The organism is Methylobacterium symbioticum (genome assembly GCF_902141845.1).
GTDB classification, from domain to species: Bacteria; Pseudomonadota; Alphaproteobacteria; order Rhizobiales; family Beijerinckiaceae; genus Methylobacterium; species Methylobacterium symbioticum.
This window is the reverse complement of sequence record NZ_CABFPH010000020.1, coordinates 1-53197: the sequence shown is the minus strand read 5'-3', so window position 1 is coordinate 53197 and position 53197 is coordinate 1. Positions and strand designations below refer to the sequence as shown.

Sequence of the window (53197 nt, the reverse complement as noted above, 5' to 3'; positions counted from 1 at the left end):
TCGGGCCCCGCGTCATCCGCGATCACATGATCGCGCAGCACCGGGCGTTCTATCCGCTCCTGCCCTTCGTCGCGGCGGGCGTCGTGGACCCGTCCGGCGCGGTCTGGGCGACGCTGATCGCCGGGCGCCCCGGTTTCCTCTCCGCTCCCGACCCGGGGACGCTCGCGGTCTCGGCCGCGCGCGATCCCGGCGACCCGGCCGATGCGGGGCTGGAGGACGGGGCCGCGATCGGGCTCCTCGGGATCGAGCTGCACACGCGGCGCCGGAACCGGCTCAACGGCATCCTGCACCGCGCCGGCGCCGACGGCTTCCGGGTCTCGGTGCGGGAGAGCTTCGGCAATTGCCCGCGCTACATCCGGCTGCGGAGCTTCCGCTTCGTGCGCGACCCGGCGGAGGGGCCGGCCGCGCGGCCCGAGATCCTCGACGGGCTCGATGCGCGGGCCCGGGCGGCGATCGCGGCGGCCGAGACCCTGTTCGTGGCCTCCGCCTTCGCGGGTCCGGACGGCACCCGGGTCGACGTCTCCCACCGCGGCGGCCGGCCGGGCTTCATCCGGATCGACGCGGACGACACCCTGACGATCCCGGATTTTGCCGGCAACGGCTTCTTCAACACCCTCGGCAACATCCACGCGAATCCGAGGGCGGGCCTCGCGCTCGTCGATTTCGCGACCGGCGACCTGCTCCAGCTCTCGGGCGCGGCCGAGGTCGTGCTCGACGATCCCGCCATCGCCGCCTTCGCGGGCGCGGAGCGGCTGCTCCGGTTCCGGCCCCGGCAGGTCGTGCGCCGCACGGACGCGCTGCCCCTGCGCTGGACGGCGCCCGAGGACGGGGCCTCGCCGCACCTCGCGCAGACGGGCGCCTGGGACAGCGCCCGCCGCTCCGCCTGACCGGGGCGAGAGCCGCGTCAGGCCGCGAGGGGGCCGAGCCCGCCCTCGGCCTCGACAAGGGCCTCGGCCTGGGCCTGGGCGGGATGCGGCTCGACGCGGTTCCGCCCGAGCTTCTTGGCCGCGTAGAGGGCGTCGTCGGCGCGCTTGAGCAGGGCGGCCGGTCCCGCCTCGGCGGGCCCGGGCTGGAGGGCGGCGACGCCGACGCTCACGGTGAGGAGCGCCGAGGGCCGGAGCCCCGGATGGGGCACGGCGAGGTCGGCGACCGCCCGGCGCGCCGCCTCGGCGATCTGCGTCCCGGACCCCAGGGCGGCGCCCGGCAGCAGGGCCGCGAATTCCTCGCCGCCGTAGCGGGCGAGGAGGCCGCCGGAGGCGCTGACGGAGGCCGTCAGGACGGTGGCGATCTGGCGGATGCAGCGGTCGCCCTCGGCATGGCCGGCCGTGTCGTTGAGCAGCTTGAAATGATCGATGTCGAACAGGGCGACGCAGAGCCGGTCGCCCTGCGCGCCCGCCTGTGCCCAGGCCTCGGCGAGGCTGCGGTCGAACAGGCGGCGGTTGGGCACGCCGGTGAGCGGATCGGTCTCCGAGAGGGTGGCGAGCCGGGCATTCGCCCGGGCCAGCTCCGTGGCCTGCTCCCGCTCGCGCAGGCCGAGGAGGAAGCTGCGCTTGGCCTCCCATTCCCGGGAATAGGCGAGCTTGATCGGAACCAGGGTCAGGCTCGCGACGAGGAGCGGCACCCCGTTGGCCTCGACGCCGGCGAAGCCGAGACCGAACACGCCGGCGACGTAGAGCAGGAAGGCGGAGCCGCAGAACCACAGGCTGTGCCGGAACGGCATCGGCGCGATCATGCCGACCACGAGCGGCACCAGGGCGGCGAAGATCAGGTAGGTGTTGACGTGCTCGGGCGGTGCCAGCCGGGCGCTGTTGAGCACGATCACCATGTCGACGATGGCGGTGACGAGCGCTGCCAGCGTCTGGCGCCGATGCGAGGGCCGGCCGCGCAGGACGAGGATGGAGCCGAGCGCCACCGGCACGAACACGCCGAGCGTCGCGATCAGGGGGATGTGGAACCGCTCCGGCCCGAACGCGTCGAAATCGGTCTTCAGCGAGAGGATGTTGAACAGGATGAAGATCGCGAGCCAGGACTGCACGATGCGTCCGCTCGTCGGCGTCGACTCGCGCAGATAGAGAGCCTCGAGGACGGGCGGCAGGGCGAGCTGGTGCCAGGGACGGCGAAGGCTGCGTTCGATCTTGGACTGCATCGTGTCGAGGCACTGTCCTGCGTGCAGGGTGGGTCTTGCACACCTGCTGTTATGCAACCTTTAAGCTTGACCGATCTCCGGGGGTAGCCGCCGCCGCGCCCGAACGGCCCCGCGCGATCGGGCCCGTTGATCCGCCCGCGCTTTGGAGGGACAAGCGCGGCCGACGCGCACGATCCGTGCCGCGCTCTGCCTCCAATCCGGGACCGATTGCATGACGAACCGACCCAAGCTGGCCTTCATCGGCACGGGCGGCACGATCTCCTCCCTCGGGCGCGATTCCCTGGACATCCTCGACTACACGGCCACCGGCGAGCGGCTCTCGGCCGAGGGCATCCTGGCGCGGGTGCCGGAGACGGCCAGCGTCGGCGAGATCGTCGCCGTGCCCTTCCGGGCGGTGACGAGCCCCGGGATCGGCTTCGCCGACTGGCGCGAGCTCGTCCGGCTCTGCGAGGGGCTCGTCGCGGAGCATCCGGATCTCGCCGGCATCGTGATCGGCCACGGCACCGCCACCCTGGAGGAGACGGCCTACGCCCTGGGCCTGACGCTGACGGTGGACTGCCCGGTGGTGCTGGTCGGCTCGCAGCGGCCGATGAGCGCGCTCTCGAGCGATGCGGGCCTCAACCTGGTCGCGGCGCTACGCACCGCGGCATCCCCCGCCTCCCGCGGGCGCGGCGTGCTCGTGCTGCTCAACGACGAGATCCACGCGGCGCGCGAGGTGACCAAGACCTCGGTGGCGCGGCTGCAGACCTTCCGCACGCCGGATTTCGGCGCGCTCGGCCATGTCGACGGGGAGCACGTGCGCTACTACCGGCGGCCCGAGCGGCGCCATGCCCCCGGCACCCCCTTCGACATCCGGACGCGCGACGCCCTGCCGCGGGTCGACATCTCCTACGCCTACGCGGACGCGGATGGCACCGCCGTGCGGGCCTTCGTGGCGGCGGGGGCGCGGGGCATCGTCTCGGCGGGCCTCGCGCCCGGCATGACGCCCCCGGCCGAGGCCGAGGCGCTGGCCGAGGCGGTGAAGGCCGGCGTCGTGGTGGTGCAGTCCACCCGCGCCGGCAGCGGCGTCGTGCCCGAGACGACGCGGCTCGCCGAGATCGGCATCCTCAGCGCCGACAACCTGACGCCGCAGAAGGCGCGCATCCTGCTCGCGCTGGCGCTCACCGACACCCGCGATCCGGCCGAGATCGCGACGCTCTTCGCGACCTACTGAGCGCGCGGGTCCCGGGATCCCGAAGGGATCATCCCGTTGGTGGAGTCTCGGGGCGACGCCCTGAGGGTGGCCTCGCCGACCAGGGCTCCGCCCCGGACCCGCCAGAGGCCCGAGGCCTTTGGGAACCCGGATCTCAGGCGATCCCGGGCTCGTCCTGCTCGGCGATGAGCTCCAGGGTGCGCAGCACGGCGAGGCCGACCATCTCGGCATCGACCCGTCCCGCGGCCGTCGCCGGCATCACGGCGACGGCCTCGACCGTATCGCCGGGATTGGGCCCGACCACGACCTTGAAGGTCGGCCCTTCCGGCCCGGTCTCGTCCTCGATCAGGCCGACGAGGTAGGCCCCGGCCTGCCCCAGCATGCGAAGCGCGTGCTCGTCCTCGCGGGCGGGCGGCTGCGACACGGGAGCCTTGCGGCCGAAATTCGGGCGGATGACGTTGTCCATGCGGCACTCTGTAAGCGAAACCGGCGGCGGCTTCACGCCGCCCTATCGCGTCTGAGCCCAGGAGGCCGCCGAGGGCGCAGCCGAGGAGACGGCCGCGGTCATCGCGTCGGCCGGATCGTCCTCACCGCTCTCGGCCACCTGGTCCTCCAGCGGCTCCATCCAGTCGAAGGCGCAGGCGACGGCCATCACGGCGGTGGCGATCGAGAGGTAGAGCAGGGCGGCGAGCACGCTCCGCTGAAGCAATTCCCTGGTCAGGGTCCGGGCTCCGTTCGGTGGGGATTCGCAGGTCTCACACAGATCCTGGGCGAGATCCTGGGCAAGGGCATGGCAGCCGTGACGACGGCCACGCCCGCCTCAGCGCGCGGCCGGGCCCGTCTCGCGCAGGAAGGCGGCGGTGGCCGGATGGAGCCAGCCGGCCGGCACGGCCCCGGCGAGGTTGCGCGGATCGCTGCCCGCACCGAGCACGATGCGGCGGCCGAGGATGGCCTTGCCGCGGTCGATCGCGCCGAGGAGGCGCGCGACCGGTTCCGGGCCGAGGCCGGGCCGGGCCAGGATGAAGCTCCACGAGCCGACCGTCTCGATCGCCCCGGCCTGACCCGCGAAGGTGCCGGCGGGCACGGACATGCGCCGCAGCGAGGGGCTGAGCGCCAGGATCGCGTCGATCGCCCCGGGCTCCGGGCCGAAGAAGCGGGCGCCGCCGGGCTCGTCCGCCATGGTCCGGAAGCCCGGCCAGCCGACGCCGCCGCCCCAGAGCGCGGCGGCGCGGCCGTCGCGCAGCATCCCGGGGCCGTCGCCGGCCCGGTCGAGCAGGATCGGGCGGATGTCGTGCTCGGGATCGAGGCCGGAGCCGCGCAGCACCGTCCGGCCCATGGCGGTGAGGCCGGAACTGTGCGTGCCGAGGGCGACCGGCCGGCCGCGCAGGTCGGCGATCCGCGCGACCGGGCTGGCGGCCGGGACGACGAAGAGGCCCGGCGCCGCGTCGATCGGCGCCACGACGGTCGGCAGGGCCGCCCTGTCGCCGTCGGCGGCCAGCGCCGCCTCGGCATACTCGCCCTGGACCAGGGCGAGATCGAGCGCGCCCGCCTTCAGGAGCGCGAGGTTCTCGGTGGAGCCCCCGGTCGGGCGAAGCTCGAGAGCGAGCGCCGGATCGACCTGGGCGACCGTCGCCGCGAGCGCCGCGCCATAGGCCGGGAAGCCGCCGCCCGGCGTGGCCGTGCCGAGCACGAGGCGCTGGGATTCGGCGGCGCGGGAGGCGTGCCGCGGGAGCGTGGCGAGAAGCGCGGCGGCCAGCAGCGAACGGCGTCTCAGCATGGCGGATCCCACCTCACGCTTCCGTGTTCGGCCTGTGCGACGCGGCGGCGGCGCAGGGCTGCGGAACCATCTTGCGCGCCGGCTGACGATTGGCCACCCTGCACCGTATGCAGGATGGTTCCGTACCCGAGCGCCCGCTCCCGGAATGCCTCACGCGCTTCCTCTCGGCGCCCTATGCCGGGCTCGACACGTCGACGCCCGTGGACCTGCCGCGGGCCGGGCTGGTTCCGCGCACCGTCCCGCGCAGCGCCAGGGCACCGAACCGGGCCCTGCGCCTGACCCTGTACTGGGCCGCCTTCTACAACGCGGTCGGCTTCGCGATCATCGTCGCGCTCTGGCTCGCCATGCCCTGACGCGGCCGCCTCAATCGAGGCGCGGGGTCAGGCTTCCGGATGTGCTCGACCGCCGGATCGGGTCGCGCCAGGGCGCTGCCGCATGGGCGCGGCCCGGATGGTGGCCCAGGCTGAAGCGCAACGGGCGATGATGCCGCCAGTGATGGCGGTGGTGCCGGTGATGCCAGTGCCGATGCCGCCGATGATGGTGCCAGCGTCGGTGATGGTGATGCCTGTGCCAGCGATGCCGGTGATGCCGGCGCCAGTGCCGGCGGTAGCGCACCGTGACGAGGCTCGAATCCGGCACCGTCGCGAGCCCGGCCGCGGTCGGGACGGGAAGGGCGGAGGCGCCCTGCGGCGCGGCGAGGAACAGGCCGCCGAGGCAGGCGAGCGCGAGACAGAGTTTCTTGATCACACGGACATCCCCAGCCGCCGCGGCATCCCAGCGCGCCGCGGCTCGCGCGAAACGCCGGGGAGCGCCGGAGGGTTGCCCAAGGATTGTCGGAGGGTTGGCAGGAGCCGGACGGCCGGCAGCGCGCGGCGGCCGGGGCCGCCGACCGCAGCACCGGCCCCGATGCAAGCCTCGTCCAAGCCAGGCCCGGCATCCTGTGCGGCGGACCGGCCGATCGCGGCCGTGGAGGGCCCGTCCATGGCACGCCTGTTCCCGAGACCGGTTCCTGCGGGGCTCCCGACCTCGCTTGCCGTCGCCCTCGGGTCGGCGCTCACCCTCGGTGCCGCGGTCTCGATCGCCGGGGACGAGTGGTGGTGGCCGCCGGTCGCGCCGCCGCAGGCACGCGTCCAGCCGCCGGCGGCCGGCTTTCAGGTCGACGCGACCGGGAACCGCTACCGCACCCGGGCCGACTGGTAGGGGCGGACACAGCGTCCCGGCGACACGGGTCCGCGCCTGTGCGATGAGCCCCGCATGATCCGCATCGTGAAGCACGTCATCGTCGAGACCGGCGCAGAGAGCGACCGGCACCTGGAACGGATCGAAGCGGCGATCCGCGCCCGCTTCCCCGAGGCGACCACGGAGGTGGTGCAGGGCCTCCTCGACGAGGACCGCGTGGTCGAGGCGCGCCTCCCCCTGCGCCAGCTCGCCGATTGGCGGGCGGAGCGGGCCCGGCTCTTGCGGACAGATCGGGAGATCGAGGTCGAGGCCGAAACGCGTCCGGAGACGGATGGAGACCCCTCATCCGATGTCTGAGGGTGCGTGTTCCCGCGCGCCGAACCGGTCACCGCCTGGGGAAACGGTTCAGGTATTGCCCAGGAGAGGTGCTTCCCGCAATTCGTTCGGCGGACGGGGATAGAAGGTCTTCACGTAGAACAGGTCGCCCGTCTGCTCGGCCGTGCGGAAGACCACCAGGGTCACGTGGTTCACGTAGTATTCGGGCACGCCACCCCCGAGGGCGAAGCGGACCTTGAAGGCCTCATCGACGCGGAGATCGGGGAACTCGGCCTTTCCATTCCTGTTCAGCGTGCTGATGAGCTTGTCGGTGTTCTTGAACGCCTGCGACGCGGCGCGGGCGGCGTCGCGCTCGTAGGTGAAGGTCGAGATATACTGAATGCCTCCGTCCCGCGCGCCGTCGCCGGCCCGGAGCCGCTGCATCAGCTGGTCGTTCGAGAGACCGATATGCCGGGTGCAGGGATGCCCGCCGTGGTTCTCGGATTCCCGCATCAGGAAGAGGGCTTTCGCCGGGGTTATGGTGTAGCCCATGCGGCGCCTGGATCGGTTCGCGGTCGGTGGTCCGGCCGCGAACTATGTCGGTCTCCGCGCCAGGTGGGCAATAGCGAAGGACATGGCCGCGCTCGGCGGCCTCAGGCGAGCCGGAGGTGGCGGATGCGCCGGCCCGGGGCGATGGCCTGGGCCGCCGCCACGATGCCCTGCGTGTCGATGCCGAAATGCCGGTAGAGGTCGGCGATGGTGCCGGTCTGGCCGAAGCGCGAGACGCCGAGGGCCCGCGTGCGGTGCCCGTGCACGGAGCCGAGCCAGCCGAGCGTCGCCGGATGCCCGTCGAGCACGGTGACGAGGCCGCAGGAGGTGGGCACCGCGTCGAGCAGGCGCTCGACATGGCTCTCGGCCTCCGGGTTCCCGCCCTCGCGCAAGCCTTGCGCGGCATTCCAGCCGGCCTGGAGCCGGTCGGCCGAGGTGATCGCGAGGAGCCCGACATCGCGCCGGTCCTCGGCCATCAGCCCCACAGCCGCGATCGCCTCGGGCGCCACCGCGCCCTGATAGGCGACCACCACCTCGGCATTCGGGCCGGGCTTGCGCAGCCAGTAGGCGCCCGCGACCATGTCGGCGGCGAGCGCCGCGTCGATCGCGCGCGCGGGCTGCTCCAGGCTGCGCGTCGAGAGCCGGAGATAGGTCGAGCCGCCGGCGGCATCGGGCAGGCAGGTCGCGGGGTCGGGCTCGGGAGCGCCCTGCGCCTGCATATGCGCGAAGGCGAAGCGCATCAGCACGGCGAGCTCGTCCACGAAGGCCGGCTCGAAGGCGGACAACCCGTCCTGCCCCATGCCGATCAGCGGCGTCTTGATCGACTGGTGCGCGCCGCCCTCCGGCGCCAGCGTCACGCCGGCCGGCGTCGCCACGAGGAGGAAGCGGGCATCCTGGTAGCAGGCGTAGTTGAGGGCATCGAGCCCGCGCTCGATGAAGGGATCGTAGAGCGTGCCGACCGGCAGCAGGCGCTCGCCGAAGATCGCGTGCGAGAGCCCCAGCGCCGAGAGCGTGGTGAACAGGTTCGATTCGGCGATGCCGAGCTCGAGATGCTGGCCGCCCGGCGCGAAGGTCCAGTTGTAGGTCGAGGGGATCCGCTCCTTGCGGAAGGTGTCGGCCATCTCCTCCTTGGCGAAGAGGCCCCGCCGGTTCACCCAGGCGCCGAGATTGGTCGAGACGGTGACGTCCGGCGAGGTCGTGACGATGCGGCGGGCCAGCTCGTCGTCGGCCTTGGCGATCTCGTGCATGATCAGGCCGAAGCCGGCCTGGGTGGACAGGCTCGCCTGTTTCGGGGCGGCGAGGCGCTCCGGCACCGGCACGGCGGGCGCCTCGTAGCGGCGGCGCCCCTTCTGGACGAAGGGCACGGCGGCGAGGAAGCGCCGCATCCCGGCGGCATCGATGTCGAGCCCCTCGAACGGCTCCCATTCGTGGCCGGCCCGCACCCGCATGGCCTGCTGGAACAGGGCGAGCTGGGCCGGGGTCATCAGGCCGGCATGGTTGTCCTTGTGGCCGGCGAGCGGCAGGCCGTGGCCCTTGATCGTGTAGGCGATGAAACAGACCGGGCGGTCATGCGTGCGGGCCGCCTCGAAGGCCTCGACCAGGGTCGGCAGATCGTGCCCGCCGAGATTGCCCATCAGGGCGGCCAGCTCGTCGTCGGTGCGGCGCTCGATCAGCGCCGAGACATCGCCCTGGTCGCCGAGCTCGTCGGTCAGCCGCCGCCGCCACGCGGCGCCGCCCTGGAAGGCGAGCGCCGAGTAGGTCTGGTTCGGGCAGGCCTCGATCCAGTCCTTGAGCTTGCCGCCGCCGGGCTCGGCGAAGGCCGCGCGCTGCAGCGAGCCGTGCCGGAGCACGACCACGTCCCAGCCGAAATTGCGGAACATCGTCTCGAACTTCGCCCAGAGCCCCTCGCGCACCACCGCATCGAGGCTCTGGCGGTTGTAGTCGACCACCCACCAGGTGTTGCGCAGGCCGTGCTTCCAGCCCTCCAGCAGGGCCTCGAAGATGTTGCCCTCGTCGAGCTCGGCGTCGCCGATCAGCGCCACCATCTTGCCCTCGGGCCGCGCCGTGCCCCAGCCCTTGGCCCGGACGTAGTCCTGCACCAGGGACGAGAACAGCGTCTGCGCGACGCCGAGGCCGACCGAGCCGGTCGAGAAGTCGACATCGTCCACGTCCTTGGTCCGGGACGGATACGATTGCGCACCCCCGAACCCGCGGAAGGTCTCGAGCTTCTCCCGGGTCTGGTGGCCGAACAGGTATTGCAGGGCGTGGAAGATCGGGCTCGCATGCGGCTTCACCGCGACCCGGTCCTCGGGGCGCAGCACCGCGCCGTAGAGCGCCGTCATGATCGCGCAGAGCGAGGCCGAGGAGGCCTGGTGGCCGCCCACCTTCAGCCCATCCGCGGAATCCCGCAGGTGGTTGGCGTTGTGGATGGTCCAGGTGGAGAGCCAGAGGGCCTTCCGCGCCAGGGCCGTCAGATAGGGCAGTCGGGAATCGCTCATGAGGCAACGATAGCACCGGCGCACGCGCGGAAATGCCCAAACTCTGTTGTAGAGCGGGCCTGTTTTGGCTCAAATTGGCTGATCATGCCCGCGAAAGGCGCCATCCATGCCAAAACGCGCGATCGACGCGATCGACCGCCGCCTCCTCGCCGCGCTGCAGGAGGATGCGCGCCTGACCGTGCAGCAGCTCGCCGAGCGGGCGGGGCTCTCGCCCTCCCCCTGCGCACGCCGGGTGCGGCTCCTGGAGGAGACCGGCATCATCAAGGGCTATGTGGCGGTGCTCGATCAGGTCGCGGTCGGGCTGCCGGTCAGCGTGTTCGCCTCGATCAAGCTGGAGCGCCAGCGCGAGGAGGAGCTCGACCGCTTCGCCCAGGCCGTGGCGCGCTGGCCGGAGGTGGTCGATTGCTACCTGATGACCGGGCAGAGGGACTATCTCCTGCGCATCGTGGTGGAGGATCTGGAGGCCTACGAGCGCTTCCTGAAGGACAAGCTGACCCGGCTCGGCGGCGTCGCCTCGATCGAGTCGAGCTTCGCCCTCGGCCAGGTGAAGCGCTCCAACACCCTGCCGATCCCGCACGGAGCCGGGCGATGACACGCGCGATGCGGGGAGGCCGCGCAGCGATCGCCGCGCTCGGGCTGGTGCTCGGCACGGCGGCAGCCCGGGCCCAGGCGCCCCCCGCCCCCGCCGAGGCGCCCGGCGGGACGGTGTTCTTTCCCGGTATCCTGGTCCGACCGAACGGCCGGCCGGCCCATCTCAACGAGGCCGCGCCGCAGGTGCTCGGGTCCGGGCAGGCGGAGCCGGCAGCGAGGGCCGCCGAGGCGGGCGCCACGGCGCGGGGCCCGTCCGCGCGCCGCCAGGAACGTCGGCGCAGGCTAAGCCGTTGACGAGCGGCTTGCCGCCCCAGGCATCGGGCCCAAGAATCGGGCCCAAGAATCGGGCCCAGGCATCGGGCCCAGGCATCGGCGGCAAGTCCCGGCAGACCCGTGAGGAGAGGCTTTGACGTGGCGAGGCAGGTGCGCGAACCCGGATCCATGCTCGCCCTCATGCTGGCGGCCCTGCGCGAGGCCGGGACGCTCGCCGCCCGCACCATCGCCCTCGCCCGGGTCGAGATCGACGGCAACCTGCGCGCGCTGGTCGGGCTGGTGGCCGCCTGCGTCACGATCATGGTGCTCGTGATCTGCGCCTTCTTCGTCTTCCTCGATGCGGCGGTGAAGCTCCTCGCCGCGCTGATCGGCTCGGAGGCCGTGGCGGCCCTGATCGTGGCGAGCCCGTTCCTGGCGATCGCCCTCGTCCTCGGCGTGATCGGCGCCCGCCGCATGGCCCTGAAGAACCTGGAGCCGTGGCGCAGCCTGCGGCAGGCCAAGCTCGCCGCCGAGGGCCATCAGGCCCCTTGAGGACGGCTCAGGCCGCCGGCCCGAGCCAATCGGTGACGATGCGGATCTGGTCGGGATCGAGGAGCGCCGGGGCGTGGCCGCAGCCCGGGATCTCCACGAGCTTGGCCTTCGGGCCCTGCTCCGTCATCTGCCGGGCCGTGTCGGCGCGCAGGAGGTCGGATTCGGCCCCGCGCAGCAGCAGGACGGGGCAGCGCACCGCCTCCCAGTCGCGCCACATGCTGACATTGTAGACCCGGCCCGGGGCGAAGGGCACGCCGATATTCGGGTCGTAATGCGGGCGCCAGCCGCCCCCCCGCTCCGGGTAGAAGCTGTGCTCCGTCAGGTGGCGCCACTGCGCGTCGGTGAGGGGACCGAAGCTCGCGAGCGCCGTGCGCAGGCGCCGCTCGGCGGTGGCGAGGCTGTGGTGGTGGGGCGGCGCCTCGCGCAGGCGCGTGCCGATCGCGCGCAGCGGCGCCCAGGGCAGGAAGGGCCCGATATCGTTGATGACGAGGCGGCGCACCGGCGTGTTCTCGGCGCCGGCCAGCATCATCCCGACGAGGCCGCCGAGGGAGGTGCCGACCCAGTCGATCTGCTCGACGCGCAGATGCGCCAGCAGGGTCGCCATGTCGCGCACATATTGCGGCAGGGCGTAGAGTTCGGGATCGGTGAGCCAGCCGCTGCGCCCGCGCCCCGGCAGATCGGGACAGACCACCCGGTAGCCGAGGCCGACGAGGGCCTGCGCCAGGGCGTCGAAGTCGCGGCCCTGCCGGCTCAGGCCGTGGACGCAGACCACGACATGCGGATTGTCCGGGTCGCCCCAATCGACATAGGCGAGGTCGTGGAAACGCCCGCGCGCGAAGCCCTGCGTGCGCCCCTCGCGGAAGGGGATCCCCTCCACGGGCCGTCCCAGCGCGTTCACGGCCGCTCCGTGCCCCGGGCGCCGTCGGCCGTGCCTTGAGCCATGCCTTGGGCCGTACCGGCGGCCAGGCTCCGGGCCACCCGCGTGGCCGTCTTCTGCAGGTCGAGCATCTGCTCGGCGAAGCGCGCGGTCTGGGCGCGCAGATAGGCGGCCTGCAGCTCGGCCGCCTCGCGGGCGTCCCTGGCCCGGATCAGGCTCTCGGCATGGTCGAAGCCGGCGCGCATGTTCGCGTCGGTGGCGACCAGAACGCGCTGGGTGATCTGGCGCAGGCCCGCCCAGCTGCGGCCCGCCGCGGCCTCGTAATCGTTGGCCGGGGCTCCCCCCAGCGTCGCCTGCGCCTGGCCCGTCCCGGCCAGGGTACGCAGGCTCGCCACCATGCGGCCGGTCGTCGTCTCGAAGGCGTTGAGGGCGATCTCGCCGGCCTCGGCGTAGCGCTCGTAGGCCTGCCGCGCCTGGGCTAGGCCATCCTCGGCCAGCCGGCGACCCGCTGTCGTCATGATGATGGTCCCAAGCCCCGTTGCGCCGTCTCTTCTCGCCGTGGCGGCAGGCGCGATCAAGCGCATACCGGGCCCACGGAATCGGCCGGTCCGATGTGTCCGATTTCATGTTGCAGTGCAATAGGCGCGACGCGTCCGCACCGTGCCGACGTTTCGACCGGGCCCGCCTGTCACGGCGCCCGTCCTTGACACTCCGGAATCGGCGGCGACACACCTGCGCGGGGCCATCCTCTCGCGTGGAACGACGGAGGCGGCCGGGAGGACAGGCCATGACGGGTCCCGGCGCGAGCCCGGCGCAAGCCCATCCGTTCGAGGACGGCCTCGGGCAGAGGCCCGCGAACCATGTTCCGCTGAGCCCGGTGAGCTTCCTCGCCCGGGCGGCCGCGTCCCTCGGCGACCACGTGGCGGTGATCGACGGGGCACGGCGCCTGACCTATGCCGAGCTCCACGCCCGCTGCCGCCGCCTGGCCTCGGCGCTGGAGCGCAGCGGGATCGGCCGCCTCGATACGGTGGCGATCCTGGCCGGCAACACGCCGGAGATGATCGAGGCGCATTTCGCGGTGCCGATGCGCGGCGCCGTCCTCAACCCGCTCAACACCCGCCTCGACCCGGCCACCCTCGCCGTCTCGCTGGACCATGGGGCGGCCAGGGTGCTGATCGTCGATGCCGATTGCGCGGCGCTCGCGGGCGAGGCGCTCGCCCGGCTCGGCCGCAGGCCTCTCGTGGTCACGGCCGGCGAGGCCGCCCTGCCCGGCGCCGTCGCCTACGAGGATCTCCTCGCCGAGGGGGATCCGGACCATGAGCCGGCCGGCCCCGCGGACGAGTGGCAATCGCTCTGCCTGCTCTACACCTCCGGCACCACGGGCGACCCGAAAGGCGCCGTCTACAGCCATCGCGGCGCCTATCTGCAGGCGCTCGGCAACGCCCTCGCCTTCGGCCTCGCGCCGGACAGCGTCTATCTCTGGACGCTGCCGATGTTCCACTGCAACGGCTGGTCCTATCCGTGGGCGGTGGTCGCGGCGGGCGGCACGCAGGTCTGCCTGCGCAAGGTCGAGCCGGCCGCGATCTTCCACCTGATCGCCGCGCACGGCGTCACCCATCTCTGCGGCGCGCCGATCGTGCTCACGATGATCGCGAACGCGCCGCCGGAGGCGCGCGTACCCTTCGCCCATACCGTGCGCTGCGCCACCGGCGGCGCGGCGCCGCCCTCGACGGTTCTGCGCAGCATGGAGGAGCTCGGGTTCCGCGTGTCCCATCTCTACGGCGCCACCGAGAGCTACGGACCGGCCACGATGTGCCTGCCCCAGCCCGACTGGGCCGATCTCCCGGCGGAGCAGCGCTACGCCCGCATGGCGCGCCAGGGCGCGGCCCTCGCCACCCTCGAGGCCCTGCGGGTCGCCGATCCGGCGACGCTCGAGCCGGTGCCGCGGGACGGGACGACGGTCGGCGAGATCCTGCTGCGCGGCAACACCGTGATGAAGGGCTATCTCAGGAACCCGGCGGCCACCGAGGGCGCGCTCGGGGACGGCTGGTATCGCTCGGGCGACCTCGCCGTCTGGCATCCCGACGGGTCCGTCGAGATCAAGGACCGGGCGAAGGACATCATCATCTCAGGCGGCGAGAACATCTCCAGCCTGGAACTGGAGGAGGTGCTGACGCAGCACCCCGCCGTGATGCTCGCCGCGGTGGTGGCCAAGCCCGACCCCATCTGGGGCGAGACCCCGTGCGCCTTCCTCGAACTGAAGCCCGGCGCCGCGGTGACGGCGCCGGAGATCCTCGATTTCTGCCGGGCCCGCCTCGCCCGCTTCAAGGTGCCGAAGGCGGTCCTGTTCGGCGCCCTGCCCAAGACCTCGACCGGCAAGATCCAGAAGTTCGTCCTGCGCGCGCGGGCCCGCGCCGAATAGGACCGGCTCTCAGCCGGCCTTCAGGAAGCGCTCGATGCTGCCGCCCAGGCTCGCGGAATGGGCGCTCAGCTTCTCGGCGACGGTGCGCACCGCCTCGGCGAGCTGGCCGGTGGCGTTGGCCGCGACGGAGACGCCGCCGATATGGCCCGACATCTCCTGCGTCGCCGCCGCCTGCTCCTCGACCGCGCTCGCCATCGCCAGGGTCAGCGACGACAATTCGGCCACCGCCGCGCTGATCGTGCCGATGGCGCCGACCGCCGCGCCGGTCGCGGTCTGGATCGCGGCGACCTGCTGGATGATCTCGTCGGTGGCCTTGGCGGTCTGGGCGGCGAGCACCTTCACCTCGCTCGCCACCACCGCGAAGCCGCGGCCGGCCGCGCCGGCACGCGCCGCCTCGATCGTGGCGTTCAACGCCAGCAGGTTGGTCTGGTCGGCGATCGACTTGATCATGGCGACGACCGCATCGACCTTGCGCGCGTTCTCGGCGAGGTCGCGCACCGTGGCGTCGGTGGTGGCCGCCTGGGTCGCGATCTGCTGGGTGCGTTCGGTGACGCGCCCGACCTGACCCGAGATCTCGTGGATCGAGCCCGCCATCTGCTCCGAGCCCGAGGCCACCGAGGAGGCGCGCTGGCGGGCATCCTCGGCGGAGCGGGTCAGCCCCTCGGCCGAACCCTGCATCTCGCGCACCGCCGCCGAGACCGCCTCGACCACCTGCGAGACCTCGGAGGCCATGTTGACCTGCGCGGTCACCACGGCCCAGGTCAGCATCGGGCCGACATAGCGGCCGTCGGGCCCGTTGATCGCCGAGACCTGGAGTTCCAGCACCTCCGGCCCGAGCTTGATCTTGGTGCGATGGGGCAGGCGGCTGCCGTCGGCCAGCATGGTGCGCTGGTGCTGCGGGTGCTTGTGGAACACGTCGATCGAGGTCCCCAGCAGCTCCGAGGCCTTGACCGGCAGGTACTGCTCGATGGAGCCGAGCGTCCGCTGCGAGGTCGTGTTCAGGTAGTTGATCCGGAAATCGTCCGCCGGGTCGGCGGTCATGACGGCGACGGGCATGCCGTCGATCATCGTCATCAGCCGGCTGGTCTCGTTCTTCTTCGCGGTGATGTCGGTGGCGAACTTCATCACCGTGGCGGGCTGGCCCGCGGCGTTCAGGACCGGGCAATAGGTCGCCTCGAGCCAGACACGGTTGCCCGATTTGCCGAACCGGGCGAACTCGCCGGAGACCATCTCGCCCCGGTTCAATGTCTCCCAGAAGGCCCTGTATTCGGCGCTCGCGGCATAGCTCTCCTCGACGAAGATGCGATGATGTTTGCCGCGCGCTTCTTCGAGAGAATATCCGACGAGGTCGAGGAAATTCTTGTTCGCATTCAGAATCGTGCCGTCGAGCGAAAACTCGATTGTCGCCAACGCACGATCGAGCGCCGCGAGCTTGAATTTTTCTTCGCTCGCCACAACCTTGCGAAACATCTGTATATCCTCGAATTGGATATTGCGTTCATCAACTATTCGAGGTTAACAATTCGTATCTTTTTGAGCGATTTCACGGAAGCCCTCAGCCAGGGCGCCGGGACCGTCGCGGGGACCATCCATCTCGACGCAACGAGATGTTCACGGTATGTGCGTAGCGCTCAGGGCGACGCGGCCGGCGCGCCGGCCACGCATCCACTCGGCCTCCGCGAGCGATTTCCCGTGAGCCTTCCCCGATGAGCAGTCCCGTCCGCGTCCTCGGCATCGATCCGGGCCTGCGCCGCACCGGCTGGGGGGCGGTGACCGTCACCGGCACCAAGCTCGCCTATGTCGATTGCGGGGTGGTCACCTCGGACGGGGACCTGCCGCTGGCGCTGCGCCTGCGCGAGCTGCACGAGGGCATCACCCGGGTGGTCACCGGCTTCCAGCCCGACGAGGTCGCGGTGGAGGAGACCTTCGTCAACAAGGACGCGCAGGCGACGCTCAAGCTCGGCCATGCCCGGGCGGTGGCGCTGCTCGTGCCGGCGCTGCACGGCATGCCGGTCTTCGAGTACGCGGCCAACCTCGTGAAGAAGACGGTGGCGGGCACCGGCCATGCCGACAAGGCGCAGATCCAGGCGATGGTGCGCTTCCTGCTGCCCAAGGCCGAGTTCAAGCTCGCGGACGCGGCGGACGCCCTGGCCATCGCCATCGCTCACGTCAATCACCGCGACGCGCACGCCCTGCGCAAGGCGCATCTGCCGGCCGGCGTCTCGGGCCGCGCCGCCGAGCGCATCGCGGCGGCGCTCGCCCGCCAGGGCTGAGCGCCGGCCGATGCCGGGATGTCTACTCGGCGGCCTTGAACTCGCCTTCGAGCCTGAGCGTCACCTCGTCGCCGAGGATCGGCAGGAAGGCGTTGATGCCGAAATCGGAGCGCTTGATCACCGCGCGCCCGTCGAAGCCCACCGTGTACGTCTTGTCGACGGGGCTGATGCCGGCCTGGTTGAAGGTCGCGTCGAGGGCGATCGGCTTGGTCACCCCCTTCAGGGTCAGGTCGCCGAGGATGCGCGCCGTGGTCGGGCTCGTCGGCTCGACGGTGGTCGCGGTGAAGGTCGCGGTGGGGAATTTCTGCGTGTCGAAGAAGTCCGGCGTCTTCAGATGCGCGTCGAGCTTCGGGTTGAGCCCGCTCACGCTGTCGATGCCGACGGTGACGCTGAGGCGGCTCTTGGCCGGCTCCTTCGGGTCGAGGGTCGCCTGGCCGCTCACGTCGGTGATCTGCCCGTAATAGGTCGAGTAGCCGAGATGGCTGAGCGACCAGGTGATCTTGCCGTGGGCGGAATCGAGCCGATAGGCGCCGGGGCGCACCTGGGTCGGGTCCGTGGTCGGGCCGTCCGCGGTCTGGGCGGCGGCGGGCGCGGCGAGGAGCAGGCCGAGGGCGAGGAGGATCGGGGTCCGGCGCATGGGCAATCCGCGGGGCTCGGTCAGGGACGTGCCGGGCCGCGCGGCCGGCGAAGGCCCTCCTCTTCCACGAAGGCCGGCCGCGCTCAAGCCGCGCATGGCGCGCGAACGGCCGGATCTGTAGGCATCGGGACACGGATGAAGGCGGTACGATGATCGGCAAGCTCAAGGGCGTCGTGGATTCCTTCGGCGAGGACTTCGTGATCCTCGACGTGAACGGCGTCGGCTACGTGGTGCATTGCTCGGCCCGCACCCTGCAGCGCCTGCCGGCGGCCGGCGAGCCGGCCCAGCTCTCGATCGAGACGATCGTCCGCGAGGACATGATCCGCCTCTACGGCTTCCGCTCGGATGCCGAGCGCGAGTGGTTCCGCCTGCTCCAGACCGTCCAGGGCGTGGGCGCGCGGGTGGCGCTCGGCGTGCTCTCGGTGCTGGAGCCGGACCAGCTCGGCGCCGCGATCGCCACGGGCGACAAGACCTCGGTCGCCCGCGCACCGGGCGTCGGCCCGCGCCTCGCGGCCCGGCTCGTGGCGGAGCTCAAGGACAAGACGCCGGCCTTCGCACCGCTCGATCCGGCGCTGGCGAGCCTCGCGGGGGCAGGCGAGGAGCGCGGCGCCTCCGGACCGGTCGCGGACGCGGTCTCGGCGCTCACCAATCTCGGCTATCCGCAGGCCCAGGCCGCCACTGCGGTCGCCGCCGCGCTCAGGGCCGCCGGCGAGGGCGCCGAGGCGAAGGTGCTCATCCGCCTCGGCCTGAAGGAGCTGGCCCGCTGAGGGCGCGCGCCGCCGCGCGGTTTCGGCGCAGCCTTTCCTATCTGCCGGGCGCCGTTCACCAATTTCGGATCGGACGATCGAATTGCGCCCGCGAGAACCGGAAACCCTTGACCGGGAGCGGCTGGGATGCCAAGTGTCCGCCTGCTAACGCGTTGAAAACGTTCTAGTTTTCAAGAATTCTAATCTAGCGCGCGAGCCGGGGCGTCTTCCAGAGCGGGAGCCCTCGATCCGAGGAGGGCCGGACGATGTCGTGCGGCCCGACGCGATGGAAGCAGGGTTTTGCGGCTCGCATGATCGTCTGTTCCTGCAACGTATTGTCCGACGGCGCCGTACGCGGCTGCCTCGATCCCGGCCCGGGCTGTCCGCGCACGCCCGCCCAGGTCTATGCCTGTCTCGGCTGCAGCCCGAAATGCGGGCGCTGCGCACGCACCATCCGCTCGATCGTGCGGCAAGCCCTCGCCGATGCGGCAGCGACGGACGCCCATGCTTGCAGCGCATCTTGCGCGAGCGCCTGCAGTCTGAAACAATTCCAAACTACGGACGAGGAGCTGGCCGCCTGATGCATCGCACCTGACTCCTCCGTCTGACTCACGGAGAGATCGGGGCAATGAAGGGCGACACCAAGGTCATCGAGTACCTCAACCGCGGCCTGCGCAGCGAGCTGACGGCGGTCAACCAGTACTGGCTCCACTTCCGGATCCTCAACGATTGGGGCTACGTCGACCTCGCCAAGTTCTGGCGCAAGGAATCGATCGAGGAGATGAACCACGCCGACAAGTTCATCGACCGCATCCTGTTCCTCGACGGCTTCCCGAACCTGCAGGAACTCGATCCGCTGCGCATCGGCCAGACCGTGCAGGAGATCATCGAGTGCGACCTCGCGGCCGAGAACGAGGCCCGCGCCCTCTACCTTGAGGCGGCGAAGTACTGCGACTCGATCAACGACCGCGTCTCGAAGCGCCTGTTCGAGGATCTCGCCGAGGACGAGGAAGGCCATATCGACTTCCTCGAGACCCAGCTCGAGCTGATCAAGCAGATCGGCCTGCCGCTCTACGCCCAGCGCCATATCGGCGGCCTCGAGCAGATCGCGCCCGAGAAGGAGTGATCCTCGGGTCTCGAAAGGGATCCTCCCTTTCGCGGGGTCCAGGGCGAAGCCCTGGCTGAACGCCGGGGCTTCGCCCCGGCACCCCACCCAATGGATTTTGGAGCGCTCTTAAGCCGAAGTGGATTCCGGTTCGGCGAACAGAGAGCGCGCCAGAACAAGGACCGAGAGTCGGTCCCGATCGGGAACGGCTCTCGGTCCCTTGGGAATCCCGGGATCTACAGTCCCGGCTTCACCACGGCGAGGATGACGATGACGATCATCAGGAGCGTCGGCACCTCGTTGACCACCCGGTAGAAGGTCGGCTGGCGCGTGTTCCGGTCGGCGGCGAAGTCCTTCACCGCCCGGGCGAGGAAGCCGTGCATGCCGCTCATCGCGAGCACCAGCACGAATTTCGCCTGCAGCCAGGGGCTCGCGTAATAGCCGCTCATCCAGGCGAGCGTCAGGCCGAGGATCCAGGTCGCGATCATGGCCGGGGTCATGATCGCCTTGAGGAGCCGCCGCTCCATCACCTTGAAGGTCGCCGATTGCACGTCCGAGCCCGGCGGCAGGCCGGCATGGTAGACGAACAGGCGCGGCAGGTAGAGCATCGCCGCCATCCACGCGATCAGCGCGATGACGTGGAACGCCTTGATCCAGTCGTAGAGCATCGGATCCGGCTCAAGCCCGCAGCCGCGCGAGCATGCGCTCGACATGGGCGACGGGCGTCGGCGGCGTGATGCCGTGGCCGAGGTTGAAGATGTGCGGCAGGCCGCGCGTCGCCGCCTTCACCGCGTCCACCGCCGCGTCGAGGGCCGGCCCGCCCGTGATCAGCAATTCGGGATCGAGGTTGCCCTGGGTGACGGTGCTCGCCGGCAGACGGGCCCGCAGGGCGGCGAGATCGACCGCCCAGTCGACGCCGACGGCGTCGGCGCCCGTCTCCGGCACGACGCGGGCATGGCCCTCCAGGCCCGATCCTCGCGCGAAGACGATGATCCGCGCGCCCGGCACCCGGGCGCGGATGCCCTCGATCATCCGGGCGATCGGGCGGAACGACCAGCGCGCCAGGGCATCCGCCTCGGGCCCGGTGGCCTCGGGCAGGCTGCCGGCATGGGACTCGAAGATCTGCACCGCGTCGGCGCCCGCCTGGAACTGGCGCACGAGGTACTCGGTCTGCACCGCGACCAGCCGGTCGATGAGTTCGTCGACGAGGGCGGTGTCGGATGCGGCGAGCGCCCGGGCCGGGGCGAGGTCCGGCGTGCCGCGCCCGCCGATCATGTAGCTCGCCACCGTCCAGGGCGCGCCGCAGAAGCCGAGCAGCGTCGTCTCGGGCGGCAGCTCGGCGCGCAGGCGCCGTACCGTCTCGAAGACGGGGGCGAGATGCGTGAACACCGCCGGATCGTCGGCGTGGCGCAGGCGCTCGAATTCGGGCCGTCCGGCGAGCGGATCGAGGCGGGGCCCCTCCCCTTCCACGAAGCGCACGTCCTGGCCCAGTGCGTGCGGCACCACGAGGATGTCCGAGAATAGGATCGCCGCGTCGAAGCCGAAGCGGCGGATCGGCTGCAGCGTCACTTCGACCGCGAAGTCGGGGCTGTAGCAGAGGTCGAGGAAGGAGCCGGCCTCGGCCCGCGTCGCGCGGTATTCCGGCAGGTAGCGGCCAGCCTGGCGCATCATCCAGGCCGGCGGCGGCGAGAGCGGCTCGCCCGCCAGCACCCGCATCAGCCTGCGCTCGGTTCCCTGACCCTGCACCATCCGCTCCTCAAGCGCTCCCCGCCAAGCCCGGATCCGCTGCCCGGCCCGGCCACGTCCCTCTTCGGAGGGGGCGCGGCGGAGCCGTCCCCACACCGGCCCTCTCTAAAGAGAAGAGAGAATCTAGGACTCTGTTTTTTCTCTTGGACGTTGGATGGCGGGGCCGCAACCGCATCCACAGCCCGTCCCCGCCGCGTCGACGTTAAGAGGGCTTTAACAGGTTCGCGCTAATGTCTCGGATAGGCTAGGCCGCACAGGGCCTTGGGCGTGCCGATCCGGCTGCGTGCGCCTGCGCGTCCCGGATTCTCCCAAGCACCCGGATTCCGTGCGTCCCATCGCAGCACCTGTTGAGGGCGGAGTCGAGAGATCCGGCCGCTCCCGTGCTGGACCCTGGCCGCAGGGCATCCTATCCACATTCATCGACTCCCCTGACGGCTCCGGTGGATAAGAGCCTCGCGCTCCCCGCCACGGCCGGAGGCGCCCGGATGAGCCGCAGCTATTTCCACCTCCACCTCGTCTCGGATTCCACCGGCGAGACGCTGATCAATGTGGGCCGCGCGGCCGCCGCCCAGTACGAGGGCATCTCGGCGATCGAGCATGTCTATCCCCTGGTGCGCTCGGGGCCGCAGCTCGAGCGGGTGATCTCGGAGATCAAGGCGGCGCCGGGCCTCGTCCTCTACACCCTGGTCGGCGGCGATCTCGGCGAGCGGCTGGAGACGGCCTGCCGCGAGACCGGCTCGCCCTGCCTCTCGGTGCTGCAGCCGGTCCACGCCCTGCTGCAATCCTATCTCGGCGCCCAGACGACCGCGCGGCCCGGCGCGCAGCACATGCTCAACGCCGAGTACTTCAAGCGCATCGACGCGATGAACTTCACGCTCGCCCACGATGACGGCAACCTGCCGGACGATCTGGAGGAGGCCGACGTGATCCTGCTCGGGGTCAGCCGCACCTCGAAGACGCCGACCTCGATCTACCTCGCCAATCGCGGGCTCAAGACCACGAACCTGCCCCTCGTCCCCGGCGTGCCCCTGCCGCCTGCGCTCGAGGCGGCCAAGCGCCCGCTCATCGTCGGCCTGTTCGCCAGCCCCGAGCGCATCGTGCAGATCCGCCAGAACCGGCTGCTCAGCCTCAATGCCGACGAGTCGACGCTCTACGTCGACCGCGAGGCGGTGGCCGACGAGATCACCTCCTCGCGCCGCCTCTTCACCCGCAACCGCTGGCCGACCATCGACGTGACCCGCCGCTCCATCGAGGAGACGGCCGCGGCGATCCTCGACCTCTACCGCGACCACCGGCTGAAATTCATCGCCGTCTGAGGGCCGTCCGAGGGCGCTGCGCATCCGCGACCCCGCGTTGACCTTTGGCTAACGGCTGCCTGCCATTCTCCGCAGAGAGGCCACGTCGCGTACCGGCCTCGCCAGCAACCCCGCCGCCCGCCCCTCCGGACGGCGGGGTTCGCGTTTTCCGGGATCGCGCTTGCCCGCCGCGGACGATCCGTGACACTGGGCCGATGGATCCCCTCTCGCCCTGGCTCGGCCCCCGGCCGCTCCTTCTCGCCTCGACCAGCCCGACGCGCCGGCTGCTCCTCGAAGGCGCTGGCCTGCCCGTCGAGACGGAGGCGCCGGGCGTCGATGAGCGCGCCGTCGAGGCCGCCTGCGCGGGATCGACCCCGCCCGAACTCGCCCGGCGGCTCGCCGAGGCGAAGACGCTGGCCGTGGCGCATCGGCATCCGGACCGGGTCGTGGTCGGCGCCGACCAAGTGCTGGCCTTGGGGGATGCGCTGTTCCACAAGCCGGCCGACCTCGCCTCCGCCGGGGCCCAGATCGCCCGGCTCGCCGGCCGCACCCATCATCTGCACGCGGCCTTCGCGGTGGCGCATGGCCCGCGCATCGTCGCCAGCGCCGTCGAGACGGCGAGCCTGACGATGCGTCCGCTCGATGAGGGGCAGATCGCGGCCTATCTCGCCAGCGCCGGCCCGGACCGCGTCTGCGCGAGCGTCGGCGGCTATCAACTCGAAGGGCTCGGCATCCATCTGTTCGAGACGGTGGCGGGCGAGCACAGCACCATCCTCGGCCTGCCGCTGCTGCCCTTGCTGGCGGTCCTGCGCGCCGACGGCTGGCTCCGGTTCTGAGGGGTCCCCGCGTGCACGATCACGGCCACGATCACCACGATCATGATCATGCCGGGCACGGGCACGACCGGGGTCGCAGCCGGGATCATGGCCATGGTCACAGCCACGGCGGGGGCGGCCACGTCCACGCGCCCGCGACGTTCGGCCGAGCCTTCGCCATCGGCATTGCTCTGAACACGGCCTTCGTCGTGGTCGAGGCCGGGTATGGCTGGGCGAGCAATTCCATGTCGCTCGTGGCCGATGCGGGCCACAACCTCTCCGACGTGCTCGGGCTCGTCGTCGCCTGGGTGGCCTCCGTCCTGGTGCGGCAGCGGCCGAGCCCGCGCTTCACCTACGGGCTTCGCGGCTCCTCGATCCTCGCTGCCCTGTTCAACGCCGTGTTCCTGCTCGTCGCCGTCGGCGCCATCCTGTGGGAGGCGGGTTGGCGGCTCGTCCATCCCGAGCCCGTTGCCGGGATCACGGTGATGGTCGTTGCGGGCATCGGCATCCTGATCAACGGCTTCACCGCCTGGCTCTTCGCCTCCGGCGCGAAGGGCGACATCAACATCCGCGGGGCCTTCCTGCATATGGCGGCCGACGCGGCGGTCTCGGCCGGGGTGGTGCTCGCCGGCCTCGCCATCCTGCTCACCGGGCTCGACTGGATCGATCCGCTGGTCAGCCTCGCCATCGGCGGCCTCATCATCTGGGCGAGTTGGGCGCTCCTGCGCGACAGCGTGGCGATGTCGCTCGCCGCGGTGCCGCCGGGCATCGCCGCTGAGGAGGTGGCCGCCTGCCTGCGCGGCCAGCCCGGCGTGGTGGAGATCCACGACCTCCATATCTGGCCGATGAGCACCACGGAGCCGGCGCTCACCGTCCATCTCGTGATGGCGGAGGGCCATCCCGGCAACCGCTTCCTGATCGCGGTGGCCGAGGACCTGCGCAGCCGCTTCGGCATCGTCCACGCCACCGTGCAGATCGAGGAAGCGGGCGGGCCGCCCTGCCATCTCACCGGAGCCTGTGCCGTATGAGCCAAGCGATGAGACGCGCCTTCGTCGTCGGACACCCGATCGCCCATTCGCGCTCGCCGCTGATCCACGGGCACTGGCTCGCCGAGCACGGGATCGCCGGCAGCTACGAACGCATCGACGTCGCGCCGGCCGATTTCGCCGGCTTCCTAGATGAATTAGCCGGCTCCGGATTTGCCGGCGGCAACGTCACCATCCCGCACAAGGAGGCGGCCCACGCCCTCGCCCATCGGCTGACCCCGCGCGCGGAGCGGATCGGCGCGGTCAACACGCTGATCGTCGAGCAGGATGGCCGCATCCTCGGCGACAACACCGATGCGCCGGGCTTCGTCGCCCATCTCGACCAGAGCCTCGGTGACGACTGGCCGGAGCGGACTGGCGGCTCCGCCCTGGTGCTCGGGGCCGGGGGCGCCGCCCGCGCCGTCGTCGTCGGACTCGCCGAGCGCGGCCTCGCCCGCATCCGCGTCGCCAACCGCAGTGCCGAGCGGGCGGTGGCGGTGGCCGCGCTCGCGCCCGGGATCGCGGAGGCGGTGGCGTGGTCGGAGATCCCGGATCTCCTGCCCGAGACCGGGCTTCTGGTGAACACCACGTCCCTCGGCATGGTCGGGCATCCGGCCCTGGACATCGATCTCACCCCCCTGCCCTCCCGGGCGGCGGTGGCCGATATCGTCTATGCGCCGCTGGAGACGCCCCTCCTGCGCGCGGCCCGGGCGCGCGGCCTCGCGGCGATCGACGGGCTCGGCATGCTGCTGCATCAGGCTGTGCCGGGCTTCGCGGCCTGGTTCGGGGTCCGTCCCGCGGTCACGCCGGAATTGCGCGCGCGCATCGAAGCGGACCTGACCGGACGATGACGACCCGTTCCCGGCCGCCGCACCGGTCCTTCGTGCTCGGACTCACCGGCTCGATCGGCATGGGCAAATCGGCGACCGCGTCAATGTTCGCGGCGCGCGGCGTGCCGGTCCACGACGCCGATGCCGCGGTGCATCGGCTGTACGGACCGGGCGGCGCTGCCGCGGCGGCGATCGGGTCGGCCTTCCCGGGCACCCTCGTGCCGGACGGCAGCGTCGACCGGTCCGCCCTGCGCGCGGCGGTGCTCGACAGGCCCGACGCCCTCGCGCGCCTGGAGGCCATCGTCCATCCCCTCGTCGGCCAGGTGGCGCAGGACTTCCTCGCCCGCCACAGCGACGCGCCCCTCGTCCTCCTCGACATTCCCCTGCTCTACGAGACCGGCGGCGCGGGGCGCTGCGACGCGGTCCTCGTCGTCACCGCCCCGCCCGAGATCCAGCGCGCCCGCGTGCTGGCCCGGCCCGGCATGAGCGAGGCCGCCCTCGCGGCGATCCTCGCCAAGCAGATGCCCGATGCCGAGAAGCGGGCGCGGGCGGATTTCGTGATCGACACGAGCCTCGGCTTCGCGGCGGCCGAGGCTGCGGTGGACCGGGTCATCGCAGCCGTCACCGGCGGGGAACAGGCCGGTTAACCGGGGCCGGTTATCGGATAAGCTCGGCCGGCTTTCGGGATCCGGGAAGACACCATGCTGCGCGAGATCGTCCTCGACACCGAGACCACCGGCACCGACGCGAAGAACGGCGACCGGCTCATCGAGGTGGGCTGCGTCGAACTGATCAACCACGTCCAGACGGGCCGCACCTACCACGCCTACGTGAACCCGCAGCGCGCGGTGCATCCGGACGCCTTCGCGGTGCACGGCCTCTCCGACGCCTTCCTCGCCGACAAGCCGGTCTTCGGAGCGATCGTCGCGGATCTCGTCGCCTTCTGCGACGGCGGCACCCTGGTGATCCACAACGCGCCCTTCGACGTGGGCTTCCTCAACATGGAATATGCCCGGCTCGGAGCCGGCGCGCCGCCGCCGATCGCCCTGGACGCGGTGGTCGATACCCTGATCCTGGCGCGCAAGAAGCATCCGGGTGCCGGCAACAGCCTCGACATGCTGTGCAACCGCTACGGGATCGACCGGAGCCGGCGCACCAAGCACGGGGCGCTTCTCGACGCGCAAATCCTGGCGGAAGTCTATGTCGAGCTGCTGGGCGGCAAGCAGACCGGATTCGACCTTGCCGTCGCGGCGCCGGAACCGGCCCGGGCTGCGGCGATTGCCGAGACAGGGCCCGTCGCGCGCGGCGCACGCCCATACCGGAGCCGTCTCACCGATGCGGAGCGGACCCGGCACGACGCCTTCCGGGCGAGCCTGGGCGGCAGCCCGATCTGGTCCGAATATATCGGAACCGACGAGCCGACCTGAACGATCACGATGGCGTGATGTGATGTTGCGACGCACCAGATCCTATTGCGGCGCACAATAACCGTCCCATATCCATCCCCGTGGATGGTGATGGGATGGATGAGATGCTCGATATCGCGCCGGAGATGACGGTTCACGCCCGGCCGGCCGGGCGAGCGCTCGACAGCGAGAAGATCACGATCAATCTCGGCCACGTGGATCTCGGCCATGTGGACCTCCTCGTGGCGGAAGGCGTCTACGCCAACCGCAGCGACTTCATCCGGACGGCGATCCGCAACCAGATCGAGCGGCACGCCGAGGTGACCCGGCAATCGGTGGCGCGGCGCAGCGTCGAGCTCGGCCTGCGGCGGATCGACCGGACCACCCTCGAAGCGGCCCGCGCAGAAGGGCGGATGCTCGACATCCGCGTGCTCGGCCTCGCCACCATCGCACCGGACGTCACCCCGGAGCTTGCACGCGCCACCATCGCCTCGCTCGAGGTGCTCGGCAGCCTTCAGGCCAGCCCGGCGGTGAAGGCCGCCCTAGCCGACCGGCTGCCGTGACCGCGGCCGCCCAGGCCCGCCCTTTTGCCCGCCCTCTTCCAGAGACTCCGCGAGGACCCATGACCGAACGTGGCAACCGGACGCCTGTGCGCCTCGACGACATGGTGGAGGCGACCCGTCTCACCGCTCTCGGGCGTCTCGATGAATCGACCGCCCTGATCCAGCGCAGCCTGCTCGGCCTCGGTGCGCGGCCGGACCCCGCCGGATCCTCCGGTCGCGCCATCGGCCATGCGGCGACCATCGAGCCGCACGAGCGTGCCGCGGCCGACAGCCTCGCCGCGGCGCAGGCCGCGCTCAGCCCCGAGCGCATGCGGGCCGCCTTCGGGACCGTGGTGCGCGGGCTCGGGCGCGGCGTCGCGCCGGTCGTCGCGCCGGTCCTGAAGGGTCTCGAGGGCTGGGCGGGTGGAGCCCAGCGCGCGCCGGAGCCCGGCCCGCGTGCCGAATCCCGCAGCCCGGGCGGCGACTTCATCGCCGGCCAGTTCAGCTGCGCGGCGGGAACGCGCGACTACAAGCTCTTCGTCCCGAGCCGGCCGCAGGCGCAGGCGCCGCTCCTGGTGATGCTGCATGGCTGCACCCAGTCGCCCGACGATTTCGCGGCCGGGACCGGCATGAACCCGCTCGCCGAGCGCGCGGGGATCTACGTGGTCTATCCCGGCCAGTCCCGCCTCGCGAACGGGCAGAAATGCTGGAACTGGTTCGAGCCGCGCGACCAGGGCCGCGAGGGCGGTGAGGCGGCGATCATCGCGGGGCTGACCCGGGCGCTGATCGCCGAGCACGGGCTCGATTCCGGACGGGTCTATATCGCCGGCATGTCGGCGGGCGGCGCGGCCGCCGCCAACATCGCCCGCGCCTATCCCGATCTCTACGCCGCAGTCGGCATCCATTCCGGGCTCGCGGCAGGCTGCGCCCGCGACGTGTCCTCCGCCCTGATGGCGATGCAGGTGGGCGCGCCCGGCTCAGGTGATCCATCGGGCTTCGGCGCTCCCGTCTCGGGGCTGCGCGTGCCGACCATCGTCTTTCACGGCGACGAGGACGGCACCGTCAGCGTGCGCAACGCCGATCAGGTCCTCGCCCAGGCGGGCACGGGCGGCCTCGCCGTCACCCGCGAGCGCTTCGAGGATGCCGGCCATCCCTTCACGCGCACGCGCTACACCGATGGCGCGGGCCGAGTGCTGGTCGAGGATTGGCGCGTGCGCGGCGCCGGCCATGCCTGGTCCGGCGGCGATCCGCGCGGCAGCTACACGGATGCGCGCGGGCCCAACGCCTCGCGGGCGATGCTCGACTTCTTCGCCCAGCACAGCCTGACGCCGCGCCGGGCCTCCTGAACCCGTCCGCCACGCGCACCGTCCGGGGCCGAAGGCGTCCGGTCGGTGCAACGCGGGTTCACACCACCAGATTCACGATCCGGCCCGGCACCACGATGACCTTCCGCGGTGCCTTGCCTTCGAGAACCTTCTGCACGGCCTCGAGGGCCAGGGTCGCGGCCTCCACCGCCTTGGCGTCCGCATCGCGCGGCACGGTCACGTCCGCGCGCTTCTTGCCGTTGATCTGGACCGGCAGGGTGATCTCGTCCTCGACGAGCAGCGCCGCCTCGACCTGAGGCCAGGGCGCCTGCGCGACGAGGCCGGGACGGCCGAGCGCCTGCCAGCATTCCTCGGCGAGATGCGGCATCATCGGTGCGATGAGCTGGACGAGGATGCCGGCCGCCTCCTGCGCGGCCGCGGGTGAGACGGCGCCGCCGCGCAACGCCTCGTCCAGGGCGTTGGCCAGGGTGTAGACCTGGGCGACACAGCGGTTGAAGCGCAGGCGCTCCACATCCTCCCCGACACCCGCCAGTGCCCGGTGTGCAGCCTTGCGCAAGGCGAGGTCGGCGGCGCCGTCGCCCGCAGCCTGGGTCGCCGCGTTCACGAGGCGCCAGACGCGCTGCACGAAGCGGGCGGCGCCCTGCACGCCCTCCTCCGTCCAGATCACGTCGCGCTCGGGCGGCGAGTCGGAGAGCATGAACCAGCGCGCGGTATCGGCGCCGTAGCTCGCGATGATGTCGTCGGGGTCGACCACGTTCTTCTTCGACTTCGACATCTTCTCGATGGCGCCGATGGCGATGGGCGCCGCGGTTTTCACGTGGAACGCCTTGCGCTCGCCGGCCTCGCTCTCGAAGCGGATCTCGGCGGGCGGCACCCAGGCGCCGCCTTCGTCCTTGTAGGTCTCGTGGACGACCATGCCCTGCGTGAACAGGCCGGCGAAGGGCTCGGCCACGCCCGACCAGCCGGTCTCGCGCATCGCCCGGGTGAAGAAGCGGGCATAGAGCAGGTGCAGGATCGCGTGCTCGATGCCACCGATATATTGATCGACCGCGAGCCAGTGATCGACCGCCTTGCGCTCGGTCGGCGCGTCCGTGAGCCAGGGCGCGGTGAAGCGGGCGAAGTACCAGGACGAATCCACGAAGGTGTCCATGGTGTCGGTCTCGCGCCGCGCCGCAGCCCCGCATTTCGGGCAGGGCACGTTGCGCCAAGCGTGATCGCGCTCGAGCGGGTTGCCGGGCTGGTCGAAGGAGACCGTCTCGGGCAGCTTCACCGGCAGGTCCGCCACGGGCACCGGCACCGGACCGCAGGACTCGCAGTGGATGATCGGGATCGGGCAGCCCCAGTAGCGCTGTCGCGACACGCCCCAGTCGCGCAGGCGGAACTGCACCTTGCGCGCCGCGACGGGCTTGCCGGTGAGCACCTCCGCCTCAAGCCGGTTCGCCACCGCCTCGAAGGCCTCATGCGCGCTCATCCCGTCGAGGAAGCGCGAATTGATCATCCGCCCATCGCCGTCATAGGCGGTGTCGGTGATGACGAAGCTCGCCGCCTCCTGCCCTTCCGGGCAGACCACCGGCGTGTTGCCGAGGCCGTACTTGTTGGCGAAGTCGAGGTCGCGCTGGTCGTGGGCCGGGCAGCCGAACACGGCGCCGGTGCCGTACTCCATCAGCACGAAGTTCGCGACATAGACCGGCAGCTCCCAGGCCGGGTCGAGGGGGTGGCGGACCTTCAGCCCGGTCTCGAACCCGAGTTTCTCGGCCGTGTCGATCGCCTCCTGGGCGGTGCCGATGCGGCGGCACTCCTCGATGAAGGTCTGCAGTGCCGGGTTGCCCGCCGCCAGAGCGGAGGCGAGCGGATGGTCGGCGGCGATGGCCAGGAACTTCGCGCCGAACAGGGTGTCGGGCCGCGTCGTATAGACCTTGACCTCGGTCTGTTCATGGACGGCGCGGGTGAGCGCGAAGCGGACCTCAAGCCCTTCCGACTTGCCGATCCAGTTCTTCTGCATCAGCCGGACCTTCTCCGGCCAGCGTTCCAGGCCGTCGAGCGCCCCGAGCAGCTCCTCGGCGAAATCCGTGATCTTGAAGAACCACTGGGTCAGTTCGCGGCTCTCGACGAGCGCGCCCGAGCGCCAGCCGCGCCCATCGATCACCTGCTCGTTGGCGAGCACGGTGTGATCGACCGGGTCCCAGTTCACCTTGGCCGTGCGGCGCGTGACGAGACCCTTCTCCAGGAAGTCCAGGAACATGCGCTGCTGGTGCTTGTAATAGGCCGGATCGCAGGTCGCGATCTCGCGGCTCCAGTCGAGCGACAGGCCCATGCTCTGCAACTGGCCGCGCATGGTCCCGATGTTGGCGTAAGTCCAGTCGCGCGGGTTGACCTTGCGCTCCATGGCGGCGTTCTCGGCCGGCAGGCCGAAGGCGTCCCAGCCCATCGGGTGCAGCACGTTGAAGCCCTTGGCCCGCTTGTAGCGGGCCACCACGTCGCCCATCGCGTAGTTGCGCACATGGCCCATATGGATGCGCCCCGACGGATAGGGGAACATCTCCAGCACGTAGTATTTCGGGCGGGGATCGTCGTTCGGCGTCTCGAAGATCTTTGCCTGCGCCCAGGCCTCCTGCCAGCGCGGCTCGGCATCCTTGGCGTTGTAGCGCTCGGGCGCGGTCGGGTTCGAATTCGTCATGGCTCGGATCGAGGCGCTGGGATCGGGCGCGCGCGGGCGTCTCGGGGCCCGGGACGCGCTGGGTCTCGGGCGGCACTAGCATATTCACGGCCGATGCGGTCAACGCGGAGGCTGCAGGACCGCCCTGCGGGAGCGGAGCGCTTGCGGTCGGCGTTCGGGCTGGTAGGTCCCTCGCCAGCCCCGACAGCCGGACATGACCATGGCCACGCCCGACACCGATACGCCCGAGACCGATAGAGCCAACAGCGCCACGCGAGAGGCCGGCATGCGCGAGACCGCCCCCTCCCCCGCTGCGCGTCCCCCGGTCGGCGAGGCCGACGTCGCGGCGGGTCTCGCGGAGGTGCGGGCCGGCATCGGACAGGCCGCCGAGGATTGCGGTCGCGATCCGGCGGGCGTCCATCTCGTGGCGGTGTCGAAGACGGTGCCGGCCGAGGCCATCCTGCCGGCGCTCGAGGCCGGGCAGCGCCTGTTCGGCGAGAACTACGTGCAGGAATCGAAGGCGAAGTGGCCCGCGCTGAAGGCGCGCTACCCGGATGTGGAGCTGCACCTCGTCGGCCCGCTCCAGTCGAACAAGGCCCGCGAGGCGGTGGACCTGTTCGACGTGATCCACTCCCTCGACCGGCTCTCCCTCGCCGCGGCGCTCGCCAAGGAGATCGCGCGCACGGGCCGGACGCCCAAGCTCCTGATCCAGGTCAACACGGGCGACGAGCCGCAGAAGGGCGGCGTGGCGCCCGATCAGGTCGATGCGCTGCTGGCCGAGTGCCGGGACACGCACGGGCTCGCGATCCAGGGCCTGATGTGCGTGCCCCCGGTGGAGGACCCGCCCTCCGCCCATTTCGCCCTGCTGGCGCGGATCGCCGAACGGCACAACCTGCCGATCCTCTCGATGGGCATGAGCGCCGACTACCCGGCCGCGATCCAGCTCGGCGCCACCCATGTCCGGGTCGGCACGGCGATCTTTGGGGCCCGCGCCCGCAAGGCCTGATCCGGAACGGGCGCGGTCAGCCCCTCCCGACCACCCGGGCGAGCGACAGGCGCAGCGCATCGGCCTCCGCGGTGCCGTACTGCGCCTCGAAGGCGGCCTGGGCGCGGCTCCATGGGGCCCGGGCCGCGTCGAGGCGCTTCAGCCCGGCGGGCGTGAGGCTCAGGGCTCGCGTGCGGGCATCGCGGCCCGCGCCGATATGCACGAGGCCCTCGCGTTCCAGAGGGCGCAGGGCCCGCCCCGTGGCCGTCCGGTCCATCACCAGCTGCTGCGCCAATTCGTTCACCGCGAGCGGGCTGTTCCGGTCGAGCACCGCGAGCACGGCGTACTGGGTCGAGCGCAGGCCGACCGCGGCGAGATGACGGTCGTAGAGCTGCGTGACATGCCGCGCCGCCTGGCGGACGGTGAGACAATGGCAGGGTGAGGCCGCCGTGCCGGGCTCGTGCGCGTCCCTGGCGACCGGCCGTGGGCGTGGGGACATCGGGCGTGCTCTCCTCGTGCAAGCGTCCGCGGATGGGGACACGAAACGCCCGGTCGCCGAGCGTTCGCCCTCGTGCCATGGCGCCGTCGGCGGGCGTCCCCTGGGATACCTCTATCAGAATGCGTCACACCCGGTGACGGGCCGTGCGGCCGTTTGCCGGAGTGCCGTCGGAAACGCAGCTTCTGATTGAACGTGGAGGCCGTACGGTCAAGGTATCAGGAGGTGCGTCTGCGGGCCAATCCGACGCAGGAGGCGTAAAAGATCGGGAAGCCGGAGAGCGACACAACCTTCGGTAGGCTTAAACCCGGGCCGCGCCACGTGCAGGAAGATCGCCGAGCCCCGCCCCGGCCGGATCGGGCCGCGGTTATGGCCGAGATCGAGCACCACGTCGTAGAGGCCGTCCTCGCGCCACATCCGCTCGGCGCTGATACCGGGCGCGGGCAGGCGGATCGGCCTGTTGTAGCGCGGGTCGCGCGGGTCGTCGCACCAGCCGTCGGACGGCCGGGTCGGGCGTAAGGTGAGGCCGGTGAGGGGACGCCGCCCGAGCCGATCGAGCCGGAAGGCCCCCCCGAGCAGGCGCAGCCGGCCGCGCGGCGAGCCGCCATCGCCCTCCCGCTTCGCCCGCACGATCCCGCCGGCGCCCAGGGCGCAGGGGATGACGGTGCCGGGCACGAGGAGCTGGCCGCGCCGCCGGTCGCCGACCTGGGGACGGACGCGCAGGCTGACGAGCGTGGTCCGGACGGGTCGGGCGGCCTTCGCGACGGGTCTCATCGAGCTCTCGATCGGGCGGTTTCAGGCCGGAGCCTTCGGGGCGGCTCGTAGAGCCGGGCCTAGCGAAAAGCAAAAAAATGGACGAATTGCGCGCAAGGCAATTCCCTGGCGAGAAAACCGCATTATTCTGATGCATATGCCCGGACCAAGATTGTCCGGTGCTGGGGGGTTGCCTTCCGTCCGCTGTCCCGGTTCCCGTCGGGATGCCGCGTCGGTCCTCCTCGGCCCGGCCCGTTGCGTCCCCCGAGAGTGACCGGACGATGAATGCCTACCGCCTCCTGATCTGCGACGACGACGCGATCCTGCGCGAGACCTTGACCGAGCAGTTCGACGCCTACGACGAGTTCACCGTGGTCGGCGCCGCGACCGCCGAGGCGGCGGTCGCCACGGTGGCGGAGGATCGGATCGACCTCGCGGTGATGGATGTCGGCCTGCCCGACATGGACGGGCGCGAGGCGGTGCGCCTGATGCGCCGCAACGGCTATCGCGGCCCGGTCATCATGCTCACCGCGCAGGATTCCGAAGAGGATACCGTCGAGGGGCTGGAGGCTGGGGCGAACGACTACGTCACCAAGCCGTTCAAGTTCGCCATCCTGCTCGCCCGCATCCGGGCGCATCTGCGCAGCCACGAGGCCTCGGAGGACGCCGTCTTCCAGATCGGCCCCTACACCTTCCGGCCCGGGGCGAAGCTCCTCATCGGCGAGCGCGGCTCGAAGCTGAAGCTCACCGAGAAGGAGACCGCGATCCTGCGCTTCCTCTACCGCGCCGGGCGCGAGGTGGTGGGGCGGGACACCCTGCTCGCCGAGGTCTGGGGCTACAACGCCCATGTCACCACGCACACGCTGGAGACCCATATCTACCGGCTGCGCCAGAAGATCGAGCCGAACCCGGCCACCGCCGCGATCCTGGTGACGGAGGGCGGCGGCTACAAGCTCCTGCCCTGATCCCGACCCGGTCGCCGCGTCTTCCCCGCCCTGCCCTCTCGTGCGGCGGATACGGTTCCGCTAAAGCTCACCGGATTGCCTGCCATGCAACCCGGAGCCGCGCGCGTTGGGACTCGACGACGACATCGCGATTCTCGCTGCCGCGCCGCTGTTCCGCTTCTTCGGGCCGGACGCCCTGCGCCTGATCACCTTCGCCTCGGAGCGGCGCATGCTCGCGGCGGACGAGGTGCTGTTCCGTCCGGGCGATCCGGCGGACGGCGCCTTCGTGGTGATGGCCGGCACGCTCCGGCTGACGCCGCGGGCCGGCGGGGCCGAGCCGGTGACGGCCGGCCGCTCGGCGCTGATCGGGCAGCTCGCCCTCTTCACGGGCGGCGAGCGCCCCTGCGAGGCCCGCGCGGCCGAGGCCGCCGACGTGATGCGCGTGACGCCGATCCTCGTGCGCCGGCTGATGGCGGAGTTCCCCGCGGCCGCAACGGCGATCCACGACGCCCTGGCCGAGGATCTGGCGGCGCTGTCGGCGGATCTCGCCCGGCTCGAGGCGCAGTTTTCCGGCCCCTGATGCCGCCTGCGCGGGCCACGCCGCGCGATCAGGGTGACAGGGCAGGCGCGCCTCTGTAAGCACGGGCCTTCCCATTGCCCCTATTCGAGCCGGAAGAGCCATGTCCGAGGCTGAAGCCCACGCCGATCTCGCGCGCACCATCGAGAACGCCTGGGAGGAGCGCGCCACCATCGACGCCAGCACGCGCGGTCCCGTGCGCGACGCGGTGGAGACGGCGCTGAACCTGCTCGATTCCGGCAAGGCCCGCGTCGCCGAGAAGTCCGGGAGCGACTGGCAGGTCAACCAGTGGCTGAAGAAGGCGGTGCTGCTCTCCTTCCGCCTCACCGACATGGACCTGATCGCGGGCGCCCCCGGCGGCGCCTCCTGGTGGGACAAGGTGCCCTCGAAGTTCGACGGCTGGGATGCCGAGCGCTTCCGCGCCGCGGGCTTCCGTGCGGTGCCGGGCGCCGTCGTGCGCCGCAGCGCCTTCATCGCGCCGGGCGCGGTGCTGATGCCCTCCTTCGTCAATCTCGGCGCCTATGTCGGCGAGGCGACCATGGTCGACACCTGGGCGACGGTCGGCTCCTGCGCGCAGATCGGCAGGAACTGCCACATCTCCGGCGGCGCCGGCATCGGCGGCGTGCTGGAGCCGCTGCAGGCCAACCCGGTGGTGATCGAGGACAATTGCTTCATCGGTGCCCGCGCCGAGGTGGCCGAGGGCGTGATCGTCGGCGAGGGCAGCGTGCTCTCGATGGGCGTCTATCTCGGCGCCTCGACCCGCATCGTCGACCGCGCCACCGGCGAGGTCTTCTACGGCCGCGTGCCGCCCTACTCCGTGGTGGTCTCAGGGACGATGCCCGGCAAGCCGCTGCCGGACGGGACGCCCGGCCCGAACCTCTACTGCGCGGTCATCGTGAAGCGCGTCGATGCCGGCACGCGCGCCAAGACCGGCATCAACGAGCTGCTCCGAGACTGAGCCCGGCGAGCGGTCCGATGGCGGCCCTGCGGCAGGAGACGCGCAACCTCGACCTCACGGTCGGCGCCTTCCCCTGCCCGACCCCGATCGACGTGATCGGCCACGGGGCGCCGGCCCTCCTGCTGCCGGCGCTCTCGACCATCTCGGCGCGGGCCGAGATGCACGGCCTCGCCGAGGAACTCGGCGGCGACCACCGCTGCCTCGTGCCTGACTGGCCCGGCTTCGGCGACCGCACGCGTCCGCGGCTGCCCCTCGCTCCGCAGACCCTGCACGGCTTCCTCGACGCCCTGCTGGCGCGGCTGCCCGGCCCCTACGCGCTGGGCATCGGCGCCGGCCACGCGGCGGGCTATCTCGTCGCGGCGGCCCGGCGGTGTCCGAGCGCCTTCTCCCGCCTCGTCCTAGTCGCGCCGACTTGGCGCGGGCCCCTGCCCACCGCGATGGGGCCGGAGCGCAGGCCGCTCTTCGGGCGCATCCGCCGGGCCGTCGAGGCGCCGCTCGTCGGCGAGGCGCTCTACCGGATCAATATCAGCCCGCCGATCATCGGCCGGATGATGCGCGCCCATGTCTATGCCGAGCCTGAGCGCGTCACGCCCGATCTGGTGCGGATGAAGCACGCGATCACCCGGCACCGGAACGGCCGCTTCGGGACCGCCGCCTTCGTCACCGGCGGCCTGGACACGGTCGAGACGCGGGACGACTTCCTCGCCCTGTTCGGGGACGGCCTGCCGCCGATCCAGGTGCTGCGGCCGGAGCGTGCGCCGCGCCGTTCGGGCGCTGAGATGGACGCTCTCGCGGCGAGCGGGCATGTCCGGATCACGCCGATCCCGGGCGCGCTCAGCCCGCACGAGGAGTACCCGGCCTCCGTCGCCGCCGCGATCCGGACCGGCTGAGATCGGGTTTCCAAAGGCCTCAGGCCTTTGGCAGGTCCGGGCGGAGCCCGGGAAGAGGGCCAGGGCTCAGCCCCGGCACCCCGCCAAAGGGGTGACCCCTTGGGATCTCCGCATTGGGGCTTGCGCGCGAAAATCGGGTCGCTTTGTATCAGGAATTCGCTGGAACAGGCCGCTCCAGCGCGTGCCGCCATAGGCGCGTCGCAGAACGAGACCTATTCTCATTCGAATCACAGGATCGTGAGCCCCTTCGGAGTCCGATGCCCCGCCTGCCTCTCCTGTCCGCGCTGCTGACCGTGACGGTGCTCGGCGCTGCCCCGGCCCTGGCCCAGGCGATCCAGCCCAAGCCCGCGGCTCCGCCCGAGACCGCAGCGCCCTCCGTCGGGGCAGACACGCTGAAGCCCGGCAAACCCGCGGTGAAGCCCTATCTGAGCGAGGCCGCCGCGCCGGATACGGTGCAGATCCTGTCGCCGCCGCCCGCCAGCCACTCCCCCCTCGACAACGCGGACCGGGCCGCCTTCACCAATACCCGGGCGCTACGCGGCAGCGCGCGCTGGGAGCTGGCCTCCAGCGATGTGGCCGAGGGCGCGGCGGCGATCCTCGACACCTATGCCTGCGTGCTCGGCACCCGGATCGACCAGACCCGCGTGCCGGCGGTGATCACCCTGTTCGACCGGGCCCGCCTCGACATCGCCCGCGCGACGCGCGGGCCCAAGCTGCATTACCGGCGCCTGCGTCCCTTCGTCGGCAACGAGGCGCCGATCTGCGTGCAGCGGACCCAGCAGCTCGCCGACAGCTTCAGCTACCCGTCCGGCCATGCGACGCAGGGCTGGGCCTACGCGCTGATGATGGCCGCCCTGGTGCCGGAGAAGGCCACCGTGATCCTCGCCCGCGGCCGGGCCTATGGCGAGAGCCGCATCATCTGCGGCGTGCATTGGCTGACCGACGTCGCCGCTGGGCGCACCAACGGCTCGGCGATCTTCGCGGCGCTGATGGGCGATGCCGGGTTCCGGGCCGACATGGACAAGGCCAGGGCCGAGCTTGCCAAGGTGCTCGACGGCAAGGGGCCGCCCCCCGAGGCGGCCCTCTGCACTCGCGAGAGCAACGCCCTGAAGGAGCCGGCGCTGCAATTTTGAACCCTTCTAAGTGTATGATTCATAACACATTTTCGGGTTGATCACGCCGGCATGACCGGTCATCCCTTGGGCTCCGCGCGAGCCCGGGAACCCCATGTCGATCACCGTCCGCCTCACCGCCTTCGCCTCGCTCATGGCCACAGGGCCGGCTCTCGCCCAGCAGGCGAACGTCCAGCTCGACCAGATCTCGGTGGAGGCGACGCGCCCGGCCGCGCCTGCCGCCGGAGCGAGCGGCGGGGGTGGCGCGATCGGCGGAGACAGCGCGGCGACGAGCGGCGGCGGTGGCGGTCCGAGCGGCGTGGTCGGCTACACGGCCAAGGCCAGTCCGACCGCGACCAAGACCAACACGCCGCTGATCGAGACGCCGCAGTCGGTCACGGTGGTCACGCGCGAGCAGCTCAACGACCGCAACGTGCAGGATCTCAACCAGGCGCTGGCCTACGCGCCCGGCACCTCGACGGACGTGTTCGGCTTCGATCCGCGCTTCGATGCCTTCTACATCCGGGGCTTCTCGGCGACCTATGACGGGGTGTTCCGGGACGGCCTGCGGCAATCCGCTGTCGGCCTCGCGGTGCCCCGCATCGAGCCCTACGGCACGGAGGCGCTGACCATCCTGCGCGGGCCGGCCTCGGGCCTCTACGGCCTCGGCTCGCCGGGCGGCATCGTCGACGTGACCACGAAGCGGCCGGTCTTCGCCCAGTTCGGTGAAATCTGGCTCCAGGCGGGCAACTACGACCGCTACCAGGGCAATTTCGACCTCGGGGGGCCGGTCGAGGGCTCGGACGGCACGATGGCCTACCGGCTCACCGGCATCGTGCGCCAGTCCGACACCTTCCTGCCCGGCGCCACGGACGACCGCGTCAACATCGCGCCCGCCTTCACCTGGAGGCCCTCGGCCGATACCAGCTTCACCCTGCTCACCGAATTCCAGCGCTCGAAGCTGCTCGGTACCTCGGCGTTCTACAACTTCCCCGGCTTCGTGGTGTCGCGCCTGTATCAGGGCGATGGCGCCTTCAACGCCTTCACGCAGCAGCAGTACCGCGTCGGCTACGCCTTCGAGCACAAATTCACCCCGGACCTGATCTTCCGCCAGAACTTCCGCTACTACGGCGTCAACGGCGATTTCCCCTATGTGCAGATCGATGGGGTCACCGGCCTGCGGGCGCAGCGCTCCACCGGCCTGTTCATCGAGGACCTGAATTCGGTCGCCATCGACAACCAGCTCGAGGGCCACGTCGTCACCGGCCCGGTGGCGCACACCCTGCTCGGCGGTCTCGACTACCAGCACTACGACTGGAAGCGGCTCGGCGGCTTCGGCACGGCGCCTGACCTCGACATCGCGACCCTCAATTACGGCCGACAGTTCATCCCGAAGCCGGCCCTGTCGCTGGCGGTCGATCAGTCCCAGGACCAGCTCGGTCTCTACCTGCAGGAGCAGGCGAAATTCGACCGCTTCGTGCTCACGCTCACCGGGCGGCAGGACTGGGTCTCGCAGCGGTCGGCGAGCGGTACGCCGGGCGCGCTCGGCACGCCGACGACGCAGAACGACAGCGCCTTCACCGGCCGCGTCGGCCTGAACTACACCCTGGCGCCCGGCATGGTGCCCTATGCGAGCTACGCCACCACCTTCACGCCCCAGGTCGGCGCCGACGTGAACGGGCGGGCCTTCAAGCCCGCGACCGGCGAGCAGATCGAGGCCGGCGTGAAATACGCGATCCCCGGCACCAACATCACCGCCGCGTTTGCCGGCTTCGACATCCGCCAGACCAGCATCCTGCGCCAGGACCCGAACAACATCGCCAATCAGGTCGCCACCGGCTCGGTGCGCTCGACGGGCTTCGAGGCCGAGCTGATCGCCAATCTCGCGCCCGGCACCAACCTGACGCTGGCCTACACCCATCTCGACTTCCGCTTCACCCGCCAGACCTCGCTGGTGACCGGCCAGCCGATCGACGGCAACGCGCTCTCCGGCATCCCGGGCGACAGCTTCAAGGCCTTCGCGACCTACCTGTTCCCGCCCTCCTCCCCGCTCGCCGGTCTGACCATCGGCGGCGGCGTGCGCTACGCGGGCCCGAGCTTCGCCGACGATGAGAACACGGTCCGCAATCCCACCGTGACCCTGTTCGACGCCCTGATCGCCTACGATTTCGCGGCCCTCGACCCGAAGTACAAAGGCTTCCGCGCCCAGGTGAACGCCTTCAACATCTTCGACCGGGACTACACCAACTGCCAGGCCGGCTTCTGCTATCGCGGCGCACCCGCGACGGTGATCGGCAGCCTGATCTACCGGTGGTAGGGGAGGGGGTTATCCACGGCGGATCACCCTGCCCTTCACCACGCTCCTGCCGCAGAGAAATCGTAACCCCTGTGCCTCATGCTGATGGCGCGGGCATCGCCGCGCGCGTAAAGAGCGGATCGGGATGCGTCTGGGACAGGCACGGATGAGGCAGCGGGCAGGATACGGTCTCCGGGCCGCGGGCAGGCTTGCCGGCGTCGCCGCTCTGGCGCTCGGCCTGTCGGCCTGTTTCCGGCCCCTCTACGGGCCGACCGCCTCGGGCGAATCGATGGCCGCCCTGCTCGCCTCGATCCAGGTCGACGACGTCAACACCGCCCAGGGTCAGGAGCGGCTCGGGCATTACCTGCGCAGCGAGCTGATCTTCGATCTCGACGGCTCCGGCCAGCCCGCGCCGAAGCGCTACCGCCTGAAGCTGCAGGGCAGCGAGGTGGTGCAGACGCCGATCGTCTCGACGCAGACCGGCCGCGCCGAGGCCGGCACCCTCGTCGGCACCATCCGCTACAGCCTGGAGAACCTCGACGGAACCAAGGTGATCACCGAGGGGGTCGCGACCTCGACGGCGACCTATGACCGCTCGGTGCAGCGCTTCGCCAGCCAGCGGGCGGCGCGCGACGCCGAGATCCGCCTCGCCAAGGTTCTGTCCGAGCAGATCAAGACCCGCATCGCCTCGGTCCTCGTGGCGCGGCCGTAGGGCAGGGCGCGTGACGGCGGTCAAGGCGCACGAAGCGGAAGGCCTGATCCGCCGCGGCCCCGACCCCCGCATCCCGGTGATCCTCGTTTATGGGCCCGATACCGGGCTCGTCACGGAACGGGCCAAACGGCTTGCCGAGAGTTTCGTCACGGATCCGGGCGACCCGTTCGCGCTGGCGAAGATCGACGGCGACGCCTTGGCCGGCGATCCCGGACGGCTGGTGGACGAGGCGGGTACGGTCGGCCTGTTCGGGGACAAGCGCGCGATCTGGGTCCGTCCCGGCAGCCGTAACTACGCGCCCGCCGTCGAGGCGGTGCTGAAGGCCGAGGTCTCGGGCACGCGCATCGTGGTGGAGGCGGGCGACCTCGCGAAATCGGCGCCCCTGCGCACCCTGTGCGAGCGCTCGCCCAAGGCGCTCGCCATTCCCTGCTACCCGGATGACGAGCGGGCGCTCGGCGAGCTGATCGACCGGACGCTGCAGGAACACGGCCTGCGCATCGCGCGCGAGGCCCGCGAGATGCTGAGCCAGAGCCTGGGCGGCGATCGGCGCGCCAGCCTCTCGGAGATCGAGAAGCTCGCCCTCTACGCGAAGGATCGCGGCAGTGTCGGCCTCGACGACGTGGAGGCCGTGGTGAGCGACGTGGCGCCGAGCGTGCTCACCACGCTGATCGACGCCGCGTTCGCCGGACGGGCGGGGGAGGTGGAGCGCGACTATCGCCGCTTCCGGCACGAGGGGCTGGACCCCTCGATGATGCTGGGCTCCGCCCTACGCCACGCCCTGCAATTGCTGACCAGCCGGCTGGAGGGGCCGGATAAGAGCCCGAGCCTGCTGGTGGCGAGTTGGCGCGGCCTGCATTTCCGGCGCAAGAGCAGCGTCGAGGCGCAGCTCGCCCGCTGGAGCCCGGCGGCCCTGCGCCAGGCGGTGCAGATCCTTCAGGAGGCGGTGCTGGCCTGCCGCCGCGCCGAGCCGAGCCTCGCCCATGCCCATGCCTCGGCCGCACTCCTGCGCATCGCTGCGGAGGCCGCGCGGCGCGGAGCCTGAGACCGGGGTGTCGAGAGGGATCATCCCTCTCGCGGGTCCGGGCGGAGCCCGGGATCAGCCGTTGTCGAACTCTTCGTCCGAGACGCGGAAGCGTCGGCACAGGTCGTCAAGCTCCTGGGCCGTCTGGTAGCGGATGCGGATCTCGCCCTCGTTCGGGTTCTTCGCCTTGAGGCTGACGCCGACGCCAAGGGCGCGGGCCATCCGGCGCTCCAGGCTGCGCGTCTCCTCGCTCCGCTCGGCGCTGCTCCGAGGGCGGCCGGGGCGGGGGCCCTCGGTCTCCGGAACCTCGGCGGCGGCCAAGGCCTCGACCTCCCGGACCGACAGCCCCTCCTCCACGATGCGGCGCCCGACGGCCTCGGGGTCGCGCACGGCGAGCAGCGCCCGGGCATGGCCGGCCGTGATCTCGCCTGCGATCACCCGGTCCTGCACGGCGGGGGGCAGGTTGAGCAGGCGCAGGGTATTGGCGAGATGGCTGCGGCTCTTGCCCAGGATCTCGGCCAGCTCGCGCTGGGTATAGGCGAACTCGCTCATCAGCCGCTCGTAGCCGGCGGCTTCCTCGATGGCGTTGAGGTCGGTGCGCTGGACGTTCTCGAGGATCGCGAATTCGAGAGAGGCGCGGTCGTCGATCTCGACCACCACCACCGGCACTTCGTCGAGCCCGGCCCGTTGGGCGGCCCGCCAGCGGCGCTCGCCCGCCACGATCTCGAAGGCGCCCGGCACGTCGGGGAGGGGACGTGCCACGATCGGCTGGATCAGGCCGCGGGCCTTGATCGAGGCCGTGAGCTCCTCGAGATCGGTCTCGACGAAGCGGCGGCGCGGGTTGCGCGGGTTGGGGCGCAGGAACTCCACCGCCACCTTGCGCTGCGGCGCGGGCGCCTTGTCGCCCGCGGGCGCGGCATCCCCGAAATCGCCGATCAGGGCTGCGAGCCCGCGCCCCAGCCGAGGCCGTGGTGCCTCATCCGCCATACCGTCCACCTTGCTACGCAACACGTCTCGAACCCTGTTTCCCACCCGGATGACCGATCAGGCCGCTTCCGGGACACGCCCCTCGCGGCGGATCACCTCGGAGGCGAGCCTGAGATAGGCCTGACTGCCGGCGCATTTCAGATCGTAGAGCAGCGCCGGCTTACCGTGCGAGGGCGCCTCGGAGATCCGTACGTTGCGCGGGATCATGGTCTCGTAGACCTTCTCGCCCATGAAGCTGCGCACATCCGCCACGACCTGATTCGACAGGTTGTTGCGCGGATCGAACATCGTCAGCACGATGCCCTGGATCGTCAGGCGCGGATTGAGGGCACTGCGCACCTGCTCGACCGTGCGCAGGAGCTGGCTCAAGCCTTCGAGGGCGAAGAACTCGCATTGCAGCGGCACCAGCACCGCATCGGAGGCGGCCAGCGCGTTGATGGTGAGGAGGTTGAGCGAGGGCGGGCAGTCGATCAGGACGTAGGTGATCCCCGCGGTCTCGGGCGCGGTGGTGACATCCTTGAGAACGTTGCGCAGGCGGTGGGCCCGGTCGGGGCTCGACGCCATCTCCAGTTCGAGGCCGAGCAGATCCATGGTCGAGGGGGCGATCGAGAGGCGCGGCACCGCCGTGGGGATCACGGCCTGGGCGAGGCGCGCCTCGCCGGCCATCACCTCGTAGGTCGAGACGTGGCGCTGGCGCCGGTCGATGCCGAGGCCCGTCGAGGCGTTGCCCTGGGGGTCGAGGTCGATCACCAGCACTTGCTCGCCGATGGCGGCGAGCGCGGTGCCGAGATTGATCGCGGTGGTCGTCTTGCCGACGCCACCCTTCTGATTGGCCAACGCGAGGATCCGCAACGGCCGCTTGGTCACGGCTGACGGCGCCGGTTCGACCGGCGGGGGAGGGGCGTCGCTTGTCATGAATTTTCGGGCGCGAGGGCGGTGACGCGGACGATCCGGGCCGCCGACTCGGTTCGGCTCGGAACGAGGTCGTACGAGACTGTCCAACGGGTGGCGGCCTGGGTCAATTCCGCATCGACGTCGCGACCCTTCGGAAACAGTCCAGTGGTGCCGGTTTTCAACAGCGGCTCCGTCCAGGCGAGGAGCTGATCGAGGGGCGCCAGTGCGCGCGCGCAGACGATCTCGACCCCTTGGAAGCGGTCGATCACCGTCTCGATGCGGGCGTTATGGATGCGAGCCTTCGCCCCCGTCAGGCGCGCAGCCTCCGACAGGAAGGCGCACTTACGCGCGTTGCTCTCGACGAGATCCACGCTCATGTCCGGGCCGCCGGCGATCGCCAGGATCAATCCCGGGATGCCCGCGCCGGAGCCAAGATCCAGCCAATGCGTCGCATCGGGCGCGAGCGTGAGGAGTTGGAGAGCATCGGCGACGTGCCGCGTCCAGACCTCGGCGAGGGTCGCCGGTCCGACGAGGTTCTTGACCGATTGCCAGCGCCGCAACTGCTCGACATAGAGGTCGAGCCGCTCCGCGGTTTCACGTGAAACACCGGCTTCCGCGAGCACCCGGTCGCGGTCGTGATCGCGGGCCATCAGGCGCTCACTGCGACGCGGCTATCGCGCCGGGCATGGGCCGCGAGCAACGTCAGCGCCGCGGGCGTCACGCCCTCGATGCGGGCCGCCTGCCCGAGCGTGCCCGGCCGCACCGCCTCCAGCTTCAGCCGCATCTCGTTCGAGAGGCCGCTGATCCGGCCATAGTCGAGATGGGCCGGCAGACGCACCGCCTCGTCCCGCCGGAAGGAGGCGATGTCGGCCTGCTGGCGGTCGAGATAGACGGCGTAGGTGGCATCCGTGCGCAGGCGCTCGGCGACACGCGGCGACACCTCGGCCAAGTCCGGCCAGACGGCGGAGAGGCGCGCCCAGTCGAGTTCCGGATAGGACAGGAGCTGAAAAGCGCTGCGACGGATGCCGTCCTGGTTCAGCTCGATTCCGTAGGCGCGCGCCTGAGTCGGGGTCAGGCTCAACTCATCGAGCCGTGCGCGCGCAGCGGCAAGCTCGGCCTGAGAGGCTGCGAAATGCGTGGCCCGACGCGCGCCGACACAGCCGAGGGCAAGGCCGCGCCGGGTCAACCGCTCATCGGCATTGTCGACGCGCAGGCTGAGCCGGTACTCCGAGCGCGAGGTGAACATGCGATAGGGCTCGCTCACCCCGTGGGTGACGAGATCGTCGATCATCACGCCGAGATAGGATTCGGCCCGGTCGAAGCGCGCCGTCTCCTGGCCGCCCGCGGAGCGCGCCGCATTGAGACCGGCGACGAGGCCTTGCGCCGCCGCCTCCTCGTAGCCTGTCGTCCCGTTGATCTGGCCGGCGAGGAACAGGCCGGGCAGGCGCTTGGCCTGCAACGCCGTGTCGAGTTCACGCGGATCGACGTAGTCGTACTCGATCGCGTAGCCGGGTCGCAGGATGCGTGTCCGCGCCAAGCCGGGAATCAGCGCGACGAGGTCGTGCTGCACGGCCTCGGGAAGGGCGGTGGAGATCCCGTTCGGGTAGACGGTCGGGTCGTCGAGCCCTTCCGGCTCCAGGAAGATCTGGTGCCCCTCGCGGTCGCCGAAGCGCACCACCTTGTCCTCGATGGAGGGGCAGTAGCGGGGCCCGCGGCTGCTGATGCCGCCGGAATACATCGGCGAGTGGTGCAGGTTCGCCCGGATCAGATCATGCACGCCCTGGGTCGTGCGAGTGATGCCGCAGCGGATCTGCGGCGTGGTGATCCGCTCGGTCAGCGTCGAGAAGGGGACCGGGTCGGCATCGGCCTCCTGCATCTCGAGGGCGGCCCAGTCGATGGTGCTGCCGTCGAGGCGCGGCGGCGTGCCGGTCTTCAGCCGGCCGAGGCGGAAGCCGAGCCGGTCCAGGGTGTGGGCGAGTCCGATCGCGGGCGCCTCGCCGACCCGGCCGGCCGGGACCTGGACAGGGCCGATATGGATGAGCCCACGCAGGAAGGTGCCGGTGGTCAGCACGGCGGCACCGCAGCGAAGCTCCCGCCCATCGCCGAGCCGGACACCGGCGACGCGGCCATCCACCACGCGGAGGTCCTCGCAGGATGCCTCGATCACCTGGAGGCCGGCGGTCTCGGCCACCGCCGCCTGCATGGCGGCGGCGTAGAGCTTGCGGTCGGCCTGTGTGCGGGGACCACGCACCGCCGGGCCCTTGCGCCGATTGAGCAGGCGGAACTGGATGCCGGCGGCATCGGCCACCCGGCCCATCAGGCCGTCGAGGGCATCGACCTCGCGCACGAGATGACCCTTGCCCAGGCCACCGATGGCGGGATTGCACGACATGGCGCCGATGGTGGCGGCGGCATGGGTCACCAGAGCGGTGCGCGCGCCGAAGCGGGCCGCGGCCGCAGCGGCCTCGACGCCGGCATGGCCACCGCCGATGACGATCACATCGAAGGCGTGGGACGGGGTCGTGGGCATGCGCGTGATTACGCGCCCGCGTGTCGCGCCGTCAACGCGGGCATCCGGACATGTGCCTGCGGACGCCCTGCGCAACGCGGTGATGCCCGCGGGGCGGCGCGCTGATGGGCGCCCACTGCCGAGCCTGCGGCATTAATTTTGCTTAACCGGCTCTCGATATCGCGGCACCGCATCACGCCGGCCAGCCGCAGCGTGTCAGCGTCCTGGGACTATTGCAGGAGAGCGGCTCATGCATCTGATGGCACTCGGTCTGGGAGTCCTGTGCGTGGCGGGCGGTGCGCTTGCCCACTTCACAGGCAGGACTGCGCGGGAGGAAGGCGCCCTCGGCCTCGCGGCCTTCGCCTTCCTGCTGACCGGCATGTTCCTCACCCGCGGCTGAAGGTGCCCTGTTTCACGTGAAACAGGACCTCATTTCCCGATGCAGAAGCTGCTGAACAGGCGGTCGAGAACGTCCTCGACGCCGACGCGACCGCTGATCTCCCCGAGCGCCCGCACAGCCAGCCGCAGATCCTCGCTGATCATTTCGGGCAGGGCGCCATCCGCCGCGGCGAGAACGCGGTCGAGATGCCCAAGGCAGCGCACCAGCGCCGCTCGGTGACGCTCCCGCGTGACCACGGCGTCACCGCTGCCGAGCGCCGATTCTGCCCGGTCCTGGATGAGGCGGAGGAGGGCGTCGAGACCGCGACCGGTCCGCGCGGATATCCCCACATCCTCCGAACCGGCTGACGCGGTGTCGGAGAGATCGACCTTGGTGCGGATGCGCAGGACCGGCACGTCCGGAAAGCCCGATGCCTCCGCCTCTCCCGTATCGGCCAGCAGCAGGACGAGGTCGGCCTGGGCGATGCGCTGCCGCGTGCGGGCGATGCCCTCCGCCTCGACCACATCCGCCGTCTCGCGCAGGCCCGCCGTATCCACCAGAAGGACCGGCAAGCCGCCAAGATCGAGCCGCACCTCGATCGCATCGCGGGTCGTTCCCGGCCGGTCCGAGACGATGGCCGCATCCCTGCGGCTGAGCGCGTTCAGCAGGGTCGATTTGCCGACATTCGGTGCGCCCGCCAGCACCACGGTGAAGCCGTCCCGGAGCCGCTCCCCGCGCCGCCCATCGGCCAGAGCCGCCGCGATCTCCGTCCGCAGCCCGGCGACACGGCCGAGCAAGGCAGCATCGAGGGCCGCATCGTCGACATCGCCCTCGTCGGCGAAGTCGAGGGCCGCCTCTGCGGCCGCGAGGCAGGTGAGGCCGGCCTCGCGCCATGCCTCCACCTGTCGGCCGAGGGCTCCATCGAGCTGGCGCAGAGCCTGACGCCGCTGCGCCTCGGTCTCGGCCTCGATCAGGTCGGCGATCCCCTCCGCCTCCGTCAGGTCCAGGCGGCCGTTGAGCACCGCCCGGCGGGTGAAGGCCCCGGCCTCGGCGGCCCGGCAGCCCGGCAGGCTCGAGAGGACGCGGAGCACGCCCGACCGCACGGCGGCGCCGCCATGGAGATGCAGCTCCGCCATGTCCTCGCCGCTGAAGGTCTTCGGCCCCGGCATCCAGCAGATCAGCGCCTTGTCGAGCACGCTGCCATCGACCGGATCGCGCAGGCTGCGCAGCGACAGCCGCCGCGGCGGGGGGAGGGGACCGGCCAGCGCCAGGAGCGCCGCGGCGCAGGCCGGGCCGCTGAGCCGCACCACGGCGACGGCCGCCCGTCCGAAGCCGCTCGCCGGCGCGAAGATCGTGCTGTGGTCGTTCATCCTGCCATCCACAAATCCGGGACGCGTCGAGCCCGGCCCGCGCGGCATCCGGACGGGTCAGGGTCCTGCACCATCCGCGTCCGGCGGGCTCGGCGAGCGCTCTATCACGGCCCGCTGGCGCCTTGCGAAACGCGAGCCCTGTACAGCGCGGCGCGCGGTGACATGATGGCCTGGCTGGGACGACGCGGGCCTTCGGCCGAAACCGAAGCCCGGCCGCGCAGGAGGATCCCGACCCGATGTCCGACCCGACGCGCCGTCATCTCTGCCGGGGCCTCGGCGCGGGGCTCGTGGCCGCCGCTTGGCCCGCCAGCGCCCCTGCCGCGGAGGATCCGCAGGCGCGGCTCGTGGCGCTGGCCCACGGCTTCGGCGGACGCCTCGGCGTCGCAATCCGCGATACCGGCAGCGGGCGCAGCCTCGCCCTGGCCGCCGACGAGCGCTTTCCCCTGTGCAGCACCTTCAAGGTCCTGGCCGCCGCGGCCCTGCTGGCACGGGTCGAGCAGGGCACGGAGACGCTGGCGCGGGCGATGCCCTATACGGCGGCCGACCTCGACAGCTACGCCCCGGTGGCGCGCCGCCGCCTCGAAGCCGGGGAGGGGCCGATGCCGCTGGGCGAGGCCTGCGCCGCCGCGCTGGTCTGGAGCGACAACACGGCGGCGAACCTCGTGCTCCAGGCCCTTGGCGGCCCCGAGGCCCTGACCGCCTGGCTGCGCCGGATCGGTGATCCGGTCACACGCCTCGACCGTTGGGAGCCGGAGCTCAACACGGCGATCCCCGGTGATCTGCGCGACACCACCACGCCGGCCGCGATGCTCGCGACCCTGGAGCGCATCCTGCTCGGACCGGCCCTGGCGCCGGAGAGCCGCGCCCGTCTCGCCGGCTGGATGATGGAGGCCCGCACCGGCCTGAAGCGGCTGCGCGCCGGGATTCCGCCCACTTGGTCGGTCGGCGACAAGACCGGGTCCGGCGCCAACGGCACGGCGAATGTGGTGGCGATCGTCCGGCCCCCGGGACGTGCGCCGCTGCTCGCCGCGGTCTACATCACGCGGAGCGACGCGCCGGACGCGGTGCGCGACGCGATCCATGCCGAGATCGGCCGGCTGGTGGTCGCCCTCGCCGCCGCCTGACGCCGCAACGCCGGTCCCGACCCTGCACGCCGAACCCGCGAGACGAGACATCGATGGCCAAGGCCACGCCCGCCACCCGCGCCCTCGACAAGGCGGGGATCCCCTACAGCCTCCACGCCTATGCCTACGATCCCGACGCGCAGCGCATCGGCCTGCAGGCGGCCGAGGCCCTCGGCGTCAGCCCGGACCGGGTGCTCAAGACCCTGATGGCCGCGGTCGACGGCAAGCCGGTCTGCCTCCTCGTCGCGTCGGACCGCGAGGTCAGCATGAAGCGCGTCGCGGCGGCGTTCGGGGGCAAGTCCGCGGCGATGCTGAAGCCGCCCGAGGCCGAGCGGCTCACCGGCTACCATGTCGGCGGCATCAGCCCCCTCGGTCAGAAGCGCGCGGTGCCGACGCTGATCGATGCCGGCTCCCTCGATACGGCGGAGGAGATCCACGTGAACGGCGGCGGGCGCGGCCTGCAGATCCGGTTGCGGCCGGCCGACCTCGTCACCGCCCTCCAGGCCCGCACGGCCCCGCTGACCTGAGCCGGCGCTAACCTCTGATTTACCAAGCCGGGACAAGGGTTGCCTGCCGGCGGGAGAGGGGCATGAACGCAGCGGTGGGACGGCGCCTGTGCATGGCCGCGATGGCGGCGCTGATCGTGTCCGCGCCCGCAGGGGCCGCCGACCTGCTCGGCGACGGGTTCGGCGCGCCGCGCTACGCCGTGCCTGCCAGCCCGCCGCGCTATTTCCCGCGCAGCGACGACAGCGAGCGGATCGTGCGCCGGGCTCCGCCGCCGCCCGCCCCGATCGGCTGCGTGCCGCGGCGCGTGCCGATCCCCACCAACGCCCCCGACGATCCGAGCTATGTCGGCTCGGCCTACGGTCTGTCGCGCCCGAGCTATTACGGCCTGACGCCGCCGCCCGGCATCGACGACCCGTTCGGCCGCGCGCTGCTGCCCTACTGCCCGTAACGGGCGGGCTGGCGCACCGCGCGGGGGCGGATTAGACCGGCGCGCCGTCCCCGCCCGGAGCCCGAGCCTTGAGCAGCGCGCAGCCATCCTCCTCTTCGCAGCGCATCAGCGACCTCGCCGAGATGCGGGCCCGGGTCGCGGCCTGGCGCGAAGCGGGCGAGCGCGTCGCCCTGGTGCCGACCATGGGCGCCCTGCACGAGGGCCATCTCGCCCTGGTCGCCGAGGCGCGCCGGATCGGTCGGGCGGTGGTCAGCATCTTCGTCAATCCGACCCAGTTCGGCCCGAACGAGGATTTCGCCCGCTACCCCCGCGACGTGGAGAGCGATCTCCGCCGCCTCCGCGAGGCCGGTGCGGATGCGGCCTGGACGCCGGAGGTCGCGACCATGTACCCGCCGGGCTTCGCGACCCGCATCGAGGTCTCGGGCCTGACCGAAGGCCTGTGCGGCGCCTTCCGGCCGGGCCATTTCTCCGGCGTCGCCACGGTGGTGACGAAGCTCCTCGGCCAAGTCCGCCCGGACGTCGCCCTGTTCGGCGAGAAGGATTACCAGCAGCTCCAGGTGGTGCGCCGCGCGGTCGCGGATCTCGACCTCGCCGTCGAGATCCGCGGCGTGCCGACCCTGCGCGAGGCGGACGGCCTCGCGCGCTCCTCCCGCAACCGCTACCTCGAGCCGGACGAGCGGGCACTCGCGCCGAACCTCTACGCCGTGCTGAACGCGGTCGCCGCCGCCTGCCGCACCGGGGCGGCCACTGCGCCGGCCATCGCCGAGGGGATTGCCACCCTGCAGGAGGCGGGCTTCCAGGTGCAGTACCTTGCCGTCTGCGACGCCGTGACCCTCGCGCCGCTGGAGCGGGTGGCGGGCCCGGCCCGGGTGCTCGCCGCCGCCTATCTCGGCCGGACGCGCCTCATCGACAACGTCGCGGTCTGAGAGCCTGTCCGAGCGGATCGGCAGGTCCCCAGTCAAGCCGATCCCCTTCGCGACCTCATCCTGAGACCCTGTTGGAGACCTCCTTCGAGGCTCGGCTGTCGCCTCGCACCTCAGGATGAGGCGGTTTGATGGGGCAAGCCGGATCTTCGCGTGATGCAGGCGGGACCGCCTCCCCCGTCCCTGCCCTTGTCCCCCCGCCGCGGCGGTGCTACCGGCGAAAAAACCCCGTTCCCGCAAGCACCTGCCGAAAAGACGCACCCGATGCCGAGCCCGACCGTCCGCCTCCACCGGGGCGACCTGCCCGACGGCTACCAGCCCGGCGCGGCCATCGCCATCGACACCGAGACGCTGGGCCTCAACCCGCACCGGGACCGGCTCTGCGTGGTGCAGATCTCCACCGGCGACGGCACGGCCGACGTGGTCCAGATCCCGCGCGAGGGGTCGGAGGCGGTGAATCTGAAGCGCGTCCTCGCCGACCCGACGGTCCTGAAGATCTTCCACTTCGCCCGGTTCGACCTCGCGGTGCTGTTCCAGCGGTTCGGCGTGATGCCGGCGCCGGTCTACTGCACCAAGATCGCCTCGAAGCTCGCCCGCACCTACACGGACCGGCACGGGCTGAAGGACGTGGTCCGCGAACTCGTCGGCGTCGATCTGTCGAAGCAGCAGCAATCCTCCGACTGGGGCGCGGAGACCCTGAGCCAGGCTCAGCTCGACTATGCGGCCTCCGACGTGCTGCACCTGCACGCCGCCCGGGAGCGCCTCGATGCCATGCTCGCCCGCGAGGGCCGCAGCGATCTGGCCCGCGCCTGTTTCGACTTCCTGCCGGCCCGCGCCCGGCTCGACCTTGAGGGCTGGCCGGAGACGGACATCTTCGCCCATACCTGAGCGGCTCGGCACTCTGCCTCGGGTGTGTGCGCCCGCGCACCGCCCGCGCCGACCGGGGCGTGCGGAAGCCGGCTCTGCTTCGTGCTATGGTTGAACCTTCGGAAACACTTAAGCCATAACTTCGCCATCGGCCGAGCGCATGCGGCCCGTTCCGGTCGCGGCCTCGGGCCCGCGGCCCCGGGCCGGCCGCGTGCCGATCCGGACCGTATCCTCTCTCGCGGGCGCCCGCCGGGCACGCCGCCGGGACATGTCATGCAGGCGCTCGACGCGATCGGCACGAACGGGCTCAGCGCCGGCAGCGCGCGGCGCACGCGCGCCCATGCCCGCGCCCACCGCCACAGCGCGCGCGTCCGGCTGTTCCGGCGCGTCATCCCGCTGGCCGCGGGCGGCGCCGTGATCGCGGTGGCGGCCCTCGTGCTGAACCCCTTCGCGGCCTCGCTGCCCGATGTCAGCGTCGGTCCCGTCACCCTGTCCGGCACCAAGGTGCGCATGGACAATCCGCGGCTCTCCGGCTTCCGCAAGGGCGATCGCGGCTACGAGGTCACCGCGGCCGCCGCCCTGCAGGACATGCGCAAGCCGAGCCTGATCGAGCTCGAGACCATGCGCGGCCACATCGCCACCGACGACAAGGGCGGCCTCGCCCGGCTGGAGGCGGCCTCGGGCCTGTTCGATACCGGCCGCGAGACGCTCGACCTCAGCCGCGACATCCGGATCTGGACCGACAAGGGCGAGGAAGCCCGGCTCACCTCGGCTGCGGTGAACTTCAAGGCCGGCAGCGTCTCCTCGAAGGAGACCGTGACGGTCACGGTTCCGAGCGGCTCGGTGGTGGCCGACAGCCTCGACGTGGTCGAGAACGGCCGCGTGATCTCCTTCATCGGCAACGTGCACACCGTGTTCCATCAGGACGCCGACACGGCCGCTCGACCGGACCGGAAGCCCGACGCGGCCGGCCCCACCGTCGACAGCGGCGCCCTGCGCCTGCTCTCCGCGGCGGAGCCGGGGGAGGGGCGGCCGTGAGGCGCCCCGGCTCCGCCCTGCTCGGCCTCCTGCTGCTGGCCGCGCCCGCGCTCGCGGCGCCGGCGGCGCAGAAGGAGGGCAGCCCCTTCGGCGCGATCGGCGGGGGCAAGGAGCCGATCAAGATCGACGCCGACCGGCTCGACGTGTTCGACCGCGAGAACAAGGCGGTGTTCGCCGGCAACGTGGTCGCCGTCCAGGGCGACAGCACCATCCGCTGCTCGACCATGACCGTGCATTACAAGCGCGGCAAGGAGAAGGACGGCGCGGCCGACAAGCCGGCCGAGGCGAAGCCCGAGAACGGCATCCAGAAGGTGGAATGCGCCGGTCCCGTCACCGTGGTCCAGAAGGATCAGGTGGCGACCGGCGACAGCGCCGTGTTCGACCAGGCGGCCAAGCGCATCGTGCTCACCGGCAACGTCGTGCTGAGCCAGTGCCAGAACGTCACCCGCGGGCAGCGCCTCGTCTACGACATGAATACCGGCCGCGCGAACATGGACCCGGTGGCGGGCGGCCGCGTCTCGGCCATGTTCGTCCCCGGCGAGAAGACCGAGGCCAAGGGCGCCAAGGCCACGGGCTGCGCGCCGCCCGCGGCCGCCGCGCGCGGCGCGCCGAAGCCGGGCGACAAGGCCGCCGACAAGCCGGCGGACGCCGAGGCC

The 53197-nt window shown here is 71.4% G+C and carries 59 protein-coding genes (1 of these 59 cut by a window edge); 38 read left to right on the top strand and 21 right to left on the bottom strand.

What is annotated here, in order from left to right:
- A protein-coding gene (locus MET9862_RS09570; protein ID WP_142582773.1) for a pyridoxamine 5'-phosphate oxidase family protein crosses the window boundary here: on the top strand, positions 1 to 887 show its 3' portion. Its footprint begins 112 nt before the window's first position; the window shows 887 of its 999 coding nt (coding positions 113–999); its start codon lies beyond the left edge, outside the window; the stop codon is at positions 885 to 887.
- A 17-nt stretch (positions 888 to 904) separates the two neighbouring features.
- Here the strand turns inward: MET9862_RS09570 and MET9862_RS09565 are convergent, their stop codons facing one another.
- On the bottom strand, positions 905 to 2146 hold the full coding sequence (locus MET9862_RS09565; protein ID WP_142582772.1) for a GGDEF domain-containing protein: 1242 nt from the start codon (positions 2144 to 2146) through the stop codon (positions 905 to 907).
- A gap of 211 nt (positions 2147 to 2357) precedes the next feature.
- On the opposite strand from MET9862_RS09565, the gene MET9862_RS09560 reads away from it, so the two are divergent.
- Complete coding sequence (locus MET9862_RS09560) at positions 2358 to 3359, top strand: asparaginase (RefSeq protein WP_142582771.1); 1002 nt, start codon at positions 2358 to 2360, stop codon at positions 3357 to 3359.
- 133 nt (positions 3360 to 3492) lie between these two features.
- Here the strand turns inward: MET9862_RS09560 and MET9862_RS09555 are convergent, their stop codons facing one another.
- The 3 genes from MET9862_RS09555 to MET9862_RS09545 form a co-directional block, all read right to left on the bottom strand.
- Entirely contained in the window at positions 3493 to 3804 is a 312-nt protein-coding gene (locus tag MET9862_RS09555; RefSeq protein WP_142582770.1) for a hypothetical protein, read from the bottom strand.
- Between the two features lie 42 nt (positions 3805 to 3846).
- Positions 3847 to 4047 carry a hypothetical protein gene (locus MET9862_RS09550; RefSeq protein ID WP_142582769.1) on the bottom strand — a complete coding sequence of 67 codons (201 nt, stop codon included), beginning with the start codon at positions 4045 to 4047 and terminating at the stop codon, positions 3847 to 3849.
- Between the two features lie 111 nt (positions 4048 to 4158).
- Positions 4159 to 5115, bottom strand: coding sequence for a TAXI family TRAP transporter solute-binding subunit (locus MET9862_RS09545; protein ID WP_142582768.1), 957 nt, complete (start codon positions 5113 to 5115; stop codon positions 4159 to 4161).
- 107 nt (positions 5116 to 5222) lie between these two features.
- On the opposite strand from MET9862_RS09545, the gene MET9862_RS09540 reads away from it, so the two are divergent.
- On the top strand, positions 5223 to 5468 hold the full coding sequence (locus MET9862_RS09540; protein WP_142582767.1) for a hypothetical protein: 246 nt from the start codon (positions 5223 to 5225) through the stop codon (positions 5466 to 5468).
- A gap of 10 nt (positions 5469 to 5478) precedes the next feature.
- Here the strand turns inward: MET9862_RS09540 and MET9862_RS09535 are convergent, their stop codons facing one another.
- A complete protein-coding gene (locus MET9862_RS09535; protein WP_185156814.1) occupies positions 5479 to 5862 on the bottom strand; it encodes a hypothetical protein in 384 nt (127 codons plus the stop codon).
- Positions 5863 to 6096: 234 nt separating this feature from the next.
- On the opposite strand from MET9862_RS09535, the gene MET9862_RS09530 reads away from it, so the two are divergent.
- Entirely contained in the window at positions 6097 to 6315 is a 219-nt protein-coding gene (locus tag MET9862_RS09530; RefSeq protein ID WP_142582766.1) for a hypothetical protein, read from the top strand.
- A 54-nt stretch (positions 6316 to 6369) separates the two neighbouring features.
- A complete protein-coding gene (locus MET9862_RS09525) occupies positions 6370 to 6651 on the top strand; it encodes a hypothetical protein (RefSeq protein ID WP_142582765.1) in 282 nt (93 codons plus the stop codon).
- A gap of 48 nt (positions 6652 to 6699) precedes the next feature.
- Here MET9862_RS09525 and MET9862_RS09520 read toward each other — a convergent pair whose 3' ends face one another.
- Together MET9862_RS09520 and MET9862_RS09515 are read right to left on the bottom strand one after the other, a co-directional pair.
- Complete coding sequence (locus MET9862_RS09520; protein WP_142582764.1) at positions 6700 to 7161, bottom strand: RNase A-like domain-containing protein; 462 nt, start codon at positions 7159 to 7161, stop codon at positions 6700 to 6702.
- A gap of 101 nt (positions 7162 to 7262) precedes the next feature.
- Positions 7263 to 9656, bottom strand: a complete 2394-nt coding sequence (locus MET9862_RS09515) for a thiamine pyrophosphate-binding protein (RefSeq protein ID WP_142582763.1) — start codon at positions 9654 to 9656, stop codon at positions 7263 to 7265.
- A 106-nt stretch (positions 9657 to 9762) separates the two neighbouring features.
- Between MET9862_RS09515 and MET9862_RS09510 the strand changes: the two genes are divergently transcribed.
- From MET9862_RS09510 to MET9862_RS09500, 3 genes are all read left to right on the top strand, one after another.
- Positions 9763 to 10248: an Lrp/AsnC family transcriptional regulator gene (locus MET9862_RS09510; RefSeq protein WP_142582762.1), complete on the top strand. Its 486-nt coding sequence runs from the start codon at positions 9763 to 9765 to the stop codon at positions 10246 to 10248.
- On the top strand, positions 10245 to 10541 hold the full coding sequence (locus MET9862_RS09505; protein WP_142582761.1) for a hypothetical protein: 297 nt from the start codon (positions 10245 to 10247) through the stop codon (positions 10539 to 10541). The genes MET9862_RS09510 and MET9862_RS09505 overlap by 4 nt, the downstream gene beginning before the upstream one ends.
- A gap of 117 nt (positions 10542 to 10658) precedes the next feature.
- Positions 10659 to 11051 (top strand): phage holin family protein, encoded by a 393-nt coding sequence (locus tag MET9862_RS09500; protein WP_244612640.1) that lies wholly within the window; start codon positions 10659 to 10661, stop codon positions 11049 to 11051.
- Between the two features lie 7 nt (positions 11052 to 11058).
- Here the strand turns inward: MET9862_RS09500 and MET9862_RS09495 are convergent, their stop codons facing one another.
- Both MET9862_RS09495 and MET9862_RS09490 read right to left on the bottom strand, forming a co-directional pair.
- Positions 11059 to 11949 (bottom strand): alpha/beta fold hydrolase, encoded by an 891-nt coding sequence (locus tag MET9862_RS09495; protein WP_142582760.1) that lies wholly within the window; start codon positions 11947 to 11949, stop codon positions 11059 to 11061.
- Positions 11946 to 12446, bottom strand: coding sequence for a phasin family protein (locus MET9862_RS09490; protein WP_185156813.1), 501 nt, complete (start codon positions 12444 to 12446; stop codon positions 11946 to 11948). The genes MET9862_RS09495 and MET9862_RS09490 overlap by 4 nt, the downstream gene beginning before the upstream one ends.
- Positions 12447 to 12715: 269 nt before the next feature.
- Here MET9862_RS09490 and MET9862_RS09485 point away from each other — a divergent pair, with 269 nt between their 5' ends.
- Positions 12716 to 14350, top strand: a complete 1635-nt coding sequence (locus MET9862_RS09485) for an AMP-binding protein (RefSeq protein WP_142582758.1) — start codon at positions 12716 to 12718, stop codon at positions 14348 to 14350.
- Between the two features lie 9 nt (positions 14351 to 14359).
- Here the strand turns inward: MET9862_RS09485 and MET9862_RS09480 are convergent, their stop codons facing one another.
- Positions 14360 to 15820, bottom strand: a complete 1461-nt coding sequence (locus MET9862_RS09480; RefSeq protein WP_142582757.1) for a methyl-accepting chemotaxis protein — start codon at positions 15818 to 15820, stop codon at positions 14360 to 14362.
- Between the two features lie 236 nt (positions 15821 to 16056).
- On the opposite strand from MET9862_RS09480, the gene ruvC reads away from it, so the two are divergent.
- Positions 16057 to 16623 (top strand): crossover junction endodeoxyribonuclease RuvC, encoded by a 567-nt coding sequence (gene ruvC, locus MET9862_RS09475; protein ID WP_142582756.1) that lies wholly within the window; start codon positions 16057 to 16059, stop codon positions 16621 to 16623.
- 22 nt (positions 16624 to 16645) lie between these two features.
- Here ruvC and MET9862_RS09470 read toward each other — a convergent pair whose 3' ends face one another.
- Positions 16646 to 17260 carry a YceI family protein gene (locus MET9862_RS09470; protein ID WP_142582755.1) on the bottom strand — a complete coding sequence of 205 codons (615 nt, stop codon included), beginning with the start codon at positions 17258 to 17260 and terminating at the stop codon, positions 16646 to 16648.
- 149 nt (positions 17261 to 17409) lie between these two features.
- On the opposite strand from MET9862_RS09470, the gene ruvA reads away from it, so the two are divergent.
- From ruvA to bfr, 3 genes are all read left to right on the top strand, one after another.
- Positions 17410 to 18027 (top strand): Holliday junction branch migration protein RuvA, encoded by a 618-nt coding sequence (gene ruvA, locus MET9862_RS09465; protein ID WP_142582754.1) that lies wholly within the window; start codon positions 17410 to 17412, stop codon positions 18025 to 18027.
- Between the two features lie 290 nt (positions 18028 to 18317).
- Positions 18318 to 18587: a (2Fe-2S)-binding protein gene (locus MET9862_RS30005; RefSeq protein WP_142582795.1), complete on the top strand. Its 270-nt coding sequence runs from the start codon at positions 18318 to 18320 to the stop codon at positions 18585 to 18587.
- 47 nt (positions 18588 to 18634) lie between these two features.
- Entirely contained in the window at positions 18635 to 19132 is a 498-nt protein-coding gene (gene bfr, locus MET9862_RS09455; RefSeq protein WP_142582753.1) for a bacterioferritin, read from the top strand.
- A gap of 215 nt (positions 19133 to 19347) precedes the next feature.
- On the opposite strand, the gene hemJ is transcribed toward bfr, so the two are convergent.
- Positions 19348 to 19779, bottom strand: a complete 432-nt coding sequence (hemJ, locus tag MET9862_RS09450; RefSeq protein ID WP_142582752.1) for a protoporphyrinogen oxidase HemJ — start codon at positions 19777 to 19779, stop codon at positions 19348 to 19350.
- Between the two features lie 10 nt (positions 19780 to 19789).
- Positions 19790 to 20860, bottom strand: coding sequence for a uroporphyrinogen decarboxylase (gene hemE, locus MET9862_RS09445; RefSeq protein WP_142582751.1), 1071 nt, complete (start codon positions 20858 to 20860; stop codon positions 19790 to 19792).
- A 482-nt stretch (positions 20861 to 21342) separates the two neighbouring features.
- Here hemE and MET9862_RS09440 point away from each other — a divergent pair, with 482 nt between their 5' ends.
- From MET9862_RS09440 to MET9862_RS09405, 8 genes are all read left to right on the top strand, one after another.
- Positions 21343 to 22173, top strand: coding sequence for a pyruvate, water dikinase regulatory protein (locus MET9862_RS09440; RefSeq protein ID WP_142582750.1), 831 nt, complete (start codon positions 21343 to 21345; stop codon positions 22171 to 22173).
- A gap of 194 nt (positions 22174 to 22367) precedes the next feature.
- Positions 22368 to 22988 carry a Maf family protein gene (locus tag MET9862_RS09435; RefSeq protein ID WP_142582749.1) on the top strand — a complete coding sequence of 207 codons (621 nt, stop codon included), beginning with the start codon at positions 22368 to 22370 and terminating at the stop codon, positions 22986 to 22988.
- 11 nt (positions 22989 to 22999) lie between these two features.
- Entirely contained in the window at positions 23000 to 23995 is a 996-nt protein-coding gene (locus MET9862_RS09430; RefSeq protein WP_244612639.1) for a cation diffusion facilitator family transporter, read from the top strand.
- Positions 23992 to 24843: a shikimate dehydrogenase gene (locus tag MET9862_RS09425; protein WP_142582747.1), complete on the top strand. Its 852-nt coding sequence runs from the start codon at positions 23992 to 23994 to the stop codon at positions 24841 to 24843. Before MET9862_RS09430 ends, MET9862_RS09425 begins: the two co-directional genes overlap by 4 nt.
- Positions 24840 to 25469 carry a dephospho-CoA kinase gene (coaE, locus tag MET9862_RS09420; protein ID WP_142582746.1) on the top strand — a complete coding sequence of 210 codons (630 nt, stop codon included), beginning with the start codon at positions 24840 to 24842 and terminating at the stop codon, positions 25467 to 25469. Before MET9862_RS09425 ends, coaE begins: the two co-directional genes overlap by 4 nt.
- A gap of 54 nt (positions 25470 to 25523) precedes the next feature.
- Positions 25524 to 26249, top strand: coding sequence for a DNA polymerase III subunit epsilon (gene dnaQ, locus MET9862_RS09415; RefSeq protein WP_142582745.1), 726 nt, complete (start codon positions 25524 to 25526; stop codon positions 26247 to 26249).
- Positions 26250 to 26353: 104 nt separating this feature from the next.
- Positions 26354 to 26791 carry a ribbon-helix-helix domain-containing protein gene (locus tag MET9862_RS09410; RefSeq protein WP_185156815.1) on the top strand — a complete coding sequence of 146 codons (438 nt, stop codon included), beginning with the start codon at positions 26354 to 26356 and terminating at the stop codon, positions 26789 to 26791.
- A 59-nt stretch (positions 26792 to 26850) separates the two neighbouring features.
- Complete coding sequence (locus MET9862_RS09405; protein ID WP_142582744.1) at positions 26851 to 28116, top strand: extracellular catalytic domain type 1 short-chain-length polyhydroxyalkanoate depolymerase; 1266 nt, start codon at positions 26851 to 26853, stop codon at positions 28114 to 28116.
- Positions 28117 to 28174: 58 nt separating this feature from the next.
- On the opposite strand, the gene leuS is transcribed toward MET9862_RS09405, so the two are convergent.
- Positions 28175 to 30772 carry a leucine--tRNA ligase gene (gene leuS, locus MET9862_RS09400; protein WP_142582743.1) on the bottom strand — a complete coding sequence of 866 codons (2598 nt, stop codon included), beginning with the start codon at positions 30770 to 30772 and terminating at the stop codon, positions 28175 to 28177.
- 265 nt (positions 30773 to 31037) lie between these two features.
- Between leuS and MET9862_RS09395 the strand changes: the two genes are divergently transcribed.
- Complete coding sequence (locus MET9862_RS09395; RefSeq protein ID WP_142582793.1) at positions 31038 to 31757, top strand: YggS family pyridoxal phosphate-dependent enzyme; 720 nt, start codon at positions 31038 to 31040, stop codon at positions 31755 to 31757.
- Positions 31758 to 31773: 16 nt separating this feature from the next.
- On the opposite strand, the gene MET9862_RS09390 is transcribed toward MET9862_RS09395, so the two are convergent.
- Positions 31774 to 32235 carry a MarR family winged helix-turn-helix transcriptional regulator gene (locus MET9862_RS09390; RefSeq protein WP_142582742.1) on the bottom strand — a complete coding sequence of 154 codons (462 nt, stop codon included), beginning with the start codon at positions 32233 to 32235 and terminating at the stop codon, positions 31774 to 31776.
- Between the two features lie 207 nt (positions 32236 to 32442).
- A complete protein-coding gene (locus MET9862_RS09385) occupies positions 32443 to 33006 on the bottom strand; it encodes a L,D-transpeptidase family protein (RefSeq protein WP_142582741.1) in 564 nt (187 codons plus the stop codon).
- Between the two features lie 260 nt (positions 33007 to 33266).
- On the opposite strand from MET9862_RS09385, the gene MET9862_RS09380 reads away from it, so the two are divergent.
- The 8 genes from MET9862_RS09380 to holA all read left to right on the top strand — a co-directional run bounded on the left by MET9862_RS09380 (position 33267) and on the right by holA (position 41516).
- On the top strand, positions 33267 to 33950 hold the full coding sequence (locus MET9862_RS09380) for a response regulator transcription factor (RefSeq protein ID WP_142582740.1): 684 nt from the start codon (positions 33267 to 33269) through the stop codon (positions 33948 to 33950).
- Positions 33951 to 34056: 106 nt separating this feature from the next.
- On the top strand, positions 34057 to 34509 hold the full coding sequence (locus MET9862_RS09375) for a Crp/Fnr family transcriptional regulator (RefSeq protein WP_142582739.1): 453 nt from the start codon (positions 34057 to 34059) through the stop codon (positions 34507 to 34509).
- Between the two features lie 100 nt (positions 34510 to 34609).
- Positions 34610 to 35464 (top strand): 2,3,4,5-tetrahydropyridine-2,6-dicarboxylate N-succinyltransferase, encoded by an 855-nt coding sequence (gene dapD / locus MET9862_RS09370; protein WP_142582738.1) that lies wholly within the window; start codon positions 34610 to 34612, stop codon positions 35462 to 35464.
- Positions 35465 to 35481: 17 nt separating this feature from the next.
- Positions 35482 to 36354, top strand: coding sequence for an alpha/beta fold hydrolase (locus MET9862_RS09365; protein ID WP_142582737.1), 873 nt, complete (start codon positions 35482 to 35484; stop codon positions 36352 to 36354).
- A gap of 257 nt (positions 36355 to 36611) precedes the next feature.
- Positions 36612 to 37487: an acid phosphatase gene (locus MET9862_RS09360; RefSeq protein WP_142582736.1), complete on the top strand. Its 876-nt coding sequence runs from the start codon at positions 36612 to 36614 to the stop codon at positions 37485 to 37487.
- Between the two features lie 94 nt (positions 37488 to 37581).
- Positions 37582 to 39783, top strand: a complete 2202-nt coding sequence (locus MET9862_RS09355; RefSeq protein ID WP_142582735.1) for a TonB-dependent siderophore receptor — start codon at positions 37582 to 37584, stop codon at positions 39781 to 39783.
- Between the two features lie 145 nt (positions 39784 to 39928).
- On the top strand, positions 39929 to 40474 hold the full coding sequence (gene lptE, locus MET9862_RS09350; protein WP_142582734.1) for an LPS assembly lipoprotein LptE: 546 nt from the start codon (positions 39929 to 39931) through the stop codon (positions 40472 to 40474).
- Between the two features lie 10 nt (positions 40475 to 40484).
- Positions 40485 to 41516 (top strand): DNA polymerase III subunit delta, encoded by a 1032-nt coding sequence (holA, locus tag MET9862_RS09345; protein WP_142582733.1) that lies wholly within the window; start codon positions 40485 to 40487, stop codon positions 41514 to 41516.
- A 54-nt stretch (positions 41517 to 41570) separates the two neighbouring features.
- Here holA and MET9862_RS09340 read toward each other — a convergent pair whose 3' ends face one another.
- Genes MET9862_RS09340 through mnmG form a run of 4 tightly spaced genes read right to left on the bottom strand, consistent with a single transcriptional unit; the run spans position 41571 to position 45906 of the window.
- Positions 41571 to 42482, bottom strand: coding sequence for a ParB/RepB/Spo0J family partition protein (locus MET9862_RS09340; RefSeq protein WP_142582792.1), 912 nt, complete (start codon positions 42480 to 42482; stop codon positions 41571 to 41573).
- Between the two features lie 57 nt (positions 42483 to 42539).
- On the bottom strand, positions 42540 to 43397 hold the full coding sequence (locus MET9862_RS09335) for a ParA family protein (RefSeq protein ID WP_142582732.1): 858 nt from the start codon (positions 43395 to 43397) through the stop codon (positions 42540 to 42542).
- Positions 43394 to 44026, bottom strand: coding sequence for a 16S rRNA (guanine(527)-N(7))-methyltransferase RsmG (gene rsmG / locus MET9862_RS09330; protein WP_142582731.1), 633 nt, complete (start codon positions 44024 to 44026; stop codon positions 43394 to 43396). The genes MET9862_RS09335 and rsmG overlap by 4 nt, the downstream gene beginning before the upstream one ends.
- Entirely contained in the window at positions 44026 to 45906 is a 1881-nt protein-coding gene (mnmG, locus tag MET9862_RS09325) for a tRNA uridine-5-carboxymethylaminomethyl(34) synthesis enzyme MnmG (protein WP_142582730.1), read from the bottom strand. The genes rsmG and mnmG overlap by 1 nt, the downstream gene beginning before the upstream one ends.
- Positions 45907 to 46135: 229 nt before the next feature.
- Here mnmG and MET9862_RS29280 point away from each other — a divergent pair, with 229 nt between their 5' ends.
- Positions 46136 to 46285: a hypothetical protein gene (locus tag MET9862_RS29280; RefSeq protein ID WP_185156811.1), complete on the top strand. Its 150-nt coding sequence runs from the start codon at positions 46136 to 46138 to the stop codon at positions 46283 to 46285.
- Positions 46286 to 46314: 29 nt separating this feature from the next.
- Here MET9862_RS29280 and mnmE read toward each other — a convergent pair whose 3' ends face one another.
- Positions 46315 to 47634, bottom strand: a complete 1320-nt coding sequence (gene mnmE / locus MET9862_RS09320; protein ID WP_142582729.1) for a tRNA uridine-5-carboxymethylaminomethyl(34) synthesis GTPase MnmE — start codon at positions 47632 to 47634, stop codon at positions 46315 to 46317.
- A 236-nt stretch (positions 47635 to 47870) separates the two neighbouring features.
- On the opposite strand from mnmE, the gene bla reads away from it, so the two are divergent.
- The 7 genes from bla to MET9862_RS09285 form a co-directional block, all read left to right on the top strand.
- Positions 47871 to 48758 carry a class A beta-lactamase gene (gene bla / locus MET9862_RS09315; protein ID WP_142582728.1) on the top strand — a complete coding sequence of 296 codons (888 nt, stop codon included), beginning with the start codon at positions 47871 to 47873 and terminating at the stop codon, positions 48756 to 48758.
- Between the two features lie 53 nt (positions 48759 to 48811).
- Positions 48812 to 49285: a Cys-tRNA(Pro) deacylase gene (gene ybaK / locus MET9862_RS09310; protein ID WP_142582727.1), complete on the top strand. Its 474-nt coding sequence runs from the start codon at positions 48812 to 48814 to the stop codon at positions 49283 to 49285.
- A 62-nt stretch (positions 49286 to 49347) separates the two neighbouring features.
- Positions 49348 to 49713 carry a hypothetical protein gene (locus MET9862_RS09305; protein WP_142582726.1) on the top strand — a complete coding sequence of 122 codons (366 nt, stop codon included), beginning with the start codon at positions 49348 to 49350 and terminating at the stop codon, positions 49711 to 49713.
- A 122-nt stretch (positions 49714 to 49835) separates the two neighbouring features.
- Entirely contained in the window at positions 49836 to 50639 is an 804-nt protein-coding gene (gene panC, locus MET9862_RS09300; protein ID WP_142582791.1) for a pantoate--beta-alanine ligase, read from the top strand.
- A gap of 261 nt (positions 50640 to 50900) precedes the next feature.
- Positions 50901 to 51524 carry a ribonuclease D gene (locus MET9862_RS09295; RefSeq protein WP_142582725.1) on the top strand — a complete coding sequence of 208 codons (624 nt, stop codon included), beginning with the start codon at positions 50901 to 50903 and terminating at the stop codon, positions 51522 to 51524.
- A 252-nt stretch (positions 51525 to 51776) separates the two neighbouring features.
- Positions 51777 to 52541 carry an LPS export ABC transporter periplasmic protein LptC gene (locus MET9862_RS09290; RefSeq protein WP_244612638.1) on the top strand — a complete coding sequence of 255 codons (765 nt, stop codon included), beginning with the start codon at positions 51777 to 51779 and terminating at the stop codon, positions 52539 to 52541.
- The coding region (locus MET9862_RS09285; protein WP_142582724.1) for an LptA/OstA family protein at positions 52538 to 53197 on the top strand (660 nt) is incomplete at its 3' end. The genes MET9862_RS09290 and MET9862_RS09285, both read left to right, overlap by 4 nt.

Bases quoted from the DNA above. Each gene is read 5' to 3' on its own strand.
- MET9862_RS09290 (WP_244612638.1), top strand. From the start codon at position 51,777: ATGCAGGCGCTCGACGCGATCGGCACGAACGGGCTCAGCGCCGGCAGC.
- MET9862_RS09385 (WP_142582741.1), bottom strand. From the start codon at position 33,006: ATGAGACCCGTCGCGAAGGCCGCCCGACCCGTCCGGACCACGCTCGTC.
- MET9862_RS09555 (WP_142582770.1), bottom strand. From the start codon at position 3,804: ATGGACAACGTCATCCGCCCGAATTTCGGCCGCAAGGCTCCCGTGTCG.
- bfr (WP_142582753.1), top strand. From the start codon at position 18,635: ATGAAGGGCGACACCAAGGTCATCGAGTACCTCAACCGCGGCCTGCGC.
- MET9862_RS09405 (WP_142582744.1), top strand. From the start codon at position 26,851: ATGACCGAACGTGGCAACCGGACGCCTGTGCGCCTCGACGACATGGTG.
- coaE (WP_142582746.1), top strand. From the start codon at position 24,840: ATGACGACCCGTTCCCGGCCGCCGCACCGGTCCTTCGTGCTCGGACTC.
- dnaQ (WP_142582745.1), top strand. From the start codon at position 25,524: ATGCTGCGCGAGATCGTCCTCGACACCGAGACCACCGGCACCGACGCG.
- lptE (WP_142582734.1), top strand. From the start codon at position 39,929: ATGAGGCAGCGGGCAGGATACGGTCTCCGGGCCGCGGGCAGGCTTGCC.
- rsmG (WP_142582731.1), bottom strand. From the start codon at position 44,026: ATGGCCCGCGATCACGACCGCGACCGGGTGCTCGCGGAAGCCGGTGTT.
- MET9862_RS09505 (WP_142582761.1), top strand. From the start codon at position 10,245: ATGACACGCGCGATGCGGGGAGGCCGCGCAGCGATCGCCGCGCTCGGG.
- MET9862_RS09340 (WP_142582792.1), bottom strand. From the start codon at position 42,482: ATGGCGGATGAGGCACCACGGCCTCGGCTGGGGCGCGGGCTCGCAGCC.
- MET9862_RS09295 (WP_142582725.1), top strand. From the start codon at position 50,901: ATGCCGAGCCCGACCGTCCGCCTCCACCGGGGCGACCTGCCCGACGGC.
- MET9862_RS09510 (WP_142582762.1), top strand. From the start codon at position 9,763: ATGCCAAAACGCGCGATCGACGCGATCGACCGCCGCCTCCTCGCCGCG.
- MET9862_RS09520 (WP_142582764.1), bottom strand. From the start codon at position 7,161: ATGGGCTACACCATAACCCCGGCGAAAGCCCTCTTCCTGATGCGGGAA.
- MET9862_RS09305 (WP_142582726.1), top strand. From the start codon at position 49,348: ATGAACGCAGCGGTGGGACGGCGCCTGTGCATGGCCGCGATGGCGGCG.
- MET9862_RS09335 (WP_142582732.1), bottom strand. From the start codon at position 43,397: ATGACAAGCGACGCCCCTCCCCCGCCGGTCGAACCGGCGCCGTCAGCC.
- MET9862_RS09545 (WP_142582768.1), bottom strand. From the start codon at position 5,115: ATGCTGAGACGCCGTTCGCTGCTGGCCGCCGCGCTTCTCGCCACGCTC.
- MET9862_RS29280 (WP_185156811.1), top strand. From the start codon at position 46,136: ATGCATCTGATGGCACTCGGTCTGGGAGTCCTGTGCGTGGCGGGCGGT.
- MET9862_RS09425 (WP_142582747.1), top strand. From the start codon at position 23,992: ATGAGCCAAGCGATGAGACGCGCCTTCGTCGTCGGACACCCGATCGCC.
- MET9862_RS30005 (WP_142582795.1), top strand. From the start codon at position 18,318: ATGATCGTCTGTTCCTGCAACGTATTGTCCGACGGCGCCGTACGCGGC.
- MET9862_RS09365 (WP_142582737.1), top strand. From the start codon at position 35,482: ATGGCGGCCCTGCGGCAGGAGACGCGCAACCTCGACCTCACGGTCGGC.
- MET9862_RS09540 (WP_142582767.1), top strand. From the start codon at position 5,223: ATGCAGGATGGTTCCGTACCCGAGCGCCCGCTCCCGGAATGCCTCACG.
- ruvC (WP_142582756.1), top strand. From the start codon at position 16,057: ATGAGCAGTCCCGTCCGCGTCCTCGGCATCGATCCGGGCCTGCGCCGC.
- bla (WP_142582728.1), top strand. From the start codon at position 47,871: ATGTCCGACCCGACGCGCCGTCATCTCTGCCGGGGCCTCGGCGCGGGG.
- MET9862_RS09490 (WP_185156813.1), bottom strand. From the start codon at position 12,446: ATGACGACAGCGGGTCGCCGGCTGGCCGAGGATGGCCTAGCCCAGGCG.
- MET9862_RS09560 (WP_142582771.1), top strand. From the start codon at position 2,358: ATGACGAACCGACCCAAGCTGGCCTTCATCGGCACGGGCGGCACGATC.
- dapD (WP_142582738.1), top strand. From the start codon at position 34,610: ATGTCCGAGGCTGAAGCCCACGCCGATCTCGCGCGCACCATCGAGAAC.
- MET9862_RS09480 (WP_142582757.1), bottom strand. From the start codon at position 15,820: ATGTTTCGCAAGGTTGTGGCGAGCGAAGAAAAATTCAAGCTCGCGGCG.
- hemE (WP_142582751.1), bottom strand. From the start codon at position 20,860: ATGGTGCAGGGTCAGGGAACCGAGCGCAGGCTGATGCGGGTGCTGGCG.
- MET9862_RS09530 (WP_142582766.1), top strand. From the start codon at position 6,097: ATGGCACGCCTGTTCCCGAGACCGGTTCCTGCGGGGCTCCCGACCTCG.
- MET9862_RS09410 (WP_185156815.1), top strand. From the start codon at position 26,354: ATGCTCGATATCGCGCCGGAGATGACGGTTCACGCCCGGCCGGCCGGG.
- MET9862_RS09485 (WP_142582758.1), top strand. From the start codon at position 12,716: ATGACGGGTCCCGGCGCGAGCCCGGCGCAAGCCCATCCGTTCGAGGAC.
- MET9862_RS09515 (WP_142582763.1), bottom strand. From the start codon at position 9,656: ATGAGCGATTCCCGACTGCCCTATCTGACGGCCCTGGCGCGGAAGGCC.
- ruvA (WP_142582754.1), top strand. From the start codon at position 17,410: ATGATCGGCAAGCTCAAGGGCGTCGTGGATTCCTTCGGCGAGGACTTC.
- MET9862_RS09435 (WP_142582749.1), top strand. From the start codon at position 22,368: ATGGATCCCCTCTCGCCCTGGCTCGGCCCCCGGCCGCTCCTTCTCGCC.
- mnmG (WP_142582730.1), bottom strand. From the start codon at position 45,906: ATGCCCACGACCCCGTCCCACGCCTTCGATGTGATCGTCATCGGCGGT.
- MET9862_RS09360 (WP_142582736.1), top strand. From the start codon at position 36,612: ATGCCCCGCCTGCCTCTCCTGTCCGCGCTGCTGACCGTGACGGTGCTC.
- MET9862_RS09355 (WP_142582735.1), top strand. From the start codon at position 37,582: ATGTCGATCACCGTCCGCCTCACCGCCTTCGCCTCGCTCATGGCCACA.
- MET9862_RS09525 (WP_142582765.1), top strand. From the start codon at position 6,370: ATGATCCGCATCGTGAAGCACGTCATCGTCGAGACCGGCGCAGAGAGC.
- panC (WP_142582791.1), top strand. From the start codon at position 49,836: ATGCGGGCCCGGGTCGCGGCCTGGCGCGAAGCGGGCGAGCGCGTCGCC.
- hemJ (WP_142582752.1), bottom strand. From the start codon at position 19,779: ATGCTCTACGACTGGATCAAGGCGTTCCACGTCATCGCGCTGATCGCG.
- MET9862_RS09380 (WP_142582740.1), top strand. From the start codon at position 33,267: ATGAATGCCTACCGCCTCCTGATCTGCGACGACGACGCGATCCTGCGC.
- MET9862_RS09440 (WP_142582750.1), top strand. From the start codon at position 21,343: ATGAGCCGCAGCTATTTCCACCTCCACCTCGTCTCGGATTCCACCGGC.
- MET9862_RS09395 (WP_142582793.1), top strand. From the start codon at position 31,038: ATGCGCGAGACCGCCCCCTCCCCCGCTGCGCGTCCCCCGGTCGGCGAG.
- MET9862_RS09390 (WP_142582742.1), bottom strand. From the start codon at position 32,235: ATGTCCCCACGCCCACGGCCGGTCGCCAGGGACGCGCACGAGCCCGGC.
- MET9862_RS09470 (WP_142582755.1), bottom strand. From the start codon at position 17,260: ATGCGCCGGACCCCGATCCTCCTCGCCCTCGGCCTGCTCCTCGCCGCG.
- MET9862_RS09565 (WP_142582772.1), bottom strand. From the start codon at position 2,146: ATGCAGTCCAAGATCGAACGCAGCCTTCGCCGTCCCTGGCACCAGCTC.
- mnmE (WP_142582729.1), bottom strand. From the start codon at position 47,634: ATGAACGACCACAGCACGATCTTCGCGCCGGCGAGCGGCTTCGGACGG.
- leuS (WP_142582743.1), bottom strand. From the start codon at position 30,772: ATGACGAATTCGAACCCGACCGCGCCCGAGCGCTACAACGCCAAGGAT.
- ybaK (WP_142582727.1), top strand. From the start codon at position 48,812: ATGGCCAAGGCCACGCCCGCCACCCGCGCCCTCGACAAGGCGGGGATC.